Consider the following 40812-nt stretch of genomic DNA (forward strand, 5'->3'; position numbering starts at 1 on the left):
TTCTTAGAATCTTCAGGGTCTGTGTATTAATCGATCTTTGATTTTCAAGGTTCTGAGCTGTTTCAGAGAAGCTTTTGTTCTGCTCTCTTGCGACAGCTCAGTTAATATAACAATTCCCTTTCTGATTGTCAAACGTTTTTTTGAATTTTTTTATTTTTTTAATCAAGAAGCGCTCTGACTGCATTTCTCACGCAGTCATCACATTCGCAAAGAACCTTTCCGGTCCCCAGTCCCTTTAAGTCCTTGCAGATGGTTGCTCCGCATGCAGCTTTGAAATCATTTAAAAGCTGTCTGGACTTCGGGCCGGTAGGCGTACCCGTATTGTTCTTCATACCGAGAATCATATTGGCACCTATTAAAGCTCCGCATGTCGCTTCCATGCATCCCATGCCTGCTCCGAATCCCGACCCCAGGGTCTTTAACTGCTCAGCGCTTAACTCAAGCTCATCTTCAAAAGCCATCAAAACAGCCTGACAGCAGTTACATCCGTTATGCTTATAATCCACTGCCTTTTCAACTTTATCAATATTCATTTCACTTCTCCTGCTTTAATAAAATTGCTTTGACATTGTACACCGGTTATTTAACGATTGCAAAATATAATTTTGTAAAATTCCCTGTTTTTAGAATAAATACAGATTTTTATTTATATTATGCAGTCCTCCATGTATGAAACATTCTCAATTGGTGCTAAAATGTTGGATTGTTATCCACGGTGATTATACAAGGCATAACGTTCTTATATTACATTAATCCATTTACCTTAACGAGCGTATCCTTAGTTTTCTTATGTTATAGTCGCCCGAGGATCATCATTCCAAACACAGGCAGAGTTCTTGCTCCGCCGTTTTATCATGTATTTTATTTTGGGGTATTTTCAGGAGAAATTATGAAATTATTGTCACTCATTAAAGAACTACTTATTTTAACCATCGCCACTTTTATCATCGCGGTTGCAGTTTACTTTTTTCAGGTCCCGAACCACGTTTCTATCAGCAGTATATCCGGTCTTTCCATAGTACTTATAAAATTCATGCCTTTTAGCATGTCTCAGATCACGATGTTTTTGAACACAGTACTTCTGATCATCGGATTTTTCACCTGTGGAAGTGAATTCGGATATAAGACTGTATATACCTCCATACTTCTACCGATTTTCTTAGGTATATTCGAAAATGTTTTTCCAAATATATCATCACTGACCGGTGACGCATTTTTAGACGTCGTATGCTACACCTTCGTTGTAAGCATTGGCCTGGCAATTCTTTTCAACAGAAATGCTTCCTCCGGAGGTCTGGATATCGTTGCAAAGATCATAAACAAGTATTTCCGTATAGAGATAGGTAAGGCACTGTCGGTTGCAGGTATGTGTATCGCACTGTCATCGTTCCTCGCCTACGACATTAAAACAGTTGTCCTCAGCGTACTCGGCACTTATCTGAATGGCATCGTCCTTGATCATTTCATATTTGACCAGAATCTGAAGCGCAGAGTATGTATCGTTTCTCCGAAGAAAGATGAGATCAGAGATTTCATTTTAAATGAGCTTCACAGCGGAGCAACGATCTACAAGGCAATCGGCGCCTACCACCTCGAAGAACGTGAAGAGATCATCACCATCGTCAACAAGCAGGAATTCCAGAAGCTTATGTCTTTTATCGATGTTGTAGATCCTCAGGCATTTATCACTGTCTATCAGGTAAGCAATATCCAGTACAGGCCAAAGTCACTCCCCGAAAGAAAATTCAACTGATTTATAGATATGTATATACCAAAAGACCCACGTTTCATATAGCGTGGGTCTTTTACTTTTCTAATGTCTATCGCGCCAAATACAGGTATCGTTATCAGCTTCACGACAGCCATCCTCTGTTCTTCTTTTTATAGATCTTTATGTTCATGACATGATAGTTCCTGACCTCCAGGTCAGCGAATCTTTCGTCTTCAACCCTCAGACTGTATGTCCCGAAATCCACTCTCATATCTGCTATCCTGCCGCTTTTGAGGTGGAAATGTATGGGAATAGTGATCTCCGGTCTCTGGTTTGAATTCTTTATCATGTCCGAATATGCAAATGCTTCATCCGAAAAGAAGGAATCCTCTCTGAAGGCACATAGAGCATGAATGTACTTATTCCACCCGATGACATCCTCACCGTATATCTCCGCGACTATATGCCCACTTTCTATATCACTTTCATCCTGAACGAAATTCACCGCCATTTCACAGGTGCGGTATTCTGTTTTACCGAATAACTGAAATATATCCAAAGGCGTTCTCCCAGCAATAAAAAAACTTTTTTGATTTTTTCAAAATTGTTGTTGACAAATATCCGAATAATTTGTATATTGTACAGGCGTTGCGAGAGAGCAACGAAATGCACCTTTAGCTCAGTTGGTAGAGCAGCGGACTCTTAATCCGTTTGTCCAGGGTTCAAGTCCCTGAAGGTGCATTTTTTATTTCAAGGCTCAAAACCACGGTAGCCAAAAAGCTCCGTCGGTTTTGAGCTTTTTGTTTTTTCTCATATGTTAAACCTATCCCAAACAGTCCATTCATTTCCCAGGGAATAATTTAATGTTTGTCGCAGGTCATACAGACATACATTTATATTACCACCAAACTCCGGGGAAACTCCCGATATCCTCACGAAATTTTTATAATTTTATATTTCGATTGTCAAAATACAATTTTTATTTTATCTTCAGCTTCTTTTAAGCTTCACAAGTTATTATGTGTTCGTCGAATAGAAAACACTCTATATCGACTTGAAGTTTTTTCATACTACTCCGCCGGAGGGACTCCCTAACCCTCCGGCACCCCTCATCAGCCAAGGAGTTATCCTTTATTATATACGTTCCACCGGCATGGGACCAATACAATGGACATGCAGTCAATCAACCACCGGTCATGCAAGAGAGGCCAGTCATTCACTCGCCGGGAGGCAGCATCGCAAATAGGTGCAGAAGCACTATAGCGGATCCCTACTCGTCCGTGAAAAGCCGAAAATGCGTCTGGCATCTCACGCTGACAATCTGACGCAAAACAAAGGGAGCTGCAACACCAGCAGGTGTACAGCTCCTTTTGCAACATAATTCAGTTAGAGGTTTGTAGAATGAAAAAAACAGTTCACACACATCCTTTTTGAAGCATGATATTGGCATACAGCGCCTTCTCAGAGGAAGCAACTATACAGTATGCTTTTCCGGCCTCTTCGATAAATTCCTTTTTCGAAATAACCGTAAGCCTATTCAGGTCTTCATACTTCCCGATGGTTTTCCTATAGTTCTCCCAGATAGGAGGTTCTTCCGCCCCTTCCTCCGGCGGCTGCATGAGAAAAGCCGCCTTCGCCACGAAAGAATCCAGAGGAAAAACAGACAGTACTGCATCAAGTATTTCATCAACACCATGACCATCGCATCGAATCACAATAGCATTTCTCCCCACACTTTCGCAGGGAAAATTCCCGTCCGCTATAACAATGCGGTCACCATGGCCCATTTCGCACAGCACCTTCAAAAACGAAGGTGACAAAAGCGCCGGAACTCCTTTTAACATACGAGCCTCCTTATTGTACCGGATGAATAGCATCCTCATAGAAAGCATATGCTTCTTCTGCGGTAGCTCCCTCATGAACGATCTTTCGTACTGCTGCGCTCATTTCAAACGGATGCAGAGACTGGAAAATATTGCGTCCCATGTCCACTCCGTTGGCTCCCTTCGAGATAACATCATAGGCAAGCTGCAATGCATCCCTTTCCGGAATCTTCTTTCCTCCGGCAACAACTATAGGAACCGGGCAGGCCGCTACAACTTCTTCAAAATTCTCACAGTTATAGGTCTTTACGATATTGGCACCAAGCTCCGCAAGGATCCTTGTGGCAAGCTTGAAGAACTTTGGTGTACGTTCCATCTGCTTTCCTACCGCAACAACGCCAAGAACCGGAATAGAATACTGCTGAGCCATATTAACAGCCTTCGAAAGATTCTCCAGAGACGATAACTGTCCATCCCCACCGATAAATGTCTGGATAGCGATACAGTCCGCATTCATTTTCACTGCCTCCTGCGCATCAACGGCCAGGATCTCATGGGACAGGTCTTCATCCAGCATCGAAGAACCGGATGTTGCTCTCAGGGCAATGCCTTTGTTCCCGATCAGCGCCGGATCTATACAGTCTCTGAGCCCGCCACGTGTCGCCATGAGTACATCTACATTCGGAATCAGTTTCGGAATCTCGATGTCGAGTCGCTCAAGACCGGACGTTGACCCCATAAAATATCCGTGGTCAAATGCAAGCATCACAGTATTTCCGCTTTTCGCATCGAAAATCCGGGATAGATGCTTCTTCATTCCCCAATCAAGGGCATTGGCGCCCTTTACATAGAACCCGTTGCTATTCTGAAACGGGGTATCCAGATAATAGTTTTTTGCAACCTTCAAACCTTCGAGATCAGCCATTTTCCACTCCTTATCACCATCTAAATCGAATTTAGAAATCGTAGTCGTTTACATTTTCCTTAGTGAATACAAGTCGCTCAGGAAGAAGTACAACACCGTTGTTCACATCGCCTGTTGTTGCGCCTTCTGCGATAGAATCATTTGCAAGAAGCTCAACTTCGCCGATTTCCGGAATATTGATCTTGTCGCCTACATGAACTTCATTTCCTGCTGCAACATAAGCTGTCAGATAGCAGCCCATTGCGCCCTGAAGTCCGCAGTCCCAGAGTCCCCACTCCTCGAGGATATCAGCCTCTGCGTACTCCTTCATTGACTGAGGAGATGCAAAACCTGTGATGGAAACGTCATTCTTTGTAAGACCTGCATTCTGAGCAGCCTTTGCCTGTCCCGGAAGTGCAGTAGAGTCGTTGCAGATAATAAGATCAACATCTGAATGTGCCTGAAGTACAGAAGCACCGATACTTACGGCCTTTTCTGCATCCTGCTCTGAATAATAGTTATCCGGTGCAACATTCTCCCAGTTCGGATATGTTTCCTTTATATACTTCTCACCGGCAACCTGCCATGAGTTCTGATCTGTTACAGTTGCATTTGAATAGTGCCAGCAGTACTTGATGGCATCCTTGGAGATATCCTTGCCTCTCTTTGTAAGCTCATCAGCGCCCATATCAACCAGCATCTTGCCGAGGATCTCCGGAGTACCCTGAGATACCATGATGGTTCTCGCATCAGTAGAAACATCAGAATCCCATGTTCCTACAGTAACACCTGCATCCATAGCGCTCTTCAGTGCATCATCGAGACCTGTTGCGTCAACCGATGAAAGACAGATTCCATCTGCACCTGATGCTGCAGCCTGGTTTACTACCTGAACCTCATCCGCAACAGCTGCGTTTGGAGAACCTGTATAGTTTACTGTGATACCCCACTTCTTCGCATACTCCTGAGCGCCCTTATTTGCCGACTCAAAGAATGCATTACCGGTAAGCTTAGGAACGAAAGCGATGGTAAGCCCCTCTATGGACTTTTCTCCACCCTCAGCCTGAGGAGCCGCTGCTTCTGTCGCTGCTTCTTTTTTCTCCTCAGCCTTTGCAGCAGTTGTCTCAGCCTTAGTCTCCTGTGCAGGAGCAGCTGATTCAGCACCGCCTGAACCTGATCCGCAAGCCGCCAATGAACTTATCATAGTGACAGCCATAGCCATTGCTAAGATTCTTCTTCTCATAAGAAATCCTCCTTTTATGCTGCGATGTTTCATCGCAATTTAAATTGTTTACAACGCCTTTAAACTTTCTTTTACACTGCCCTTCTTTATCGCCGCTTTTGGTGTTTTGTGTGTCAATGCAACCACCTTAGGATTTGTGGCCAGAGATCTGCATATGACTACAACAAGAAGGAGTGCGCCCACAGGAATATCCATATACTGCTGATTCACCCCAAAGGATAATGGGAGTCCGAACTTCAGGACGCCGATAACTACAGCCGCAAGTCCTGTGCCTATGGCCGAACCCTTGCCTCCTGTAGAAAGTGTTCCTCCGAGAACACAGGCAGTGATTATCTGCAGTGTAAATGTTGCACCAAGATCCGATTTCGCCGTACCGAGATAGGATGTAAGTATGATTCCGGCTATAGATGCACTGATAGCCGATAAGATATACGCTGACATCATTACAAGCTTCGAATTAATTCCCGAATACTCAGCCGCATTTTTGTTGATGCCCACAAGGAAGATCATTCTTCCGTATTTCGTTTTCTTAAGCAGAATATGGGCTATTACCGTAAGTACCAGAAATATGACCACCTGAAGCGGAAGCACATCTCCGAAACGATACTTGGAAATGAATTTAAAGCTGTCAGGGAACCCACTGATTCCTTTATAACTGGCCGTAGCCGAAAGATTGGAGATCAGAAGAGCTATACCCGCATAGAGGAAGCTTCCTCCGAGGGTCACCACCATGGGCTGAACATCACAATATGCAACAAAGTAGCCCGACAGAGCACCGCAGACTGCTGCGATCAGAACGCTCAGAATAACCGCAGTCCAAATATTGAATCCGAAATCCTGCCACGAAACACCTATAATGATCGAGGTCAGCCCCACTATGGAACCCGCCTGTATATCTATGCCGCCTGTGATCATGCAAAACGTCACGAACAGAGAAATGATACAGATGGAAATGATATCGTTAAGGCTCCCCAGCAGCACTGCCGGTTTCAGGAACTTGGGATTCTTTGTGGCAAATACAACTATCTCCAGACAAAGGATAACCAGCAGTACAAATTCCCAACTCTTGAAGAATGCTTTACTTTTTTCCGCCAAGGATCTATTCATGTTATGCTCCTTCTTGTACTGTCTTCAATTCTTCGCTTGTTCTTGCAAGCAATATCTCATGATGATTACGAATGATCTCACGATTCTGCATTACCGTAGTTACCACAACGATAACGATAAGCATGATACCTGTAAGTGTATTATCGTAATCTGACGAAAAGCCCATGAAGACGAGAATTCTGGAAATGGAAGACATGATAATGGCACCGATCGCCGCACCAAGCAATGTACCCTGTCCACCGGTAAGAGCAATTCCTCCCAGAACACAGGCTGCTATGGCTTTCATTTCATATCCGTTTCCGGCAGTAGGTGTGACAAATCCGATTCTCGATGTATAAGCCATGCCTGCCAATGCCGCGAATATTCCGCAAAGTACATACGCTGTGATCTTAGTTCCCGTTGTGGGTATACCAACCAGCGCAGCGCCCGAAATATTGTCACCCACAGCCGTAAAATAGCGCCCGTGTTTCGTGTGATTGGTCACATAATTGGCAGCAAGCACGCCTGCAAATGTCACAGCGTAAAATACCGTCAGATGCCCTACGAGCTTAACATTGGCAAGCTTCGTAAAACTTCCCGGCAGATTCTCTACCCATGCACCTGTGGTATAGACATAGATCATTCCGCGGGTCAGACCGTTCACACCAAGCGTAAAGATCAGTGACGGGATCCTCATGATGGAAACGCCCCATCCGTTGATCAGTCCGACAACAGTTCCAACGATTATGGCCATAAAAAACGCCGTCATCCAGCTGCCGCCGTCCCTCAGTATGGTCGCAGCCACAGCTGCGCTCATTCCCATGGTAGCTCCTATGGAAACATCTATTTCACCGGTCAGTATCACAAAAGCAATGCCTACCGCCAGCAAAGTGAATACAACGGAATCATTGAGACAGCTCAGCAGGCTCGCCGGTGCAAGAAATGCCGGATTCAAAGAGCCAACCAGCAGAACCAGAAGAACCAGAAAAATGATGCTCCCTGCCTCGCGAGCCTTTGTAAATCTCTTCAGTGCCTTCATTTATGCCTCCTCTGCCTGTGTAACTTCAATGTTAAAGGATCTGTTCATCAGAGAAGTCTGGCAGATCTCCTGCTTTGCAAGTTCACCTTTCTTATATCCCTGATACATGACCACCGCTCTGTCTGAGAGCTGAATGATCTCCTCCATATCCGAAGAGATCAGCACGATAGCCACTCCCTGCTGCTTCAGCTTAAGAATGATCGAATATACGTCACCTCTTGCCGCCGCATCGATTCCTCGTGTGGGTTCATCAAGTATCACTACCTTCGGATGTGTGGCAAGGCATCTGCCGATAACGATCTTCTGCTGATTACCTCCGGAGAGACTTCCTGCCTCCTGATCCTGTCCTGTAACCTTTGTTCTGAAATCATCGATATACTTTTGTGTGATTTCAAATTCCTTCTGATCCTTCAGAAAGAATCTGCCTAATGACGAATTATGTAAGTAAGAAGAAGTAGTATTGGACGCAACAGATGCTATACCAAACAGCCCATTAAGGTGTCTGTCTTCAGGCACATAATTAATGCCTGCATCGATAGCCTGTTTTGTAGATATACCGGTAACGTCCTTTCCATTAAGAAGAACCTTGCCTCCAAGTGGTTTCTCTCTTCCGAAGATAGTGGTGGCAAGTTCTGTACGTCCTGCGCCTACAAGTCCGGCGACGCCAAGGATCTCTCCCGGATATACCTTGAGACTGACGTCCTTGAAGCCATAGCCCGAAAAGTCCTCCAGTTCAAGTACCGGTTCAAGATGCGCATAATCAACTTCCTCAAATGCAGTTTCTTCCTTTTCGATTTCCTCCACATTCTTGGGAAGAAGTCCCTTTACGAGCATCTCTCTGGTGAAATCTTTGATAGGTCCGTGAAGTGTGATAAGGCCGTCTCTCATGATGGCTACATGTGTACCTATCTCGAATACCTCACCAAGTCTGTGGGTGATATAAATGATCCCTATTCCCTTTTTCTTAAGACCATCCACCACTTCAAAAAGAGACTCGACCTCATCGAATGTCAGGGAAGACGTAGGCTCATCAAGAATCAAAAGCCGTGCGTCACGCATCAGTCCGCGCAGAAGTTCAACTATCTGCTGTTCTGCGATAGTCAGGCTCAATGCTTTTCTCGAAAGGTCCAGATTCCACCCGATATCCTTCATTATCTTCAAAAGACGGCTGCGCAACTCCGAATGTTTTTCCTTGAAACCGATGAGAATATTTTCTTCAACAGTCATATTTGGAAACAACATGGGTTCCTGAGGCACCATATAGATGCCCTTCTGCAGGGAAACCGCCGGTCGGAATGAAGTGATACGTTCTTCGCCTATATAAACTTCACCTGCATCCGGCTGATATATGCCCATGATGATCTTCATCAATGTCGACTTTCCTGCACCGTTTCCTCCGATCAGCGCTAGCACCTCTCCGGAGCGTACTGTTAAGTCTATGCCTTTCAATACAACATTTAGTCCGAACTGCTTTGTTATCCCTCTTACCTTTAGCAGTTCCAACTGAGCAACTCCCTCTGTGTTCTGGCTCATGTGTTGCTCCTTTCCTCTATACATATTGCTCTTTTTGTTCTATGCTATTCTGTTTGTTCTGTTACTGTTTTACTATTTCTGCTTTACCGATTCTTTTTACCGTTCCCTGAAAATCCGGTCTTTTGTTCATCCACCGTTCATCGCGAACCGGCATCTTGGTTATTTTTTATGAATTTTTGTTTTTCTCACGAACATTATTATCGATTTTTAGTATACCATACGAGCAAGTGCTGTCAAGCCGATTTGATAATTTGTATTAATTTTTCGCATTATTTAACACTTTTTTGGTTATTGTGCATTATTTATGTGCCATATCATATTGATTTTTCATTTTTTCTGGTATATAGTCAATTCAGTAGCTTTTTGAACATTTTTAGTATAGCGTGAACAAATGCTTCATTTTCACTGTGCAGAACTTTTGCATCTGTGATACACTCGTGATGCTGATGTTTATTCAAGGAGCATGGAAAGAATGAAATACGAAGACGAACTGATCTACAAAGCTGCATGGTACTATTACGTTGAGAACATGACACAGCAGGAAATTTCCGAAAAACTGGGGCTTTCACGCATGAAGGTGGTGCGTCTGTTAGACGCAGCCAAGGAAACCGGTGCGATCCAGTTCAGGATCCTGACGTCAAACGGCATGAATTTTGATCTTGAAGAGAAGCTGACGAGCAGCTGGAATTTAAGCAAGGCCATCGTCATCCCCACTCCGCAGGATCTCAAAAATCTTAATGAGAATCTCGCGGTTGCCGCAGCCAACTACATAGCCACCATCATCAGTGAACAGTCCTTCATCAACATGGGTTATGGAGATACTCCGTCCAGAGTACTGAACCACCTTGCGGCCATTGCGGAAAGTCCTGTTTCCGTGGTGTCTCTTACCGGTGGTGTGAATTACTACCTGCCGAACGCCGTGTCATCCATTTTCAAGGCCAAGCTTCATCTATATCCTACGCCTCTTCTCATTTCTTCCCCGGAAGCCTGCAGGGCCATCCTTCAGGAGCCCGGAGTTCAGGAAATCAGACGTATGACGAAGCTCGCCTCCTTATCCATAGTGGGAATTGGCGGCATGAACAGCGATGCCACCGTACTCACAAACAGCATTCTGAACAGCAACGATTTTACTTATCTTTCCATGCAGGGTGCAGTAGGGGATATTCTGACCCATTTCATCGACAAGGATGGAAATCAGATACATACCTCTTTCGATGATCGTTTAGTAAGCACATCCCTTGATACTCTGAGAGAACTCAACAACGTGATAGGCATCGCAGGCGGCCCGCAGAAAATCGCAGTTATAAAAGCCGCTTTGCGCGGGCACTATCTCAACACCCTCATCACAGACGAAGATACAGCCAGACATTTGCTCACGCCTTAATCACAGGAGTAATCCTGAAGGAGGCGTTATGGGAAAATATCTCATGGCCATTGATGCCGGCACCGGAAGCATCCGCGCGGTCATTTTTGATCTGGACGGAAATCAGATATCCTGCTGTCAGCATGAATGGGATCATATAGAGGACCCGAAATACCCGGGAAGTATGAATTTCGACTGGGTGAACGGATGGGTCCTTGCGAAGCAATGCATAGAAGGAGCGACCAAAGACGCAGGTATCGACAGCAGCGAGATCGCTGCAATCTCCACTACCTGCATGCGCGAAGGTATCGTCCTTTACGATGCGTCGGGACAGGAGATCTGGGCCTGTGCCAATGTTGATGCCCGTTCCACAGATGAAGTGGTGGAGCTGATCCGCAGCTATCCGGGGCTTGAAAAGGAACTTTATCTCGAAAGCGGACAGTCCTTTGCATTAGACGCATTGCCTCGTCTTCTCTGGGTAAAAAACAAATTACCTGATATTTATGAAAAAGTCGCAAAGATCGGCATGTTCAACGACTGGCTGATCTATAAACTCACAGGTTCCATGATAGTGGAGCCTTCCAACGGATCCACCTCCGGTCTCATGGACCTTCGGACCAGAAACTGGGATCCTTCAATTCTCGAACGCTGCGGACTTAAGACCGATATTTTCCCTGAAGTAAGAGAATCAGGAACCATAGCGGGAGAGGTATCTGAAAATGCCGCCTCAGAAACAGGTCTCACTGCCGGAACAAAGGTTGTTGTGGGAGGTGGCGACGCGCAGCTCGGATGCATTGGCGTCGGCGTAGTAGATCCCAACGAAGCTGCCATTTTCGGCGGAAGCTTCTGGCAGTACGAATACAATACAGGCGAAGCTAAAACAGACCCTCAGTGCCGTGTCCGTGTGAATTGTCATGCCGTTCCGAACGTATGGCAGTATGAAGCTCTGGCTTTTAAGCCGGGTCTCGTTATGCGCTGGTTCAGGGACGGATTCTGCCAGCTGGAAAAAAAGCTTTCCGAAGAAACCGGCCGTGATCCTTATGACATCATGAATGAAGAGGCGGCAAAGATACCTGCGGGCTGCTACGGAATGATGTGCACCTTCTCAGATGTCATGAATTTTATTTCATGGAAGCATGCCGCACCTACCTTTACAAATTTTGAGCTGGATCCCGAAAGATTTTCACGTTACACCTTCTATCGGGCCATTCTGGAAAATACCGCACTTGTCACCAGGGGTCACATGGATCTGGTACGTGAATCCACAGGAAACATGCCATCCGAAGTTCTTTTCGCTTCCGGGGCATCAAAAAGCCCTCTGTGGAGTCAGATCCTCGCCGATGTTCTGGGAATACCTGTGAAGGTTCCTTCCGTTAAAGAGGCTACAGCGCTGGGCGCTGCCATAATCGCGGGATACGGCGTCGGACTTTACAGTGACATATCCGAAACTTCCAAGCGGCTCGTCCATATCGCAGCCACTTATGAACCGAACATGGAAAATCACAAAGTCTATAACGAAATGTATGAAAGCTGGCGCAAGGTATATGCCACACAACTGGATCTTGCAAACTCAGGATTAACCAGACATATGTGGGCAGCTCCCGGCGTATGATAAAGGAGGTACCAAATGTTTGTCATAAATGAAAATGAACGTGAATACCGTTACGGAGACAACGGTCCAAAATATCTCATGAAGGGTCCTCGTATGAATTTTGCTCTTGTACAGTTCATGCCGGGACAGAGTTTCAAGGCTCATTATCACAATATAATGGAGGAGGACTTCTACATCATCGAAGGAAAGATAGATATAGTTGTTGACGGTGTAGTACATTCTCTTGCGAAGGGCGATCTCATTCACATCGAGCCGAAAGAGATACATTTCTGTATCAACAATTATGATGTTCCCGTAAAGATGGTTTCAACCCTCGCGCCTCATCAGGAAGTAGATAAAGTAGAGGTAGACGACTACAGCTATGATCCGAACAACAGAGCCTGAATATCCGTTTTCTATTTTGCTGCGACACCCCTAATTCAGCGCAGCAAACAATCATAACTATTCATTTAACTTACACTAAAGCAAAAACCGTGCAGGGAAATTTCCCTGCACGGTTTTTGTTTCGTTTTTGTTTCGTCTTTGTATCCCTGTAAAAGCCGCTATGTGATCCCATCATCCCCTTCGACGCCTATACAGCTCTGTCGCCATAAGTGAAACGAATATGGCATCCACCTTTGAAAAATCTATTCCGAAGATCTTTTCAAGCTGTGAGATCCTGTATTTCACCGTGTTAAGGTGTATCCCCATTTCATCCGCTGTTTTCTGTTTCGAACACATCAGGTGGAGATAACATTTAAGCGTTTCAAAATACTCCGTTTTATAAGCATTGTCATAATCAATAACATGACGTATTTCGGGCATGATAAAGGCTTCTGCGTGATTCATATCGGAACCGATACATTCCCTTATGTAATCACCATAATGATCCTCAAAATGTTCTTCCTGCTCCTGTCCGAGGCGAAGAGCCATTTCCGCCTGAAGGGCATATGTATTCACAAACTGAAGATTTTCAAATGGAAGGCTGTAGCCTACACGGATATTCTTCTTCAGAAGTCTCTTAGGTATCTCATGTCCGTCGCAGACAAGTATATACCCCCGGTTACTGATTATTCCGCAAATGATCATCGGGTCCGTATTCCTAAGATCTGCCATGAAGGCGTTTAGGATGGCGGTCCTGCCTTTGGCCTCCGTATCAACTATCAGCAGACTGTATGGGGGCTTTCCTGCGTATCCAGCCGACTTCAGTATCTTTCTTCCGGTGCTCTCCGCTTCTGCAGTGTCCTGCAAAAGGAGCGCAAGACCCTGTTCCAGAGTCGATCCCGATGTCGGATTCTGTGCTCTAAGATATATCGCGACTGCGTTGCTGATTCCTATGACCTCATCATCCGTAAGTTGTTCATGAAGGACTATGGTCAGTTTTCCTATGGGTCTTCTATCGGAAAAAACATCCATGATCACGATGTCTTCATCATAGAACGCATCCCTGAGCCGAACAGGTTTCGGATTCCCGCTAACCTTGTTGAGAAGTCCGCTGTCCACCCAGCGATCTACCCTCTCCATGGTCTTTCCGTCATTAAAATCTTCTAGATACTTTTCTGATGACGGACTATGTGACTGGGCGATGATCCTGTATGCCCCGTCCATGATCCAGAAGGGATCATTTATCTTTTTTCCGCAGGCATCCACAAACTCCTGTATCGTTTTCGATCTTACTATAATTTCAAACAGTTCATGCTTTTCCATAAAACACCCGGTCCCATTCCTGTATTATGTCTCATTATACAAGAATAGAACCGGGTGTCAAAAATTCCCTTTAATTATATTTTCTGTTTATCCCTTGACGTATTTTGCAGCTTCCTCACCGCAGATCCTTCCGCCTGTGAGTGCATTCATCATGGATACACCCTCAACGAGAGGATAAGAGTTGTTGTACATCTCCGCAACGTCATTTCCTGCTGCGTAAAGTCCCTTGATAACTGTTCCGTCATCCTTTATTACCTGAAGGTTTGAGTTTACGAGAACTCCTCCGATTCCTCCAAGAGAAACAGGTCTTGCCTTTACTGCGTAAAGTGTGCCCTCGCCGAGGCTCTTCATGTATCTGGAAGCCTTTCCGTATACAGGGTCTACACCGTTTTCACATGAAGCATTGTAATCTGCCAATGTCTTCTCCAGAGTGTCTGCATCTACGCCCATATTCTGTGCAAGCTCAGCAACAGAATCGCCCTTGAATACGATTCCCTTCTGAACTCCGTCCTCAAGTGCGGCGCGGAACTCTGTCCAACCCTCATCGATAGAGAACATAGGAATAGTCGGCTCATAAGCCACGGCTGTATCTACATCAAGAGCCTTGGCACCGCCCTCTTCCAGAGCCTTCACCATATCCTCAGAAATGATGGAGAAGTAATATTCGCCCTGAGTTGCTGCTGCATTTGAGCAAAGAGCTGTATCATAATTGAGATCCTCAGGACAGAATCTTGCGGCTCTCTTGTTTACCCATACACTGGTAGGCATATAGATAGCCTTTGCGATCTCGTCCTTGCCCTGCCCTGTCTGGATACCTGAATATGAAGTAACTCCGTGATACTGCTGTATGGTCTTACCCTTACCTGCACCGATGGCACGTGACATGGTTGCACCGTCTCCGGTCTGTGTACCTGTTGTAAATGTCTCGAGAGGGAAACCTACCTCTTCTTCGATCATGTCAGCATTGGCACCGAATCCACCTGTTCCGAGAACAACGGCATCACATGATATCTCATAGGTTGTTCCGTCCTTGGCAACAGCAACAACACCTGTGATCCTGTCGTCCTCTGCCTTAAGCTCTGTGGCAGGTGTCTCGAAGAAGACCTGTCCGCCGTCTGCCTTGAACTTATCTACCAGCTTTGCATAGTATCCGAACTTATTCTCCTGATCCTTATATATATGGTAGGTCTGGAATCCGTCTGCATGAGCGGCCTGCTCGATACCCATGAAAGTGAACTCCATGCCGTTCTCCTCAAGCCAGTCGATAGTCTCACCTGAACGGTTCGCTATATTGTAGAAAAGCTGTCCGTCATCCATCCAGCAGTTATAATCCTGCCAGTATTTAAGTACATCAGCTGTTGTGAAGGTTCCTGCAACTCCTGCTTCCTTCTGATCCTTGGAATCTATACCCATAGGTCCTCCGGCGATGATGGATACACCACCCGGGGTTGCTGCCTTCTCAAGAAGGATAACATCAGCACCGTTCTGCTGTGCTGTAAGAGCTGCTGAAACACCTGCTGCTCCGGCACCTACAACTACGACGTCAGCCTTCAGCTCCTTGACCTCTGTTGACTTTTCCTTAACTTCTCCTTCGAGCTCATCAGGATTTCCTCCTGCTGCTATTACAGCCTGCTTTACGGCCTCAATGATAGCATCGGAAGTGATGGTAGCGCCTGTCACGCCATCCACAACAGGTCTTCCTGCTGCAACGATGTCCTTAGGAACCTGCTCAAGAGCCGCTGCAGCAACCTCAGGAGTCTCGCTGTTGTCACCGACCTTTACAGAAACGATCTTTCCATCCTTGATCTCTGTCGTTACTGTCATCTTGCCGTTTCTACCATCAACGGTTATATCGTATGTTCCGTCCGTAAGACCGGAACCTGACTCTGCTTTTGATCCTTCTTTACTTTCCTCTGCCTTCTCTGTGGCAGCTTCACTTGTTTCCTCTGCAGTAGTTTCAGCTGCTGTTGTCTCTGCCTTTGATGCAGCCGTTGTAGCTTCCGGTGTAGCATTGGCACCGCAGCCTGTCATGACCATTCCGGCAATAAGTGCTGCTGATATAAGTTCTCTCTTCATAAATCTCCTCTCCCTCTTTTCGGGAATTTGGTTCATTTTCATGAACTGCTGTTTTTGGGGCAATGTTATTTATTTAACATTTCTGTGTAACTATAATTACACATCATCGGCCGAAGCTGTATGTCTGTTTCAGACAAACAGACGCTCGAATTACACGCAGATTCCACAACAGGAGAGACTAAAAAAGGGATGCCTCCCGCAAAACGCAGGAGGCATCTTCTATCGATCTATTTATTTTTCGTTGCGCTGAGAAAATTTCGTGTCCTCTCACTTACAGGATGCTCGAAAAGCTGTTCAGGTGTGCCCTGCTCCTCGATCCTTCCCTGATCCATGAAGACAACTCTGTCCGCAACCTCTCTCGCAAAACCCATCTCATGGGTAACGATGATCATGGTGAGACCTTCCTCAGCCAGATCCTTCATTACATTGAGAACTTCTCCTACCATCTCAGGATCAAGAGCCGATGTAGGCTCATCGAAAAGCATGAGCTTCGGTTTCATACACAGCGCCCTTGCGATAGCCACACGCTGCTTCTGTCCGCCTGAAATTCTGGAGACATTGGCACCCGCAAACTCCTTCATGCCAACCTTATCAAGGAAATGGAGAGCCCTTTCGGTTGCCTCCTCTTTTGAAAGCTTAAGTACCTTTCTCTGAGGATAAACACAGTTTTCGATAACATTCATGTTGTTGAAAAGATTGAACTGCTGAAAGCACATGCCGACCTTCGCGCGATAGGCATTGATATCCTTTGTATGAAGGATATCCTCGCCGAAGACTGTAATGACGCCTCCGTCCGCCTTTTCAAGGAGATTTATGCAGCGGAGCAGTGTCGACTTTCCTGAACCCGAACGACCGATGAGGCAGACGACCTCTCCTTCATTTACGGAAAAATCAACCCCTTTGAGCACCTCAAGCTCACCGTATTTTTTTCTAATGTTTCTGATCTCTACTACAGGTGATGCCATAGTGCTCACTTTGCCTCCAACTTCTTCTTTGTATACCCGATGCTTTTGGGATCAGTATCGCTCATAGGCAGTGAATACTGACTGTCCGAATTCATCCTCTTCTCTATATAATTCAGTATGAGACTCGCTATGGAGGTGAGTATCAGATAGATAAGCGCCTCGAGGAAATAGGTCTCAGTGAAATGGAAGGTGGATCCGGCGATACTTTTCGCCTGAAACATAAGCTCTGTGATGGATACGATCATGAGCACCGAGGAATCCTTGATGTTTACGATAAATTCGTTTCCTATGGCAGGGAAAGCATTCTTCACTGCCTGGGGAAGAACCACGCCAAGCATGGTCTGTGCGTTAGACATGCCGAGGGATCTCGCTGCCTCTGTCTGTCCGCTGTCCACAGCCTGGATACCGGAACGGATGATCTCAGCCATGTAGGCACCGGTGTTGATGCTTATTACAAAGATAGCCGCAACTGTAGGAGTCCAGTGAATGATGTTCAGAAGGGCGTAGTAAATGAAGACCGCCTGAACCATCATAGGTGTTCCGCGGAAAACAGTGATGTAAGCATTGGCAATGACATCAAAAAATTTCTTCAGAAATCTCGATGCATCGCTCGCTGTGTGGTCAAGCCTAACTGCTCTGAAGCCTCCAACCAGAAGTCCGAGAACGAGACCGAAGCAGGTTCCTGTGAGAGCCACCAGAAGTGTGGTACGGACTCCCAACAGCAGGCTTGCGTGATATTTACTGATTATTTCTATACAATTCTCAATGAACATTATCTATTAACCATTAGCCGGCTGACGCTCAACCGCTGCCTCCATAAGTGAATTTCTCTCGTCTACAGATATCTCTGAAAGCGCCTTCTCAAGCTGATCCTTCAACTCTGTATCTTCCTTTCTCACCGCTACGGACACTGTTGTGTCAGCTGTGAAACCCTTGCCCTCGTCAAATCTCACGATGGCGAGTCCTGAGTTAGCGGCTACGACACCGTTTGCAACAGGAAGCTCAGATACGACCGCGTCAACTGCTCCTGCCTGAAGTGCCTGTATGGATGCCGGGAATGTCTCTGCCGCAGGCTGGTGAACCACACCTTCGATCTGATCGATGACCTCATCATAAACCGTGTTCATCTGTCCCTGTACTGTGGCACCGGAGAAATCCTGAATACCTGTTGCTCCCGCATACTTACTGTCAGCCTTTACTATCATGACCTCCTCAGACTCATAGTAAGGAGATGTAAATGCTACCTCCTTTTCTCTCTCAGGAGTATCTGTCATACCTGCGATAATGGCATCGATCTGGTCGTTCTGAAGTGAAAGGATGAGGTTATCCCAGTCAAGCTTCACGATCTGAACATCTCTGCCGATGGAGCCTGCAAGCTTTGTAGCCATGACTACATCATAACCGTCGGCATAGTCAACTCCAGTGATAGGCTGGGTGAAATCATTGGTCTCTGTGGTTGTCCAGTTGAACGGAGCATAGTTGCACTCCATTCCCACTCTCAGAACTCCCTTTCCGGAAGCTGCCGCCTCTGTTCCCTGTGCCTGAGACGCTTCTGTTGTCTTAGGTGTGCTGTTTCCGCATCCTGCAAGAAGTGCTGCACTTGCGAAGATTACTGCTGCTGAAATGATTGATCTCTTCATATTTTTTCTCCTTTGCAATAAAAAAGACCATATGTGCTATCACATACGGTCTAAATCTCTGAAAATATGAATCAGATCCCATAAGTAATAGCGCCTCTCCGAAATCGGAGGAGTGATACAGATATTCTCTGCACCCCCACAGAACATGCTTGCGACAATGTTCCGTTCGGCGGTGATTACCTTTCCTTCACTTCTCAGCCCGCCGGCTCAGTGGAGTACTCATTTACACCGCTACCTCTATTTACATAAGTCTTTTATGTTTTGCCTAAATATAGTATTCAGGGAATATTATGTCAAGTGAGTCTGATATTTAATGTAGTTATATCTACTATTCCAAAATCGTCAGGATGCTCTTTTGGCCTTCTTTTTACCGGCGAAAGCATTGTCCTGCTTCTTAGCTTTAAATGTATTCTCCTGCTTCTTTCCGCGGTTCATCTCTCTGCGGCTGTCAGCCTTTCCGAAGGAGCTTCTCTCCTTTGTCTTCTTAAAGGATTCTTCTGACCGGTTTTTCTTATTATCTTCCTTTATCTCTCTATACTTCTTTTCTCTCTTTTCGAAGCTTGCAGTTGCCTCTGCAAAGATCTCGGCGCTCTTCTTGTAGAACTTTTCAAATCCGGTCTTCTTCGGCTTTTCTGAGCGTACGTCACTCTTCTTTGAGTCTCTTTTTCTCTCAGACTTAAATCTGTTTCTATCCTCACGAGCCTTTTCGCTGTTCTTATCCTCATTTAAAGAGCCTGCTGCAAGCTTTGCCTTTGCTACTGCTGCCACAGCCTCCTCAACGGAAAGTCCCTCCAGTCGGAGCTTTCTTCTCTCCAGTCTTTCCTTCTTCTCGGCACGGACCATGGCGATGCGCGAATCCTTATCCTCCTTGCGGACACGGGCCTTGCGGCTGCCTGCCCTCTCAGAACGGTTCTTTCTCTCAGCCTCATCCTTTTCAGTCTTTGGCTTTCCGAATCTTCTTCTCTCACCGCGCTTTACACGCTCGATGACGATAGACTGCTCAGTCTCGATCTCCGGAATCTCCTTCTGCATCATCTTCTCGATGTCATAGAGAAGTCCCATCTCCTCCTTACTGCAAAGGGTGATGGCCTCACCTGTCTGTCCGGCTCTTCCCACACGACCGATTCTGTGTATATATGACTCAGTCTCCTCAGGAAGCTCGTAATTGAATACATGGCTTATCTTTGGGATGTCAATGCCTCTGGATGCCACATCTGTAGCAACCAGGACCTTGATGTTACCTGAACGGAATCTTTCGAGAGCATTCTGACGCTGTCCCTGTGTCTTGTTTCCGTGTATAGCCATGGAAACGATACCGAGCTTTCCGAGATCTCTAACGAGATGGTCTGCGCCATGCTTGGTTCTGGTAAATACGATGGACTTCTTTACGCCTTCCTTCTTCAGGAAATCTCCGAGAACTGTCTTCTTGTCTTCCTTTTCCATGAAACAGATCTTCTGATCAACTGTTTCTGCAGGACTTGTGGTAGATGCGATCTTGATGGTCTCGGGCTCCTGAAGGATATCTCTTGCCAGAGCTTCGATCTCCTTAGGCATGGTGGCAGAAAACATTACAGTCTGTCTGTCCTCCGGAACCTCACTGACAACTCTTCTTATATCATGAATAAATCCCATATCGAGCATGCGGTCAGCTTCATCCAGAATAAGGACCTCTATATCCTTGAGACTGACGATACCCTGATTCATATAATCAATAAGACGTCCCGGTGTTGCCACCAGAATGTCACAGCCTCTCTCATAGGCTCTCACCTGTGGTCCCTGCTTGGCTCCGCCGTAGAAGCACACTGTACGGAGACGCATATATCTGCTGTACTTTTTGAAATTCTCAAGTATCTGTATGGCAAGCTCTCTTGTGGGAGTAAGCACGATGGCACGCGGATGTTCTCTGGACTCATCATCGAGCATATTGAGAACAGGCAGTGCGAAGGCCGCTGTCTTTCCTGTTCCCGTCTGAGCACAGGCGATCATATCCTTTCCCTCCATCATGAGAGGGATTGCCTGCTCCTGAATGGGTGACGGCTCCTTGTATCCTGCCTTTGTGATAGCGTCAACGATACGGTGATTTAAATTTAATTCATTAAATGTCATTTAATATTTCCTTTTATTATGAGTATAAGCGGCGTTATGCTTCACGACCTGTGTTTCACAACCTTATCGCTTATACAGAAAAACTGACCGGGCACGCCCGATCAGTAAAGTAATTTGTTTATAGATAAGACTGTGGGAGTTTAACACACCTAAAATAATATTGCAAGTTGGTTTTCATTTTGTACTTCGCAAATGCAAAGGGAGCTATCCTGAGATAGCTCCCTCTGCATTCTGTAAGGAGATAAAAAAACAATGTATTATTGGCTTGATATATTCATCGGCGGGATTATCTACGACATAAGTACTTTTTTAAAATTATTTAGCAGAAAAAATGTCTGGTAATGATCGTCAACCTGTTATCTGTGTAGTCTTTCATTCCATGATAGAGATAATATAGTCTTTATCATCAATGAAAATATACATATAGTAATAGGACGATATTAATTGTATAATGATAAATACATAATTTTAATGCCGAAAAAGGGGATGCATATGGGACTTTTAATTGAAAATCTTGAGATGGTGCTTGAATATGTTGTTTCGATCTGCACCATCATGCTGGAGATGGTGGGCATCACAGTTCTTGTCTGGAGCGCTATCCGTTGTTTCTTCGGATGGATCCACAAGGATCAGCACATTAGGCTTGATCTGGCTCAGGGCATAGCTTTAGCTCTTGAATTCAAGATGGGCGGAGAGGTTCTTCGTACAGTAGTTGTCAGAGAATGGCGAGAGCTCGGTATACTTGGAGCCATCATTCTTCTGAGAGGATTACTTACCTTCCTTATCCATTGGGAGATCGAAAACGAGAAGAAAGAGCTTCAGGAGCATGCAAAAAAAGCAGCTTCACCAAAAGCAACAACAGTATCCGATGATGAAAAGTAACTCGTTACAGTGCTGATCTGTATGTTGTCAGATATAGGCATAAAGCCGCTTGGATCAGTTTGATCGTAAAAAAACAGTGAACACTTCAGTGAGAGGTGTTCACTGTTTTTGTTTTCAGTTTTTTATAAATCATTCCGGAATATACGGATAAGAGTTTATACTGCCCGGATGATCATTTCTTTTCTTTCAATGCCTTTTCAAGCGCATCAATCAGTATCTTAAGCGCTTTGATACGGGCATATTTTTTGTCATTGGACTCAAGAATATGCCATGGAGCATAGGTAGTGCTGGTCTTTGCTATCATTTCATCAACCGCCTGCTCGTACAGATCCCATTTGTCTCTGTTTCTCCAGTCCTCGTCAGTGATCTTCCACTGCTTTTCAGGAGTATTCTGTCTGTCGGTGAAACGGGCAAGCTGGGTATCCTTATCTATGTGCACCCAGAACTTGACTATAACAGCGCCCCAGTCACTGAGTTCCTTTTCAAACTCGTTGATTTCATTATATGCTCTCTGCCAGTCATTCTCAGAACAGAAGCCCTCCAGACGCTCGACCATGACACGCCCGTACCAGGTGCAATCAAAAATAGCAAAATGCCCCGTTTTCGGAAGTCTGGTCCAGAAGCGCCACAGATGATGGCGGCTCTTTTCGAAAGGCTTCGGACTGGCGATAGGATGAACCTCGTAGCCTCTCGGATCGAGAGCAGCTGTGACTCGTTTGATATTTCCGCCCTTTCCGGCAGCGTCCCAGCCTTCATAAGCGATGATGATAGGGATGCCTTTCAGGTATGCCTGATTATGAATATTCTCAAGTTTTTCCTGAAGCTCCTTAAGCTGTACCTTGTAATCTTCTTCGGAAATCGTCTTCTTCAGATCCACATCCTTGAGTTTAGGCATGCGGTTAAGAGGGAATATATTCTGAATCAGAGGTACAGTGAGGTTATGATTCTTCAAGGCAACATCGATTCCTGCGACCAATGTCTCCATTACCTGCAGCTCAGCCCATTTTCTGGATTTTGCATCTATCACATTCCATGGAACAGTTGAAGTGTTTGTATCTTCCATGAATTTATCGAAGACCTTGCCGCACTCATCGTAGTGCTCGTTCTCCCATATATCGTAATCATCTACCTGCCACGCTGTCTCTTTGCTCTCCATGAGGGTCTCAAGACGCTTGGCTTGTTCTTTTTTACTTATATGGAAGAAAAATTTCAGCACAAGATATCCGTTATCAGTAAGTGAACGTTCAAAACGCAAAACACTTCCTATACGGTTCTTGTAGGTCTGCTTGTTGATCCTGTCAAACAGTACATCCTTTGTGATCTCTGTCATCCATCCGGCATCAAGAAACTTAAATTGACCGGCTTCCGGTATCTCTGCAAAGTATCTGGCTAAGAAAGGCTTCCGTTTCTCTGCAGGTGAAGGATCATGAATAGAAACTGCAGTAAAAAATCTGGGATCGAGATCTTTGATAACCCTCCCAAGAACGGTTCCCTTTCCGGCAGCCCCCCAGCCTTCAAAAAGAACAAATACCGGAAGCTTGTTATCTTTCATGAGAAGCTGCTGTTCTGCCAGACGCTGATGCGCAGCTTCAAGGCGTTGTTTTATTTCATCGGATTCCGGTTTAGGAATTGAATTGTAGGTTTCAATCATTATGGGATCTCCCTTCTGTTGTATCATAATTACGAGCATGCTTTAGATTTTCTTCGACGGACTTTTGTATGATGATAAGAACTAGGGGGAGAATTATTTTCGTATTTTAAAAATTTGAAAATATCATTTATAACCCGCACTAAATATAGGCAAAAAAGAAGAACCGATATCTTAACTAGACGAGACGTTAAGATATCGGCCTTTTCTTTTATGGTAGAAAAAAAGGTTGCGGTGGGGATGGAAGGGGTGTGGGCTCCGCAATCCTTTTCATCTGGTAAGAATATTATAGTAAGTATTGGGCTTTTGTTTTATGACTAGAGAATAACATCACCTATGTCACAATACTGTCACAAAAATATAAAATAAAAGTAATATAACATTTATTGGCAACTTAACCTAAAATCGCTTATATCTTCCCCTTCAACAAAGCCCCAGGTATCATGAACTAGAATGCGTACCGCTCCTGCTTAATCCTTGTCCTTTGAATCTCCGGTGTGGACATAGCCTTTCTCCTTTCAACTGTTCCTTGCATCCATTATTTCTGCCAATGCCTCGATCTGCTCTCTTGTGGTTGCCCATGAAGTGCAAAATCTGACCACCATGTTTTCCTCATCATAAGGCTCCCAGTTTGTGTAAATCACACCCTTTTCTTCAAGGGCTTCAAGAGTCTTTTTGGGCATAACTATGAATTGCTGATTAGTGGGGGAGTTAATGAAAAAACTGTATCCTCTATCAGCAAAAACCTTCTTAAGTTCTTCGGCTCTGTCTATGGCATTCTTTGCTATCTCTGTGTAAAGACCGTCAGTAAACAGCGCATCAAACTGGACACCGTTTAAACGTCCCTTTGCCACCAAGGCTCCATGCTGTTTGATCATGGTGACCATCTGCTTAGGTGCATCGCCCTTTGGATATACTACGGCTTCTCCGCAGAGAGCACCAACTTTAGTTCCGCCGATATAGAAAACATCAGTAAGTTCTGCGATATCTTTTATTGTTACATCGGTACTTTTACTCATTAAACCATAACCGAGTCTTGCACCATCAAGGAATAAAGGAAGTTTCCACTTCCGGCAGACACCGGATATGGCTGTCAGCTCTGATTTGCTGTAAAGAGTTCCGTATTCCGTCGGGTGGCTTATGTAAACCATACCCGGAAAAACCATATGATCATGATCCGAATCATCATAAAAGCTCTTTACAAAGCGATCCAGCTCTTCGGCATCGATCCTTCCATCATGCGCGGGTAATGCCATAACCTTGTGTCCTGTGTACTCTATGGCACCTGCCTCATGGCAGTTTACATGACCGGACTGTGCGGATACCACACCTTCGTACATTCTGAGAGTAGTATCTATAACAGTCTGGTTTGTCTGAGTGCCTCCGGTCAAAAAGAATATATCAGCATCAGGACATCCGATGAAATCCCGAATTCTGTTTTTTGCACTCTCCGTGTAGGTATCAGTACCATAACCCGTCAGCTGTTCCATGTTTGATCTGGTAAGAGCTTCAAGTACCTTAGGATGGCAGCCTTCTGTGTAATCACTTGCAAAGTTTAGCATTTTGTCACCTCGTTTAGTTTTCTGTCATGATGTCGATTCAGTAAATAGGCATTTAGGAGCTTTGCCCTTGCAGCATATTGTAACTCGTACCACAGTAATAATGAATTATATTTTTTGATAATGCTATAACCATGAAAGACTTGTTTTAATTGCTGGTTTCCAGACTGAATTTGTATTATTGAATACTTATCGTAAAAAAGAATATAGATAACCCACAGGAGACAGTAAAAAAGCGCCACATTCCAAAGAATATGACGCATGAATTTAACTATGTTAGTACTTATAAGTTCTATGATCCTGTTGTGATACAGCCCCGGAAAATGTCTTTAAAGACTTTTTTCAAAAACTTTCTTCAGGAAGATTTTCATCCATGAAATTTATGATTCCGTCTTCTACCTCATCTTTGATATCGCTATAGTTATGGATCTCATGACGATATCCCGGATACAGTTCGGTCCATACATCCTTGAGACCGGCATCGATCAGCCAGTTAGCTGTCTGAAGAACTCCTGTACCGTACTGACCCACCGGATCCTGATCTCCGGCTATATTATAAACAGGAAGATCCTTAGGTACTTTTTCTGCCCATTCCGGTCCGGTGATGTACTCCATCATCTGTGTAAAATACAGGTATGACTGATTGGTACATGCCTTTGTAAATGCATCAAACGGATCCTCTGCATGATCGCGCTGAACCTCGGGATCATCGCATATCCATTCGTTTCCACGAGTTACGCCCTCGCTGCAGCGACCATACATCCATCCCATGAGTTTTTGAGGAACTTCAGGATCTGATTCTTTGCCCTTTCCGGCATTAACAAGAGATTCGATATAATCCTTGGCATCCTTAAGCCCCGGCCAGATACCCATGGTACCGCATATAGTAACGCCGCTAAGTTCCTCACCGTACTTGGAAATATAATCTCTTACGATGAAGGATCCCATGCTGTGTCCATAAAGGAAATATGGAAGGTTTGGATACTTTTCAACAGTGAGGTCATGAAGCTTATGCTCATCCTCCATCATGGTATGGAAACCTTTATCGCCCCAGTCACCCCAGGTATCGTTCTCTATCGCAGTCTTTCCATGGCCCACATGGTCATCCGCACTTACGATGTATCCTGCCTCAACAAAAGCAGCTATCATATGAAGATATCTGCGGGAATGTTCTCCGAAGCCATGAATCAGCTGTACGATTCCTATCGGCTTTGCAGCAGGTACATAGATCCATCCGTATACAGTGTCACGTTCATTAAAGGATGGAAAAGTAATTTCATGTAACATAGATTCGCCTCCGTATTCAATTTTTTGTGATAATGCTTATGATTCTGAATTATCACTGTTCCACGATCGATTCGTATAGAAACATTATAAATCATTTCGTAAATATTATCATTAAAGAAGCAAATTTTAAGTCATGTTGTCTTACTTCAGTTTCTTCTTATTCACATCATCTGTAATGAACACGATAACGATACCGTCGATATCAAGCTTCAGTATTCCGTCTTTCAAAGAGCAGCCATCGGTGAAATCCGATATTCCGGCCTGCATGGAAAAATCATCCCCGGAGCCTTTCCAGTACTCTATGTCACCCTTGTTATCGTCTCCCCAATACAGGTATCCGTTTCCGTCATCCTTAAGAGTCACATACCACTTAAGCATATCCTTATTTTCATCCTCAGGATAATATTTACCGCCTATATTGTAACCATAGAACCAGAACTTTTCTTCTCCGTCTACCTCAGAATGATCATCCTTAGCTTTACTTCCTTTAGAAGTTTTAGAACCTGATTTTCCTGTCTTATCAGTTTTATCCTTCTTACCGGATTTAGCATCGGATTTTTCAGACTTGCCGCTCTTACTCTCCTTTTTATTCTCAGACTTCGCACTCTTTGACACAGTCCCAACATCAAGATGCAGAAGATCTGTCTCAAACACGGTTTTATATTTACTGTTTAGTCCCTCCAGGTCGAAATCCATTTTTTCGATCTTATCTATCTTCTTTTTCTCCAGTTCCTCTCCCGTGACGAGAGACACATGGTATTCGGTTTCTCCGGCTTCTGCTCCGATATAGATAGATGAGTCAACATAGATATCATTTATGTACATGGTTTTTCCTATTATCTGCAGCTTATCGTCCGTTTCGTTCTTCAATTTCAACCACAGTGCAACATTGCCCGTACCATCTTCAACCAGGATACTGACTGCCGTAATTTCAACACCATTTTCCGAATATATCACCTGCTCTTCTATCTGTGGATCTCCCACGGAACCTGTTGCATTCATATTACTCTTGACCCACGGATTCTTTACTCCTGCCAATGCTTCTGCCCCCATGACAACAACAAGCATCATGGTAAGCAGGATCCCCCTTGCTCTTTTCACTGATCTTTTCATTGCTATATCCTCCTTGCATGAATACACAGTAAATTCCGACTTATCGCTACTATATATATCGTCAGAATTCAGCGCAAAGATAAAGGCATGAAACATTCCGGTTCCATGCCCCCACTGTAAATAATATTTCTTCACAAAAAAGCGCTCCCCTGCCAAAGATAAACCTCCGGCAGGAGAGCGCTTATTGTTTCTATGATCTTTTTATATCTGTATCGCGATGAAGTATACCGTTACTTCACTGAGTCTATCACGATAACATTGTCACGACCCTTATAACGGACATCCAACTGCCCATCTGTGATCAGTATCACATCATGGAAATTGGCGAATCGTATAGGATATATCTTCTGGAACTTGCTTGCATCACAGAGGACATAGCAGTTCTTGGAATGTCTCATGGCTTCCTGCTTCACCAGCGCCTCGTTAAGCTCAGGAGTCGTACAACCCGCTATAAGCTCCACTCCGTTGGTACCCATGAAACACTTGGTGAAATTATACTTCTGTATGGAAACTATGGTCTCATTTCCTACCAGAGCCTCAGTAGAATTTTTGAGTTCACCGCCAACAAGAATCACACGGCATCCTCTGCGGGCCAGCATAAGCGCATGTCCGACAGCATTGGTCACATATCCCATTGCTTCCTTCGTAAGATACGGGATCATGGCTTCAGTCGTGGTACCCGCATCCAGATATACGAAGTCATCAGGTCCTACCAGGGATGCTGCGTATTGTCCAACCTGATGCTTCTGCTCAACAGCGTGACCGGACTTATCCGAAAACTCTTCTTCTTTAACATTTACACTGAAATCATTGCTTACAGCACCGCCGAAAACTTTTGTCAGGGCTCCTTTTTGGTCGAGAACCGTAAGGTCCCTCCTGATGGTGGATTCGGAAGCGTCAAATGCCTCCATCAGTTCCTGTAAGGTGACGCTGCCTTTCTGCTGCAACAATTCCAGGATTTCCGTTTGTCTTTTTTTAGCTAACATAAGCCAAAATTATACCACTTTCTTCTTAAGAACTCCAAGTAAAAATGCTCCGACAACAGTTCCTGCAACGAGAGATGCAAGATAGAGAATTGCATTTCCTACAACAGGGAATACAAAGATTCCGCCATGAGGTGCCATAAGTGTACATCCGAATGAAACAGAAAGTGCTCCGGCAAGAGCTGAACCTGCGATACATGATGGCAGTACGTGGATAGGATCTGAAGCAGCATATGGAATAGCACCCTCTGTAATGAATGCGAGACCCATGATGAAGTTTACAGGACCGCTCTCACGCTCTTCCTTGGTGAACTTGTTCTTGAAAAGAATAGTTGCAAGAGCGATAGCACATGGAGGAACCATACCACCGATCATAACTGCTGCCATAATGTCATAGTTACCTGCTGCGATGGACGCAACACCAAATACATAAGCCGCCTTGTTGAATGGACCGCCCATATCGATGGACATCATACCTGCTACGATGATTCCGAGAAGTACCTTTGATGTACCTGACATTCCTGCGAGTCCATCATTAAGAGCAGTATTGAGCATACCGATAGGAGGCTCAACGATAAAGTTCATTGCGAGACCGATGATCAGGATACCGAACAGCGGATAGATAAGAACAGGTGCGATCTTCTCAAGTGACTTAGGAAGAGATACGCACATCTTCTTTAAGTAGTTCATAACATATCCTGCGATGAAACCTGCAAGAAGTGCTCCGAGGAAGCCTGACTTTCCGTTTGCTGCGATCATACCGCCTACGAAACCTACCGCAAGACCCGGACGGTCAGCGATACTCTCTGCTATGTAACCTGCAAGAACAGGGAGCATAAATCCAAAGGCAACGCCTCCGATACCCTTAAGTGTTGCAGCGAGAGGTGTTATAGAACCGAAGTTTGATCTTTCAGCCTCTTCAAGAGCATTGAGGTCGATGGACAGACCATCGATAAGGAATGCAAGTGCGATAAGGATACCACCGCCTACTACGAAAGGAAGCATATGTGAAACTCCGTTCATTAAGTGAACATAGATCTTATGCCCTGCATTTCCACTGCTTGTAACTGCTTCTTTTCTCACCTGACCCTGTGCCTTGTAAACAGGAGCATCTCCATTTATAGCTCTTTCGATGAGCTGTGGTGCCTTGCTGATTCCGTCTGAAACAGGAACCTCGATGAGCTTCTTTCCATCGAAACGATCCATCGGGACCTGAGCATCTGCTGCAACGATGATACAGTCAGCTTCAGCGATTTCCTGCTCGGTGAGAACATTGTCAGCACCTGCTGAACCTCTGGTCTCAACCTTTATGAAGCAGCCTGCTGCCTTCGCAGCCTTCTCGATCCCCTCCGCTGCCATAAATGTGTGAGCGATACCTGTGGGACATGATGTAACTGCAAGGATCTTCTTCTGAGCGGCAGCCGCTGTGCCCTCTTCCTTTGCTGCATCCTTTGCGTCTGCTTCGTCTATGATCTTCAGGAACTCGTCCTCGTCCTTGGCATTTCTAAGAGCCATAACGAAATCCTCATCCATAAGAAGTCTGGAGAGCTTTGACAGGACAGTCAGGTGAACATTGTCCTTTGTCTCAGGTGCCGCGATAAGGAACAAAAGATGTACAGGCTCGTCGTCCAATGCTTCATAATCAACTCCATCAGGAATGACCATGGCTGCAAGACCTGCAGACTTAACTGATTCTCCCTTTCCGTGTGGGATGGCAAGTCCGTCACCGATTCCGGTAGTAGACTCTTCTTCTCTTGCAAATACCTTCTTTTTGTATGCTTCTACATCCGCGATGTTTCCGCTCTTCACCATAAGCTCAACTGCCTGCTCGATGGTCTCCTGTTTGCTTCCCGGTGCAGCTTTAAGATTAATGCTGCGCTTGTCAAGTAAATCTGTAATCCTCATAGTTTTCCCCTTTAATAAAAAATAATTTAAAGCCATTCATTTTCACTCATGCCGAACTTAATTCTAATTTCAATCTGTGTTTCGGCAGCAGTGATATAAAACATCGTAAAACTGTTGATTTATCCCAGCTCGTTATACACCTTCATCACTTCTTCCTTGGTTGCCAGAAGCTCTGAAAAAGCGCTCGCACTTCCTGCAGAAATACCCATTCTGAAGGCGTGCTCGTAATCCTTTTTTTCTTCGTAGCCGGCGATGAAGCCTGCCACCATGGAGTCTCCCGCACCTACTGCATTAACAAGCTTACCCTTTGCTGCTTCGTGCATGTGGACTTCACCGTTTTCATCCAGAAGGACCGCGCCCTCTCCGGCCATGGAAACAAGTACATTTATAGCGCCCTGCTCCTGAAGCTTCTTTGCATAAGGCACCACTGATTCTCTTGTCTTCAGCTCTACCCCGAAGATCTCTCCAATCTCATGATTGTTAGGCTTGATCAGGAACGGATGGAACGGAAGCACGTTCATAAGCAGATTTCTGGTGGCATCTACAACGAAGCGGATACCTCTGCCCTGAAGTCTTTCCATTATGTCGTGGTAAATGGTAGAAGGCATGCTTTCGGGAATGCTTCCCGCCAGCACCAGTGTGTCACCTTCCTTCATGGACTGAAGCTGGTCCATCAGCTTCTTCTGTGAAGCTTCATCTATGACCGGTCCCATGCCGTTTATTTCAGTTCCATCATAATCCTTCAGTTTTACATTTATTCTGGAGAAGCCGTTGTCTATTCTGATGAAATCATTTCTGAGCTTCATTTCCTCAAGCCTTCTGATGATCTCATCTCCCGTAAATCCTGCCACAAAACCAAGTGCCGTATTTTCATGTCCGAGATTAGTCAAAACTGTGGAAACATTGATTCCCTTGCCACCCGGAAGCATCTGTTCCTGAGTGGTTCGATTGGTCATACCCATGTCAAAAGACTTCATGGAAACGATATAATCAAGGGAAGGATTGAAAGTTACTGTATAGATCATTGCCGACCTCCTTATCTCTATCAACATAATACGTTCACACTCGGTCATAATCAATCGTTTTTGTTCACAATATTTACACATATATTTGTGCAAAGTGCTTGCATGCATTCCGATTAATACATTCATTTGCACTCGATTGCATATACGATAATTAAATAACAGTCATATACGCCCAAATTAAATCAAAATTCACAACAAATTAATGCTTATACATTTTCTCTGTACAGATACCTATTTCGACATAAAAAAGGACGGGATAACCCGTCCTTTAACTTTAATAAAGCATTACTCTTCCGATTTCATCCTCTCCCTTTACCACGCAACTGATTTCGTGTTGTTCTCTTCCTCTGTTTCGACAGGAGCTTCAAACACTGCCTTTCTTCCGTCCCATGTGAAGTTTACAAATTCGGTCGTGTAGGTTCTGTCCAGCATGTCAGACATGGAGTAGCGCATTCTGTACTTTCCTGCAGGAAGTGTCGTATCCTTAACATCAAGGCTCAGATCTACCGTCATCGGATCGGCATATCTCATGTCACCTATCTTCTTCAGATAATTACTGTATACAGGAGTACATATTTCCATTTGCAAACCTGAAAGATCAGTCATGGAATAAGTATTTCTGTCTGAAAGACCGGTTGAAGAGTCATAACCATCCCAAAGTCCTGCCAGCTGATACTGTACTATATGTTCTCCCTCTGTTCCGGCTTCAGTTTCCTCCTGGATCTGATTTGACAGACCTTCAGGATAATCTGCCAGGATCCTGAGCTTCATTATCTTTTCAGTATTGATCTCAGGGAGCCTTACGGATGCCTGCATGAGAACCGTATTCCCCTGAATATCCTTGGTGGTCACATGAAGGAACCTGTCACCTATAGCCGGCCATTTACCTGTGAAATCAGCAGAATATGTAAGAGTGTTGTCGCTATAATCCAAAAGCTTCAGATCTTCGCATTGTCCGAGATCATGCCACTCCTGATATTTTTCATCAAACTTCTGGATCTCGTAACATATGGATCCGCCGCTTTCAACGCCGGAATAAATATGAATGTACTGCTGGCTGTTATCTTCGGAATTTTCAGTTTCAAATTTTACAGTATATAATTCCGGCATAAGCTGCGGTATCTCTCCGGCAACTTCACAAGCCCATTCCGGAGCATCCCATTTCAGACTTACTGCATCCAGGAAAGCAAGCTGCCATGGATTCTTACAGGTTCTGGCAAAACGATCCAGCTTTTCTGTAGTTCCGTTGTAGGTAATAAATGCAGATAAACCATGAGAATATGGGTGATAGGAACCACGTACAGAGGTGACTACCGCTTCATCAACTGCATTCTCCAGCTTAAGCACTGTTTCCTTTGATATGCCGCCGTTTCTGCCTCTTCGTGCCAGATCATAAAGATCCCACATATCATGCTCCTGATATCTGTCGGTTTTACTTACCGCGTTAAGATATTTTCCGAAAGCGATGGGGTCAGGGATCAGCGCGATAGCTTCTTCCATGTAAGCCTCAAAAGCTTCTGCTACAGGAGCTATCTTACTCAGATTTATGGTAGAGAATGTAAGACCTTTCAGACTACCATCATCCGCCATTTCTGCGTACATGATCTGAGTCGCATTACAGATGTTGGAACCGAGACGCGCAGCTCCGCACTCCGGTTCTTCATAGAGCGACTGGAGCCACTCTGCATAGTTGCTGCCGAGTCCCGGAAGCACTTCTTCTGATGCGATCAGATAATCTGCATAAGGCTGAATTGCCTGCGCCGTCTCAAGTGAAGCCATAAGGCAGGCATCCGTCATGAATAGATCAAAATGAACGCCTGAATCCTTTAATGCTCTTTCAAGTCCTTCCAGCCCCATTATCGCATTGTCATGTAATTCATCAACTATCAGACCTTTCGAGCTTCCTCCACCATGATCCCAGATGATGAGAAGATGCTTTCTGGCAGGGAAATTCTCATTACTCCAGATGATAAAGTCAGACAATGTGGTGTACTTGGCCATGGAGGCATTTTCCAGTTCGTCTTCAAGTATGAACCCATCTTCACCATAGCTCCAGCGCTGTATTTTGTCTGTGGCGATGTCTATTCCGATGCGTTCCTTTGTGTCCCATTTCTTTGTACCGCCTGTCTGGATCAGAACATTGACTCTATCGTCCGGAATGGTTTTTTTGATCATTTCGAGATTGTTGGAGGCCATTCCGCCATCAGACTCCAGATCAGTTCCACAGAGATAGATCATTACGTCCCACTCAGCCGGCACCTTGGGCAGTTCATTAGGCGATGCCTTTTTCTCAGCAGAGACTTTCGGCTTCTTCACTTCTGTTCCTTCTGCAACTTCCGCCTTTGTTTCTTCCGTCTGTGTCGTTTCTTTCTTTTTCTCATTATTTGCATACGCAAAAAACAGTGAGATACTGCTTATGACACACAGTATAAGAATGAGACATAAGACTTTTGGAAATTTTTTCATTTACGCTCCTTTCCTGTGAAATATCAAGATTTTCCCGACCTAATGGACAAAACTAATAAGGAGTGAATATGGACATTTATATTTATACAGCCAGTATCCCTCTTTCGTTTACGTCCGATACTAAGCCTATCGGCAGAAACAGAAGCAGATATTAAGTGATTTTACACTATCGGAATATTTTTTCTTCAATCACTGTATCTATTAAAATGTTTTCTATAATCCGATTTTCAAATCCCGGATAAAAAAATCAGAGGATATAAAATCCTCTGATCATAACTCTTAATATGTATGTCTCTGAATGTACTTGGCCTTTCGTTCCTCTCTCTTGGCTGCTCTGCCCTTTTCATCAAGCTGCGGCAATGAACCGGACTTGTTTGCATAACACCATGCCTTGAAGCTTTCGGTCAGTGCTTCAAAAAATGTCAGCAATTCAACGCCCTTTTCTCTGTCTATCATAGTAGGACGCATCATGGTGAGTGCGAGACTGATAAGAACACCCACTCCTGTGTCAATGATCCTGGCGATAGTGTATGATACATATCCTGCCTCAGGCTGAGTGAACAATACTACGAAATATACCACTGTACCCGGCTGGATGGCATTGTTCGCACCGAGTATAAAATTGATATACATTACGAAGAAAAGTCCCAGACAGAGATAAAGTTCCTTCGGAACACCGAGAGGATCATACAGATACAGCCAGTATGAAGGGATAACTACCAGACCTCCGATAAAGGTACCTACAAATCTGTTAAATCCGTTATGAAAACCTTCCTGAAACTGGCTTCCGGTACCGTATACCGCACCTATAAGTGCGAAGCAGGGATTACGATCACTCAGAAAATATCTGTATATGATCGCAGTCACGAGACAGGCAATTACTGTACGTACTATTCTGTTGCCGAACTTAGGTCTCAGAAAGCTGTATTTCTTTTCAGTCTTTACTTCAGAAACCCGTTCTGTCTCCACTTTTTTCTCAGCTTCACCTTCCATGGTTACAGCTTCTTTTTCTATTTTGGATGATTCTCCAAGGGTTGATGCGTCCTTCATAGACGTAGTCTCCATTTCCTCACGCTCACGTCTTAATAAATCTATAAAGATTTTAGTCAGTTTCTGTTTTTTTTCAAGTACTTTCAAAAGTATTTAATTGAAAGTTTTTAAATAGGTACAATTTTCATTTCCTACTAAAATACTAGAATTTTTTTAAATCTCCACTTGACACATAGGAGATTATAGTTTATATTGTATACATCAGTTAGTTAAGACTAATTGAAACGTACTCCGTAGTACACGTCCTCCTGACCATAAGCGTGTATCTATGGAAATCTCCTGAAATAATAGACTCAACAAAACTTAGTGTTCAATCAAAAAGGGGCGATTTATCGTCCCTTTTTGATTTGGCTAGACGCTGACATCTCACAGCAAAGCTGCCAGATTATCAGTTGTCGTCTGGATCCATCATTTCGTGCAGGCACAATGATGGGCCTTTGGCTCTTAGCCATAACAAAAATACCTGCCGGGCTAAACCGCGCAGGTATTTTTTATCCGGGAATACTTCCTCTGTCATGAAACCAGAGGAAGTATATATGTAGTCCATATATGGCTTATAGGCATGGCAAGTACCATCGCAGGTATCATATCAGCAACAGGAAAATCCTTGACTCTTATCATTCTGAAGCCTGTTGCTATAAGAAGTATTCCTCCGCAGGCCTTGAAATCATTTATCATGGAAGGACTGCAGTAAGGGTAGATCACTCCGGCAAACACAAACAGCAGCATGAAAATGATGAACTGCGGGATGGCGATGAAGCTGGTCACCAGCCCCAGTGTACAGGCAAATATAAGCGAAGTCGCTATATCAAGTATAGATTTTGCGAGAAGAATGCTGTGCTCCCCTGTCATTCCCGAAACGATGCTTCCGTATATTCCTGTACCGCTCGCGCAGAAAAGAACGATGGCAGTTACAAGCTGTTTCTTGTATTCCTCATCATTTCCGCCCTTGCCCTTAAAGAATTTTGAGATGGCCTTTTCCATCAAAAGTCCGCCCGCCGAGATCTTCTCCCCAAGACGGATCGCAAGACCAATGGAAGTTCCCAGAATTACCGAAAGCATGACCGCCGGCATATTGTTCATCAGAACTATGGAACTTATTCCCATGGCCATGGCACAGGCACCGAAAACTGTATTCATACTCTCGATGATTCTCCCGGAAAGCCTGGATCCCACCACATTTCCTGCTATTCCACCGATAACAACTGCTAATGCATTCACTATTACACCTATAGGCATTACACACATCCTCCTTAGATTAATTCTCCTTTTATATCTGACTTTCCTGCTAAAACATTACAGGACAATGACGTCTGAACATCATACGGTTCTCCTCCGTATTTACCGGAATTCTCCGGGTTTGCAAAAAAGAAGGTGCGTACACGTATAAAACAGAATCTTTACGCGTGACGCACCTTGCAATGATAACATGCTATCTGATTATTTTCTATGGGGCAAAGCTCTGCTCCCCTCACTTTTTTGATGAAAAATAGTTATGAATTTATTAGCAAAAGTTATTTGTTCATGGGTTTCAGAAAACATACAAAAGAAATGACTCCATCCTTCCAATAGGCGCCAATGCTTCCCTTATACTGCTTCACTATACTTTCTGCAATCGAAAGTCCTATGCCATAGCCCCCTCTGTCTGTATTATGGGACTTATCTTCACGATAAAATCTTTCAAAAAACCTCTTGTAGTCTATATTGGCTCCATCCTTGAAGTCATTGGCTACCACCAGCTGTACTGCCTTTCCCTTTTGAGAAAGTGAGACTGTTATAGTCCCCTTATCATCACAGTATTTTATCGCATTATCCACAAGAAGCGAGGTGAGCTGCCGTAATGATCCGTCCGATGCTGTCAGCTTTACATCCTCCTTTATCTTCTCCACCAGCTTTTTTTCATCAGTTTCTGCAATCGCCGCAAAAGTCTGAACCGTTTCTCTCACAGATTTCGTCACGTCACATTCCGAAGTTACAACAGAATTTTCATTCTCATCCGCTTTTGCTATCATGACGAGATTCTTGATGAGACCGTTAAGTCTGTCCACCTGTCTCATGGTTGAGGTGGTCCACTCACTCTCTCCTCCGAGCATTTCCATCATTTCTGTATTTGCTCTGATAACAGCAAGCGGAGTTTTCAGTTCATGACTTGCATTTGTAATGAATCTCTTCTGCAGCTCCATGTTTCGCACTTCCGATGCGATGGCCCACTTTGAGAAAAAGCCTGTGATTATGGCTGCAATTATGATCCCAACGAGAATTAGACTCATTGCGAGATACAGTATTCTGGAGCTGCCCAGAATCATATCCGAACTGTCCAGATAGACAACTATGATGCCTCCGGTAGAAAGCTCTGCAACTGTATAATAATAATCTCCGTATCTGCCGAAGCTGACCGGTTCTTCCAATGCCTTCAACCCGTAGATTTCCGCTTCGGTAGGAGTCACGGCAGCGATATGATTAGTTATCACCTTCGAAATTCTCTGGTTTTCATCATATATTATGGCAAAATATCTGGTGGTGTAATAAAACTCGGGATTAGATGTATTTTCATAGGTCTCTACATTGAAAATCTCATTTAGAAATCTGATAACATCGTAGTCTGAATGTTTCTCTATTTCTCCTTCAGCACTTGTCTCAGCTCCCGGAAGATATCCCCCGTTATTAACTATATATTGCAGCGTGTTTCGGATATTTTTTCTTGCAAGATAATAATTCGTTCCTGACAGAAGTCCCGCTATCATAAGCATTGTGATAAAAAGCGAGCAGAATGAAACCATCACGAATTTCCATCTCAATTTTTTTATTCTGACTTCATTCATCAAAAACCTACCTCTATTTCCAAGCTGACATTTTTTTATTGCTGCATCTTTCTATCTTCCGACATATAGTCGATACTCATGAATGGTCATTCAAAGTTGTACCGAAGCTAAAACATCTAGCAAAGTTACTCATTTACCTGTTTACCAGCCTGTATCCTTCTTCGCTTTCCTCAATGAAAACCTCTGATGACACCGCATCCAGCTTGCTTTTCAGATACTCGATATAAAGCAACACAGTCTGATACGTGGCATCCTTATCATTTTCCCAGACATGAGTGAGCAGAAATTCGATGTTCACCGAATGCTCAGTATTAAGCATTAGCATCTGCAACAGTTCAAATTCCTTCACAGAAAGCCGTATGGAATTAACTGATTTCAGTTCAAATGTCTCTCCATCCAGTATCAGATCACCAAATGAAATCTGCTCACTTGTGTAGTCCTTTTTCCTTCTGGTCATGGCTCTGACTCTGGCTAAAAGCTCCTTCATGGCAAAAGGCTTCGTCAGATAATCATCGGCACCTGCATCCAGCCCCTCCACTCTGTCATCAATATCAGACTTTGCTGTCAGTAACAGAACCGGCGTCACAATATTTTTCTGACGTATACTTTTCAATACCTGTATTCCGTCCATCTTCGGCATCATGATATCCATGACTATACCGTCATAGCTGTTTTCTATGGCATAATCAAGCGCCTCTTCACCATCCAGACAGGAATCGACTTCGTAACCCTCATGCTTAAGTGCCATTGTCAGAACTCTGTTCAGATCGTAAGTATCCTCTGCAAGTAGTAATCTCAATTTGTTATCTCCATTATTCTTCAATCTACGTTCTATTTCTTCTCTGAAGTTTTCACTGTTCACACTGTCATAGTACACATAAGGCACTTTATCGCACCCGGATATTACTTATCCTGTTTTCTTAAAACCTGTCGTATGACTTATGTCTCCTTCAAACTCCCCATCATCATGTCTTTTATGGTCTGCATCGAAAGATCGGTAGACGCCAGCTCATCAGCGCATCGTTTCAGTTCGGCAATTATCAGATCATCATTCTTTGTCTTTATCTTCTTATAATGAATATGATGCTCCAACGCTGCCCATGTATCCTGCGATATGGTTCTAAGCTGTATCTCAGCATAGACCACACCTCCAATTTTCAGGATAAGATGATAGCTTCTGTATCCATTAGGCTTTGCGTGCTTTATATAGTCCTTTTCTTCAACCACCTCACAATGCTCCAGATTCACCAGATGATCTCTGATAGCATATACATCCTTTATAAACGCACAGACAACTCTCACTCCCACAGCATCGTGAATTATCTGAAGCGCAGATTCCTCCGTTTCAGGCAGTCCCTTTCGATTGCATTTTTCCCTCATGCTCTCATCGGACTTTATTCGATAAATAAGATGTTCCACAGGATCCATACCATCATCCTGCTTCATCCGTTCACGTACAATATTTATTTCATCCACCAGATACTGCATCGCCTTTTCAAGCTCAGGCAAATGCTCACCATATATACTATCCATTTCACCCCCAAATTTTTATTTTCACATTATATATCATAATTATGTCTATTCTTTGAAATCGCCAATGTTTCTGTTTTTTACTCTCTTGTTTCCCGGTACGATAGCTTTCTGCGGGCAGATAAGTATACATAGATGACATCCAACGCAGCGGTTTCCATCAAGCCTTGGTTTTCTTTCTTCAAATTTGATGGCCTGATGCCCTCCGTCATTGCAGGAAATAACACATCTTCCGCAGCCGATGCATTTATCCGGTTCAAATCGCGGATACAAAACTGTTTTTCTGTCAAGAATCTGAGTGCTCTCACTCACTGAATCAAGTCCGGTTCCTATTATGTCCTTTACAGAATCCATTCCCGTTTGTGCAAGGTAATAATTAAGTCCTGCCTTCAGTTCACTGATGATCCGATATCCATATTGCATTACAGCAGTTGTCACCTGTATGGAATCCGCTCCCAACAGCAGAAACTCCACTGCATCTCTCCATGTCTCAATGCCGCCCATTCCACTTACATGCATTCCCTTTAATTCAGGATTTTTCGAAAGCTCGGTAATAAACCTCAGGGCTATAGGCTTTACTGCTTTCCCACTGTAGCCTCCTACTGCAGAATGCCCCTTAACAGAAGGATATGAGACCCGTGTGAAAAGATTCACTCCTGTGATGCTTTTGATCGTATTTATCGCTGCCAGCCCGTCCGCACCGCCTCTTAATGCCGCTTCCGCTGCCGGACTCATGTTATCTACATTTGGCGTCAGCTTTGCTAAAACGGGTATAGTTGTGCGGCTCTTGGCAGCCCTGGTATATTTCTCAACCAGCGCCGGAATCTGTCCTATATCTGATCCCAAACCTTCCTCCTCCATATTAGGACATGAGAAATTCAGCTCTATTGCATCCGCTCCGTTCTTTTCACACTCCTCTGCCAGCATCGCCCACTCTTCTTCATTCCGTCCCATTATGGATGCCAAAATAAACTTTGTGGGATAATTCGCTTTCAGCTCCCTGAATATCTTCATATTCTCAACCACGCTATGATCAGAAAGCTGTTCGATGTTTTTGAATCCAATCATGCTCCCGTTATCACCCATTATGGCAGAAAACCGTGGTGAGGCTTCATGTATATCAAAATTACAGATAGTCTTGAAACAAACTCCCGCCCATCCGGCTTCAAATGCTCTGGCACACATGTCATATGTTGAAGCCACAACCGATGATGATAACAGAAACGGATTCTCAACAGGTATTCCGCATATATCGCATTTCAGACGGTCCTCTGTTCCCGGCAGCGGTATCTCTGCTTCCGGTCGTATCACATCACTAAGCCTGGTCATAAGTCTCTTAATGCTTACCTTATTTGAACTGATACATGCTGTTTCGCAAGGCGCATCACAATTTACGCAGGGATTTCCTTCCGGTAATCTCAATGCTGCAACATCTGCATTATCCATCCATATTCCAAAAAGTGCCTCTGCGGGATCCATATCAGTACATGCCTGACTGCATGGTGCATCCTTACATAATACACATGATATCATTTCTAAACGCGTGATCGAATCTTTAATAACCATACATATACTCCATTCTGCCGCTGATATCATGGCGGCAAAACCCATATCATACATTTCTATATATTAATACGATACGATCTTTTAAATTAATAAGAGTTGACCTGAAAATGACAGCTGAAACAGTATGTTTAGAGATCGAGTAGGGGGAATATAATCCCCCTCTCACACCACCGTACGTGCCGTTCGGCA

33 protein-coding genes and 1 tRNA gene are annotated in these 40812 nt (G+C 44.3%); 6 read left to right on the forward strand and 28 right to left on the reverse strand.

Features of this window, described 5'->3' with window-relative positions; genetic code table 11:
- Window positions 1-158: 158 nt before the first annotated feature.
- Window positions 159-533 (reverse strand): C-GCAxxG-C-C family protein, encoded by a 375-nt coding sequence (locus BXO88_RS14125; RefSeq protein ID WP_078038375.1) that lies wholly within the window; start codon window positions 531-533, stop codon window positions 159-161.
- Between the two features lie 356 nt (window positions 534-889).
- Between BXO88_RS14125 and BXO88_RS14130 the strand changes: the two genes are divergently transcribed.
- On the forward strand, window positions 890-1753 hold the full coding sequence (locus BXO88_RS14130) for a YitT family protein (protein WP_078038376.1): 864 nt from the start codon (window positions 890-892) through the stop codon (window positions 1751-1753).
- A gap of 100 nt (window positions 1754-1853) precedes the next feature.
- Here the strand turns inward: BXO88_RS14130 and BXO88_RS14135 are convergent, their stop codons facing one another.
- Window positions 1854-2270 carry a hypothetical protein gene (locus BXO88_RS14135; RefSeq protein ID WP_078038377.1) on the reverse strand — a complete coding sequence of 139 codons (417 nt, stop codon included), beginning with the start codon at window positions 2268-2270 and terminating at the stop codon, window positions 1854-1856.
- A 109-nt stretch (window positions 2271-2379) separates the two neighbouring features.
- Here BXO88_RS14135 and BXO88_RS14140 point away from each other — a divergent pair.
- Window positions 2380-2452 (forward strand) — tRNA-Lys (locus BXO88_RS14140).
- A gap of 674 nt (window positions 2453-3126) precedes the next feature.
- On the opposite strand, the gene BXO88_RS14145 is transcribed toward BXO88_RS14140, so the two are convergent.
- Genes BXO88_RS14145 through BXO88_RS14170 form a run of 6 tightly spaced genes read right to left on the reverse strand, consistent with a single transcriptional unit; the run spans window position 3127 to window position 9339 of the window.
- Window positions 3127-3555 carry an RbsD/FucU family protein gene (locus BXO88_RS14145; RefSeq protein ID WP_078038378.1) on the reverse strand — a complete coding sequence of 143 codons (429 nt, stop codon included), beginning with the start codon at window positions 3553-3555 and terminating at the stop codon, window positions 3127-3129.
- Window positions 3556-3565: 10 nt separating this feature from the next.
- Window positions 3566-4459, reverse strand: a complete 894-nt coding sequence (gene lsrF / locus BXO88_RS14150) for a 3-hydroxy-5-phosphonooxypentane-2,4-dione thiolase (RefSeq protein ID WP_044995899.1) — start codon at window positions 4457-4459, stop codon at window positions 3566-3568.
- A gap of 31 nt (window positions 4460-4490) precedes the next feature.
- Window positions 4491-5681 (reverse strand): substrate-binding domain-containing protein, encoded by a 1191-nt coding sequence (locus BXO88_RS14155; RefSeq protein WP_078038379.1) that lies wholly within the window; start codon window positions 5679-5681, stop codon window positions 4491-4493.
- A 48-nt stretch (window positions 5682-5729) separates the two neighbouring features.
- Window positions 5730-6788, reverse strand: coding sequence for an ABC transporter permease (locus tag BXO88_RS14160; RefSeq protein ID WP_078038380.1), 1059 nt, complete (start codon window positions 6786-6788; stop codon window positions 5730-5732).
- Between the two features lies 1 nt (window position 6789).
- On the reverse strand, window positions 6790-7806 hold the full coding sequence (locus tag BXO88_RS14165) for an ABC transporter permease (RefSeq protein ID WP_078038381.1): 1017 nt from the start codon (window positions 7804-7806) through the stop codon (window positions 6790-6792).
- Window positions 7807-9339: a sugar ABC transporter ATP-binding protein gene (locus BXO88_RS14170; RefSeq protein WP_078038382.1), complete on the reverse strand. Its 1533-nt coding sequence runs from the start codon at window positions 9337-9339 to the stop codon at window positions 7807-7809.
- Window positions 9340-9811: 472 nt separating this feature from the next.
- Here BXO88_RS14170 and BXO88_RS14175 point away from each other — a divergent pair, with 472 nt between their 5' ends.
- Genes BXO88_RS14175 through BXO88_RS14185 form a run of 3 tightly spaced genes read left to right on the forward strand, consistent with a single transcriptional unit; the run spans window position 9812 to window position 12698 of the window.
- Window positions 9812-10723, forward strand: coding sequence for a sugar-binding transcriptional regulator (locus BXO88_RS14175; protein WP_206099999.1), 912 nt, complete (start codon window positions 9812-9814; stop codon window positions 10721-10723).
- Window positions 10724-10751: 28 nt separating this feature from the next.
- Window positions 10752-12314 carry an autoinducer-2 kinase gene (lsrK, locus tag BXO88_RS14180; RefSeq protein ID WP_078038384.1) on the forward strand — a complete coding sequence of 521 codons (1563 nt, stop codon included), beginning with the start codon at window positions 10752-10754 and terminating at the stop codon, window positions 12312-12314.
- A 15-nt stretch (window positions 12315-12329) separates the two neighbouring features.
- Window positions 12330-12698 (forward strand): cupin domain-containing protein, encoded by a 369-nt coding sequence (locus BXO88_RS14185; RefSeq protein ID WP_044995911.1) that lies wholly within the window; start codon window positions 12330-12332, stop codon window positions 12696-12698.
- 171 nt (window positions 12699-12869) lie between these two features.
- Here the strand turns inward: BXO88_RS14185 and BXO88_RS14190 are convergent, their stop codons facing one another.
- The 6 genes from BXO88_RS14190 to BXO88_RS14215 form a co-directional block, all read right to left on the reverse strand.
- A complete protein-coding gene (locus BXO88_RS14190; RefSeq protein WP_078038385.1) occupies window positions 12870-14000 on the reverse strand; it encodes a PucR family transcriptional regulator in 1131 nt (376 codons plus the stop codon).
- Between the two features lie 87 nt (window positions 14001-14087).
- Complete coding sequence (locus tag BXO88_RS14195) at window positions 14088-16076, reverse strand: FAD-dependent oxidoreductase (protein WP_168171727.1); 1989 nt, start codon at window positions 16074-16076, stop codon at window positions 14088-14090.
- A gap of 227 nt (window positions 16077-16303) precedes the next feature.
- Entirely contained in the window at window positions 16304-17041 is a 738-nt protein-coding gene (locus BXO88_RS14200) for an amino acid ABC transporter ATP-binding protein (protein WP_078038387.1), read from the reverse strand.
- Window positions 17042-17046: 5 nt separating this feature from the next.
- Window positions 17047-17814, reverse strand: a complete 768-nt coding sequence (locus BXO88_RS14205; RefSeq protein ID WP_078038388.1) for an amino acid ABC transporter permease — start codon at window positions 17812-17814, stop codon at window positions 17047-17049.
- 6 nt (window positions 17815-17820) lie between these two features.
- Complete coding sequence (locus tag BXO88_RS14210) at window positions 17821-18681, reverse strand: transporter substrate-binding domain-containing protein (protein WP_242945235.1); 861 nt, start codon at window positions 18679-18681, stop codon at window positions 17821-17823.
- A 342-nt stretch (window positions 18682-19023) separates the two neighbouring features.
- Window positions 19024-20787 (reverse strand): DEAD/DEAH box helicase, encoded by a 1764-nt coding sequence (locus tag BXO88_RS14215; protein WP_078038389.1) that lies wholly within the window; start codon window positions 20785-20787, stop codon window positions 19024-19026.
- A gap of 492 nt (window positions 20788-21279) precedes the next feature.
- Between BXO88_RS14215 and BXO88_RS14220 the strand changes: the two genes are divergently transcribed.
- Window positions 21280-21669 (forward strand): DUF1622 domain-containing protein, encoded by a 390-nt coding sequence (locus tag BXO88_RS14220; RefSeq protein WP_078038390.1) that lies wholly within the window; start codon window positions 21280-21282, stop codon window positions 21667-21669.
- Between the two features lie 172 nt (window positions 21670-21841).
- On the opposite strand, the gene pap is transcribed toward BXO88_RS14220, so the two are convergent.
- The 14 genes from pap to preA form a co-directional block, all read right to left on the reverse strand.
- Window positions 21842-23320, reverse strand: a complete 1479-nt coding sequence (pap, locus tag BXO88_RS14225; protein ID WP_078038391.1) for a polyphosphate:AMP phosphotransferase — start codon at window positions 23318-23320, stop codon at window positions 21842-21844.
- Window positions 23321-23835: 515 nt separating this feature from the next.
- A complete protein-coding gene (locus BXO88_RS14230) occupies window positions 23836-24879 on the reverse strand; it encodes a threonine aldolase family protein (protein WP_078038392.1) in 1044 nt (347 codons plus the stop codon).
- A 339-nt stretch (window positions 24880-25218) separates the two neighbouring features.
- Complete coding sequence (locus BXO88_RS14235; RefSeq protein ID WP_078038393.1) at window positions 25219-26163, reverse strand: alpha/beta fold hydrolase; 945 nt, start codon at window positions 26161-26163, stop codon at window positions 25219-25221.
- A 141-nt stretch (window positions 26164-26304) separates the two neighbouring features.
- A complete protein-coding gene (locus tag BXO88_RS14240) occupies window positions 26305-27276 on the reverse strand; it encodes a hypothetical protein (protein ID WP_139355607.1) in 972 nt (323 codons plus the stop codon).
- 230 nt (window positions 27277-27506) lie between these two features.
- Window positions 27507-28262: a DeoR/GlpR family DNA-binding transcription regulator gene (locus BXO88_RS14245; RefSeq protein ID WP_078038395.1), complete on the reverse strand. Its 756-nt coding sequence runs from the start codon at window positions 28260-28262 to the stop codon at window positions 27507-27509.
- Window positions 28263-28271: 9 nt separating this feature from the next.
- Window positions 28272-30164: a PTS fructose transporter subunit IIABC gene (locus tag BXO88_RS14250; RefSeq protein WP_078038396.1), complete on the reverse strand. Its 1893-nt coding sequence runs from the start codon at window positions 30162-30164 to the stop codon at window positions 28272-28274.
- A gap of 119 nt (window positions 30165-30283) precedes the next feature.
- Window positions 30284-31189: a 1-phosphofructokinase gene (gene pfkB / locus BXO88_RS14255; RefSeq protein ID WP_078038397.1), complete on the reverse strand. Its 906-nt coding sequence runs from the start codon at window positions 31187-31189 to the stop codon at window positions 30284-30286.
- Between the two features lie 312 nt (window positions 31190-31501).
- The gene (locus BXO88_RS14260; protein WP_078038398.1) at window positions 31502-33655 is read right to left on the reverse strand and encodes a clostripain-related cysteine peptidase; all 2154 of its coding nucleotides are present in this window, start codon (window positions 33653-33655) and stop codon (window positions 31502-31504) included.
- Window positions 33656-33934: 279 nt separating this feature from the next.
- Window positions 33935-34705, reverse strand: a complete 771-nt coding sequence (locus tag BXO88_RS14265) for an FUSC family protein (protein WP_168171728.1) — start codon at window positions 34703-34705, stop codon at window positions 33935-33937.
- Window positions 34706-35218: 513 nt separating this feature from the next.
- Window positions 35219-35944, reverse strand: coding sequence for a DUF554 domain-containing protein (locus BXO88_RS14270; RefSeq protein WP_078038400.1), 726 nt, complete (start codon window positions 35942-35944; stop codon window positions 35219-35221).
- Between the two features lie 275 nt (window positions 35945-36219).
- Window positions 36220-37527 carry a sensor histidine kinase gene (locus BXO88_RS14275; RefSeq protein WP_078038401.1) on the reverse strand — a complete coding sequence of 436 codons (1308 nt, stop codon included), beginning with the start codon at window positions 37525-37527 and terminating at the stop codon, window positions 36220-36222.
- Window positions 37528-37660: 133 nt separating this feature from the next.
- Window positions 37661-38326: a response regulator transcription factor gene (locus tag BXO88_RS14280; protein WP_078038402.1), complete on the reverse strand. Its 666-nt coding sequence runs from the start codon at window positions 38324-38326 to the stop codon at window positions 37661-37663.
- Window positions 38327-38466: 140 nt separating this feature from the next.
- Complete coding sequence (locus tag BXO88_RS14285; protein WP_078038403.1) at window positions 38467-39060, reverse strand: GTP pyrophosphokinase; 594 nt, start codon at window positions 39058-39060, stop codon at window positions 38467-38469.
- A 45-nt stretch (window positions 39061-39105) separates the two neighbouring features.
- A complete protein-coding gene (preA, locus tag BXO88_RS14290; RefSeq protein WP_078038405.1) occupies window positions 39106-40623 on the reverse strand; it encodes an NAD-dependent dihydropyrimidine dehydrogenase subunit PreA in 1518 nt (505 codons plus the stop codon).
- Window positions 40624-40812 lie beyond the last annotated feature (189 nt).

It is taken from the genome of Oribacterium sp. C9 (assembly GCF_002007235.1).
Taxonomy (GTDB): Bacteria; Bacillota; Clostridia; order Lachnospirales; family Lachnospiraceae; genus Oribacterium.

Coding starts and splice junctions, on each gene's coding strand:
- preA (WP_078038405.1), bottom strand. CDS start 40,623: ATGGTTATTAAAGATTCGATCACGCGTTTAGAAATGATATCATGTGTA.
- BXO88_RS14125 (WP_078038375.1), bottom strand. CDS start 533: ATGAATATTGATAAAGTTGAAAAGGCAGTGGATTATAAGCATAACGGA.
- BXO88_RS14130 (WP_078038376.1), top strand. CDS start 890: ATGAAATTATTGTCACTCATTAAAGAACTACTTATTTTAACCATCGCC.
- BXO88_RS14240 (WP_139355607.1), bottom strand. CDS start 27,276: ATGAAAAGATCAGTGAAAAGAGCAAGGGGGATCCTGCTTACCATGATG.
- pfkB (WP_078038397.1), bottom strand. CDS start 31,189: ATGATCTATACAGTAACTTTCAATCCTTCCCTTGATTATATCGTTTCC.
- BXO88_RS14265 (WP_168171728.1), bottom strand. CDS start 34,705: ATGAAGGACGCATCAACCCTTGGAGAATCATCCAAAATAGAAAAAGAA.
- BXO88_RS14200 (WP_078038387.1), bottom strand. CDS start 17,041: ATGGCATCACCTGTAGTAGAGATCAGAAACATTAGAAAAAAATACGGT.
- BXO88_RS14250 (WP_078038396.1), bottom strand. CDS start 30,164: ATGAGGATTACAGATTTACTTGACAAGCGCAGCATTAATCTTAAAGCT.
- lsrF (WP_044995899.1), bottom strand. CDS start 4,459: ATGGCTGATCTCGAAGGTTTGAAGGTTGCAAAAAACTATTATCTGGAT.
- BXO88_RS14275 (WP_078038401.1), bottom strand. CDS start 37,527: ATGAATGAAGTCAGAATAAAAAAATTGAGATGGAAATTCGTGATGGTT.
- BXO88_RS14220 (WP_078038390.1), top strand. CDS start 21,280: ATGGGACTTTTAATTGAAAATCTTGAGATGGTGCTTGAATATGTTGTT.
- BXO88_RS14245 (WP_078038395.1), bottom strand. CDS start 28,262: ATGTTAGCTAAAAAAAGACAAACGGAAATCCTGGAATTGTTGCAGCAG.
- BXO88_RS14260 (WP_078038398.1), bottom strand. CDS start 33,655: ATGAAAAAATTTCCAAAAGTCTTATGTCTCATTCTTATACTGTGTGTC.
- BXO88_RS14205 (WP_078038388.1), bottom strand. CDS start 17,814: ATGTTCATTGAGAATTGTATAGAAATAATCAGTAAATATCACGCAAGC.
- BXO88_RS14195 (WP_168171727.1), bottom strand. CDS start 16,076: ATGAAGAGAGAACTTATATCAGCAGCACTTATTGCCGGAATGGTCATG.
- BXO88_RS14235 (WP_078038393.1), bottom strand. CDS start 26,163: ATGTTACATGAAATTACTTTTCCATCCTTTAATGAACGTGACACTGTA.
- BXO88_RS14160 (WP_078038380.1), bottom strand. CDS start 6,788: ATGAATAGATCCTTGGCGGAAAAAAGTAAAGCATTCTTCAAGAGTTGG.
- BXO88_RS14170 (WP_078038382.1), bottom strand. CDS start 9,339: ATGAGCCAGAACACAGAGGGAGTTGCTCAGTTGGAACTGCTAAAGGTA.
- pap (WP_078038391.1), bottom strand. CDS start 23,320: ATGATTGAAACCTACAATTCAATTCCTAAACCGGAATCCGATGAAATA.
- BXO88_RS14190 (WP_078038385.1), bottom strand. CDS start 14,000: ATGGAAAAGCATGAACTGTTTGAAATTATAGTAAGATCGAAAACGATA.
- BXO88_RS14270 (WP_078038400.1), bottom strand. CDS start 35,944: ATGCCTATAGGTGTAATAGTGAATGCATTAGCAGTTGTTATCGGTGGA.
- BXO88_RS14175 (WP_206099999.1), top strand. CDS start 9,812: ATGAAATACGAAGACGAACTGATCTACAAAGCTGCATGGTACTATTAC.
- lsrK (WP_078038384.1), top strand. CDS start 10,752: ATGGGAAAATATCTCATGGCCATTGATGCCGGCACCGGAAGCATCCGC.
- BXO88_RS14285 (WP_078038403.1), bottom strand. CDS start 39,060: ATGGATAGTATATATGGTGAGCATTTGCCTGAGCTTGAAAAGGCGATG.
- BXO88_RS14155 (WP_078038379.1), bottom strand. CDS start 5,681: ATGAGAAGAAGAATCTTAGCAATGGCTATGGCTGTCACTATGATAAGT.
- BXO88_RS14165 (WP_078038381.1), bottom strand. CDS start 7,806: ATGAAGGCACTGAAGAGATTTACAAAGGCTCGCGAGGCAGGGAGCATC.
- BXO88_RS14185 (WP_044995911.1), top strand. CDS start 12,330: ATGTTTGTCATAAATGAAAATGAACGTGAATACCGTTACGGAGACAAC.
- BXO88_RS14210 (WP_242945235.1), bottom strand. CDS start 18,681: ATGAAGAGATCAATCATTTCAGCAGCAGTAATCTTCGCAAGTGCAGCA.
- BXO88_RS14215 (WP_078038389.1), bottom strand. CDS start 20,787: ATGACATTTAATGAATTAAATTTAAATCACCGTATCGTTGACGCTATC.
- BXO88_RS14145 (WP_078038378.1), bottom strand. CDS start 3,555: ATGTTAAAAGGAGTTCCGGCGCTTTTGTCACCTTCGTTTTTGAAGGTG.
- BXO88_RS14230 (WP_078038392.1), bottom strand. CDS start 24,879: ATGCTAAACTTTGCAAGTGATTACACAGAAGGCTGCCATCCTAAGGTA.